Source organism: Luteimonas sp. Soil_N_1 (assembly GCF_057656255.1).
Genome location: NZ_JBDGKS010000002.1, coordinates 74700 through 132370, shown reverse-complemented (window position 1 = coordinate 132370; position 57671 = coordinate 74700). Strand labels below are relative to the sequence as shown.

At 67.7% G+C, this 57671-nt stretch carries 46 protein-coding genes and 1 tRNA gene (1 of these 47 only partly in view); 34 read left to right on the top strand and 13 right to left on the bottom strand.

The genetic code is table 11. The features are described 5' to 3' along the window. Positions 1-2233: the 5' portion of a TonB-dependent receptor plug domain-containing protein gene (locus AC3A4E_RS14380; RefSeq protein WP_487632179.1), read on the bottom strand. Its footprint begins 209 nt before the window's first position; the window shows 2233 of its 2442 coding nt (coding positions 1-2233); it begins with the start codon at positions 2231-2233; the stop codon falls past the left edge of the window. 232 nt (positions 2234-2465) lie between these two features. Here AC3A4E_RS14380 and AC3A4E_RS14375 point away from each other — a divergent pair, with 232 nt between their 5' ends. The 5 genes from AC3A4E_RS14375 (at position 2466) to gloA (ending at position 8316) form a co-directional block, all read left to right on the top strand. After that, entirely contained in the window at positions 2466-2948 is a 483-nt protein-coding gene (locus AC3A4E_RS14375) for a DUF3574 domain-containing protein (RefSeq protein ID WP_465076035.1), read from the top strand. Positions 2949-2974: 26 nt separating this feature from the next. Further along, positions 2975-5245, top strand: coding sequence for a TonB-dependent receptor (locus AC3A4E_RS14370; RefSeq protein ID WP_487632178.1), 2271 nt, complete (start codon positions 2975-2977; stop codon positions 5243-5245). A gap of 263 nt (positions 5246-5508) precedes the next feature. After that, positions 5509-7116 carry a SulP family inorganic anion transporter gene (locus AC3A4E_RS14365; protein ID WP_487632177.1) on the top strand — a complete coding sequence of 536 codons (1608 nt, stop codon included), beginning with the start codon at positions 5509-5511 and terminating at the stop codon, positions 7114-7116. A 54-nt stretch (positions 7117-7170) separates the two neighbouring features. Further along, complete coding sequence (locus AC3A4E_RS14360; RefSeq protein ID WP_487632176.1) at positions 7171-7728, top strand: DUF4166 domain-containing protein; 558 nt, start codon at positions 7171-7173, stop codon at positions 7726-7728. A gap of 57 nt (positions 7729-7785) precedes the next feature. After that, positions 7786-8316, top strand: coding sequence for a lactoylglutathione lyase (gloA, locus tag AC3A4E_RS14355; protein WP_487632175.1), 531 nt, complete (start codon positions 7786-7788; stop codon positions 8314-8316). Positions 8317-8721: 405 nt separating this feature from the next. On the opposite strand, the gene AC3A4E_RS14350 is transcribed toward gloA, so the two are convergent. The 3 genes from AC3A4E_RS14350 to otsB are packed head-to-tail and all read right to left on the bottom strand — an operon-like array spanning position 8722 to position 12694. After that, on the bottom strand, positions 8722-10095 hold the full coding sequence (locus tag AC3A4E_RS14350) for an alpha,alpha-trehalose-phosphate synthase (UDP-forming) (protein WP_487632174.1): 1374 nt from the start codon (positions 10093-10095) through the stop codon (positions 8722-8724). Next, on the bottom strand, positions 10092-11882 hold the full coding sequence (locus AC3A4E_RS14345; RefSeq protein ID WP_487632173.1) for a glycoside hydrolase family 15 protein: 1791 nt from the start codon (positions 11880-11882) through the stop codon (positions 10092-10094). The genes AC3A4E_RS14350 and AC3A4E_RS14345 overlap by 4 nt, the downstream gene beginning before the upstream one ends. Beyond that, positions 11879-12694, bottom strand: coding sequence for a trehalose-phosphatase (gene otsB, locus AC3A4E_RS14340; protein WP_487632172.1), 816 nt, complete (start codon positions 12692-12694; stop codon positions 11879-11881). The genes AC3A4E_RS14345 and otsB overlap by 4 nt, the downstream gene beginning before the upstream one ends. A gap of 34 nt (positions 12695-12728) precedes the next feature. Here otsB and AC3A4E_RS14335 point away from each other — a divergent pair, with 34 nt between their 5' ends. Further along, positions 12729-13163 (top strand): thiol-disulfide oxidoreductase DCC family protein, encoded by a 435-nt coding sequence (locus AC3A4E_RS14335; RefSeq protein WP_487632171.1) that lies wholly within the window; start codon positions 12729-12731, stop codon positions 13161-13163. A 65-nt stretch (positions 13164-13228) separates the two neighbouring features. On the opposite strand, the gene AC3A4E_RS14330 is transcribed toward AC3A4E_RS14335, so the two are convergent. Further along, on the bottom strand, positions 13229-13948 hold the full coding sequence (locus tag AC3A4E_RS14330) for a glutathione S-transferase (RefSeq protein ID WP_487632170.1): 720 nt from the start codon (positions 13946-13948) through the stop codon (positions 13229-13231). Between the two features lie 188 nt (positions 13949-14136). On the opposite strand from AC3A4E_RS14330, the gene clpB reads away from it, so the two are divergent. The 3 genes from clpB (at position 14137) to AC3A4E_RS14315 (ending at position 18740) form a co-directional block, all read left to right on the top strand. Continuing rightward, on the top strand, positions 14137-16734 hold the full coding sequence (clpB, locus tag AC3A4E_RS14325) for an ATP-dependent chaperone ClpB (RefSeq protein WP_487632169.1): 2598 nt from the start codon (positions 14137-14139) through the stop codon (positions 16732-16734). Between the two features lie 142 nt (positions 16735-16876). Continuing rightward, the gene (locus AC3A4E_RS14320; protein ID WP_487632168.1) at positions 16877-17776 is read left to right on the top strand and encodes a TIGR01777 family oxidoreductase; all 900 of its coding nucleotides are present in this window, start codon (positions 16877-16879) and stop codon (positions 17774-17776) included. A gap of 94 nt (positions 17777-17870) precedes the next feature. Then, the gene (locus AC3A4E_RS14315) at positions 17871-18740 is read left to right on the top strand and encodes an AraC family transcriptional regulator (protein WP_487632167.1); all 870 of its coding nucleotides are present in this window, start codon (positions 17871-17873) and stop codon (positions 18738-18740) included. Positions 18741-18750: 10 nt separating this feature from the next. Here AC3A4E_RS14315 and AC3A4E_RS14310 read toward each other — a convergent pair whose 3' ends face one another. The 4 genes from AC3A4E_RS14310 to AC3A4E_RS14295 form a co-directional block, all read right to left on the bottom strand. Next, entirely contained in the window at positions 18751-19506 is a 756-nt protein-coding gene (locus AC3A4E_RS14310) for an SIR2 family NAD-dependent protein deacylase (protein WP_487632166.1), read from the bottom strand. A 2-nt stretch (positions 19507-19508) separates the two neighbouring features. Further along, positions 19509-21239, bottom strand: coding sequence for a YbaL family putative K(+) efflux transporter (gene ybaL / locus AC3A4E_RS14305; RefSeq protein WP_487632165.1), 1731 nt, complete (start codon positions 21237-21239; stop codon positions 19509-19511). A 496-nt stretch (positions 21240-21735) separates the two neighbouring features. Then, positions 21736-24135: a TonB-dependent receptor plug domain-containing protein gene (locus AC3A4E_RS14300; RefSeq protein WP_487632164.1), complete on the bottom strand. Its 2400-nt coding sequence runs from the start codon at positions 24133-24135 to the stop codon at positions 21736-21738. Positions 24136-24311: 176 nt separating this feature from the next. Further along, a complete protein-coding gene (locus tag AC3A4E_RS14295; RefSeq protein WP_487632163.1) occupies positions 24312-26711 on the bottom strand; it encodes a TonB-dependent receptor plug domain-containing protein in 2400 nt (799 codons plus the stop codon). A 198-nt stretch (positions 26712-26909) separates the two neighbouring features. On the opposite strand from AC3A4E_RS14295, the gene AC3A4E_RS14290 reads away from it, so the two are divergent. Together AC3A4E_RS14290 and AC3A4E_RS14285 are read left to right on the top strand one after the other, a co-directional pair. Beyond that, positions 26910-28778: an ABC-F family ATP-binding cassette domain-containing protein gene (locus tag AC3A4E_RS14290; RefSeq protein ID WP_487632162.1), complete on the top strand. Its 1869-nt coding sequence runs from the start codon at positions 26910-26912 to the stop codon at positions 28776-28778. 59 nt (positions 28779-28837) lie between these two features. Beyond that, complete coding sequence (locus AC3A4E_RS14285) at positions 28838-29533, top strand: hypothetical protein (RefSeq protein WP_487632161.1); 696 nt, start codon at positions 28838-28840, stop codon at positions 29531-29533. Between the two features lie 22 nt (positions 29534-29555). Here the strand turns inward: AC3A4E_RS14285 and AC3A4E_RS14280 are convergent, their stop codons facing one another. Beyond that, complete coding sequence (locus AC3A4E_RS14280; RefSeq protein ID WP_487632160.1) at positions 29556-30443, bottom strand: LysR substrate-binding domain-containing protein; 888 nt, start codon at positions 30441-30443, stop codon at positions 29556-29558. 166 nt (positions 30444-30609) lie between these two features. Here AC3A4E_RS14280 and bla point away from each other — a divergent pair, with 166 nt between their 5' ends. The 4 genes from bla to AC3A4E_RS14260 all read left to right on the top strand — a co-directional run bounded on the left by bla (position 30610) and on the right by AC3A4E_RS14260 (position 34594). After that, the gene (gene bla, locus AC3A4E_RS14275) at positions 30610-31518 is read left to right on the top strand and encodes a class A beta-lactamase (protein WP_487632159.1); all 909 of its coding nucleotides are present in this window, start codon (positions 30610-30612) and stop codon (positions 31516-31518) included. A gap of 313 nt (positions 31519-31831) precedes the next feature. Continuing rightward, entirely contained in the window at positions 31832-32158 is a 327-nt protein-coding gene (locus AC3A4E_RS14270; RefSeq protein ID WP_487632158.1) for an FmdB family zinc ribbon protein, read from the top strand. A 134-nt stretch (positions 32159-32292) separates the two neighbouring features. Beyond that, positions 32293-34068, top strand: coding sequence for an aspartate--tRNA ligase (aspS, locus tag AC3A4E_RS14265; RefSeq protein WP_487632157.1), 1776 nt, complete (start codon positions 32293-32295; stop codon positions 34066-34068). 7 nt (positions 34069-34075) lie between these two features. Beyond that, positions 34076-34594, top strand: coding sequence for a GNAT family N-acetyltransferase (locus AC3A4E_RS14260; protein ID WP_487632156.1), 519 nt, complete (start codon positions 34076-34078; stop codon positions 34592-34594). A gap of 36 nt (positions 34595-34630) precedes the next feature. Here AC3A4E_RS14260 and AC3A4E_RS14255 read toward each other — a convergent pair whose 3' ends face one another. Next, entirely contained in the window at positions 34631-35059 is a 429-nt protein-coding gene (locus AC3A4E_RS14255) for an organic hydroperoxide resistance protein (RefSeq protein ID WP_487632155.1), read from the bottom strand. A 114-nt stretch (positions 35060-35173) separates the two neighbouring features. Here AC3A4E_RS14255 and AC3A4E_RS14250 point away from each other — a divergent pair, with 114 nt between their 5' ends. The 6 genes from AC3A4E_RS14250 (at position 35174) to AC3A4E_RS14225 (ending at position 40567) form a co-directional block, all read left to right on the top strand. Continuing rightward, positions 35174-35974: a helix-turn-helix domain-containing protein gene (locus AC3A4E_RS14250; protein WP_487632154.1), complete on the top strand. Its 801-nt coding sequence runs from the start codon at positions 35174-35176 to the stop codon at positions 35972-35974. Continuing rightward, positions 35971-36612 carry an esterase/lipase family protein gene (locus AC3A4E_RS14245; RefSeq protein WP_487632153.1) on the top strand — a complete coding sequence of 214 codons (642 nt, stop codon included), beginning with the start codon at positions 35971-35973 and terminating at the stop codon, positions 36610-36612. The genes AC3A4E_RS14250 and AC3A4E_RS14245 overlap by 4 nt, the downstream gene beginning before the upstream one ends. Positions 36613-36648: 36 nt before the next feature. Continuing rightward, a complete protein-coding gene (locus AC3A4E_RS14240; protein WP_487632152.1) occupies positions 36649-37365 on the top strand; it encodes a YebC/PmpR family DNA-binding transcriptional regulator in 717 nt (238 codons plus the stop codon). 8 nt (positions 37366-37373) lie between these two features. Next, on the top strand, positions 37374-37898 hold the full coding sequence (ruvC, locus tag AC3A4E_RS14235) for a crossover junction endodeoxyribonuclease RuvC (protein ID WP_487628758.1): 525 nt from the start codon (positions 37374-37376) through the stop codon (positions 37896-37898). Positions 37899-38013: 115 nt separating this feature from the next. Continuing rightward, positions 38014-38604: a Holliday junction branch migration protein RuvA gene (ruvA, locus tag AC3A4E_RS14230; RefSeq protein WP_487632151.1), complete on the top strand. Its 591-nt coding sequence runs from the start codon at positions 38014-38016 to the stop codon at positions 38602-38604. A gap of 37 nt (positions 38605-38641) precedes the next feature. Further along, positions 38642-40567: a potassium transporter Kup gene (locus AC3A4E_RS14225; RefSeq protein ID WP_487632150.1), complete on the top strand. Its 1926-nt coding sequence runs from the start codon at positions 38642-38644 to the stop codon at positions 40565-40567. A gap of 77 nt (positions 40568-40644) precedes the next feature. On the opposite strand, the gene AC3A4E_RS14220 is transcribed toward AC3A4E_RS14225, so the two are convergent. After that, on the bottom strand, positions 40645-41193 hold the full coding sequence (locus AC3A4E_RS14220; RefSeq protein WP_487632149.1) for a DUF2799 domain-containing protein: 549 nt from the start codon (positions 41191-41193) through the stop codon (positions 40645-40647). Positions 41194-41328: 135 nt separating this feature from the next. Here AC3A4E_RS14220 and AC3A4E_RS14215 point away from each other — a divergent pair, with 135 nt between their 5' ends. The 12 genes from AC3A4E_RS14215 (at position 41329) to AC3A4E_RS14160 (ending at position 50797) form a co-directional block, all read left to right on the top strand. After that, on the top strand, positions 41329-42333 hold the full coding sequence (locus AC3A4E_RS14215) for an LLM class flavin-dependent oxidoreductase (protein ID WP_487632148.1): 1005 nt from the start codon (positions 41329-41331) through the stop codon (positions 42331-42333). A gap of 87 nt (positions 42334-42420) precedes the next feature. After that, a complete protein-coding gene (ruvB, locus tag AC3A4E_RS14210) occupies positions 42421-43455 on the top strand; it encodes a Holliday junction branch migration DNA helicase RuvB (RefSeq protein ID WP_487632147.1) in 1035 nt (344 codons plus the stop codon). Positions 43456-43489: 34 nt separating this feature from the next. After that, entirely contained in the window at positions 43490-43939 is a 450-nt protein-coding gene (gene ybgC / locus AC3A4E_RS14205) for a tol-pal system-associated acyl-CoA thioesterase (RefSeq protein WP_487632146.1), read from the top strand. A gap of 6 nt (positions 43940-43945) precedes the next feature. Continuing rightward, positions 43946-44743, top strand: coding sequence for a protein TolQ (gene tolQ / locus AC3A4E_RS14200; protein ID WP_487632145.1), 798 nt, complete (start codon positions 43946-43948; stop codon positions 44741-44743). Positions 44744-44809: 66 nt separating this feature from the next. Beyond that, positions 44810-45247: an ExbD/TolR family protein gene (locus AC3A4E_RS14195; RefSeq protein ID WP_487632144.1), complete on the top strand. Its 438-nt coding sequence runs from the start codon at positions 44810-44812 to the stop codon at positions 45245-45247. 1 nt (position 45248) lies between these two features. Further along, a complete protein-coding gene (locus AC3A4E_RS14190; protein WP_487632143.1) occupies positions 45249-46232 on the top strand; it encodes a cell envelope integrity TolA family protein in 984 nt (327 codons plus the stop codon). Positions 46233-46487: 255 nt separating this feature from the next. Beyond that, a complete protein-coding gene (gene tolB / locus AC3A4E_RS14185) occupies positions 46488-47810 on the top strand; it encodes a Tol-Pal system beta propeller repeat protein TolB (protein WP_487632142.1) in 1323 nt (440 codons plus the stop codon). Positions 47811-47875: 65 nt separating this feature from the next. Continuing rightward, positions 47876-48391, top strand: coding sequence for a peptidoglycan-associated lipoprotein Pal (pal, locus tag AC3A4E_RS14180; RefSeq protein WP_487632141.1), 516 nt, complete (start codon positions 47876-47878; stop codon positions 48389-48391). Positions 48392-48399: 8 nt separating this feature from the next. After that, entirely contained in the window at positions 48400-49212 is an 813-nt protein-coding gene (ybgF, locus tag AC3A4E_RS14175; RefSeq protein ID WP_487632424.1) for a tol-pal system protein YbgF, read from the top strand. 3 nt (positions 49213-49215) lie between these two features. Further along, on the top strand, positions 49216-49896 hold the full coding sequence (gene queE, locus AC3A4E_RS14170; RefSeq protein ID WP_487632140.1) for a 7-carboxy-7-deazaguanine synthase QueE: 681 nt from the start codon (positions 49216-49218) through the stop codon (positions 49894-49896). Between the two features lie 75 nt (positions 49897-49971). Continuing rightward, the gene (queC, locus tag AC3A4E_RS14165) at positions 49972-50649 is read left to right on the top strand and encodes a 7-cyano-7-deazaguanine synthase QueC (protein WP_487632139.1); all 678 of its coding nucleotides are present in this window, start codon (positions 49972-49974) and stop codon (positions 50647-50649) included. A gap of 72 nt (positions 50650-50721) precedes the next feature. Beyond that, positions 50722-50797: transfer RNA gene (locus AC3A4E_RS14160), tRNA-Lys, on the top strand. A 128-nt stretch (positions 50798-50925) separates the two neighbouring features. Here the strand turns inward: AC3A4E_RS14160 and AC3A4E_RS14155 are convergent. Then, positions 50926-51177 carry a hypothetical protein gene (locus AC3A4E_RS14155; RefSeq protein ID WP_487632138.1) on the bottom strand — a complete coding sequence of 84 codons (252 nt, stop codon included), beginning with the start codon at positions 51175-51177 and terminating at the stop codon, positions 50926-50928. Between the two features lie 776 nt (positions 51178-51953). On the opposite strand from AC3A4E_RS14155, the gene AC3A4E_RS14150 reads away from it, so the two are divergent. After that, a partial coding sequence (locus AC3A4E_RS14150) for an ESPR-type extended signal peptide-containing protein (RefSeq protein WP_487632137.1) occupies positions 51954-57671 on the top strand: 5718 nt, incomplete at its 3' end.

Below are 57671 nucleotides of genomic sequence, written 5' to 3'. Positions count from 1 at the left end.
AGACCTGCTCGGGCTCGAAGCCGCCGCCGAAGTTGAAGACGCGCTTGGTGCTGCCGTGGCGGGTCACGCGCGTGAGCAGGTTCCAGCGGTCGTTTGACCAGCTACCGGTGAACGCCGAGCGCGTGCGCGGGGCGGCGTCGGTCAGCGTATTGCTTTCCTCGACGCCGAACAGCACTGCGTCGGGCACCACCGCCGACGGCGCGGCCGGGGTCGCGACGATGCGCTTGATCTCGGTGTCGGCGTAGCTCCAGGTACCGGTCAGCAGCAGTGAACCGCCGGCCAGCGGGTGACGCCAGTTGGCGACGGCCTCGGCGCCGCGCGTGCGCGTGTCGGCGGCGTTGGTGAAGAAGCTGACGCTCTGCACACCCGGCACGCCGAATTCGGCGTCGATGAAGTCGGTCAGCGCATCGCTGGTGATCGCTTCCGACAGCGCGACGCGGTCGTCGATGTCGATCTGGAACAGGTCCAGCGAGAAGTCGAAATTCTCACCGACGCGGCTGGTGAAGCCGAGGCTGGCGTTGATCGACTGCTCGGGCGTGAGGTCGGTCGCGCCGAGCGCGCGGGCGATCGGGTTGTTGACCGACAGCAGGCGGCTCTGGATCAGCTGGCCGGCGGCGTTGTAGCCGGTACCCGTGGACTCGTAGCCGATCTGGCCGAGCGACGGCGCGCGGAAGTTCTTCGACAGCGCGCCGCGCAGCGCGAACGCCGGCACGAACTCGTAGCGCGCAGCGAGCTTGCCGGTCACTTCGCCGCCGAAGTCGCTGTAGTGCTCGTAGCGCACGGCGGCATCCGTGCTGAGCTTCTCACCGAAGCTGCTCGACACGCTGGCGTAGACGCTGGCGACATCGCGGTCGAGGTCGGCCTCGTCCTGCGGGGTCAGGCCGCCGCCGGCCTGCGAACCCGTCGGGCGATCGGTGAACGGACCGGCCGCATAGCTCGCCGGATCGCCGGCGCCGGTCTCGTAGTTCTCGACGCGGAATTCCACGCCGGTGGCGAAGGTGTGCAGGTTGTCGCCCTGCGCGAACAGACGGCTGACGTCGACGTTGGCCAGCGTCTGGTCGAACGCGTAGTCGCCGGTCTTGAAGCGCGTCGGGCTCGAGGCGCCGAGCGAGGCATTGATCGAATCGCGCAGGCGATAGGTGAACGCGTTGCGGCCGTGGTTGAGGCTGGCGTCGACATCCCAGTCGCCCCACTGCGTGCGCACACCGGCGACGCCGGCGACATCGAGGTTCTCGCCGATCGACACCGGGCGGAAACCGTTGGGATACACCTCGAGCCAGTTCGCTTCGCCGTCGGGATAGCGGAAATAATTCGCGCCTTCGGTGTCGCGCTGGTTGTAGGTGCCGAACGCGTAGAAGGTCGCGGACTCGCCGAGCGCGATCTCGGTGTTGAGCCAGCCGTTGATGTCCTTGGCCGCACCGTTGCCGTGGTGGTAGTTGCGCTGGCCCTGCAGGGCGAGGTTGCGCGGCGTCTGGTCCCACGGCGGAATCTGGTCGAAACCGGCGCGGTTGGTCGGCGAGAGTTCCTTGTATTCCAGGCCCACGCGCAGGAAGCCGTCGTCGCCGAGCGCGGTGCCGACCTTCGCCGCGAGCGAGGCGCTCTGACCGTCGGTGATGCGCTGGTCGGTGGGCTCGAACCTGGTGTGGTGCGCGCCGTAGCTGGCTTCGATCGCACCGCCATCGCCGCCGTCGTCGAGGATGATGTTGATCACGCCGGCGACCGCATCGGCGCCGTACTGCGCGCCCGCGCCGTCGCGCAGCACTTCGATGCGCTTGATCGCGCTGAGCGGAATCGCGTTGAAGTCGACCGGCGTGGTGCCGCGGCCGACCTTCGAACCCGTGGTCACCAGCGACGACACATGCCGGCGCTTGCCGTTGACCAGCACCAGCACCTGATCCGGCGACAGGCCACGCAACTGTGCGGCGCGGATGTGATCGGCGCCGCCGGAGTTCGACTGGCGCGGGATGTTGAACGACGGCAGCAGCGCCTGCAGCGCAGCGCCGAGTTCACCGTTGACTGCGCCGGCGCGGCGCAGGTCGTCTTCGTCGAGCACGTCGATCGGCGATGTCGATTCGAGCACCGTGCGATCGGTCGCGCGGGTGCCGGTGACGATCACCGCATCCAGACGGGTCGCGCCGTCGGCGGCAGGCGTCTGCGCGGCGGCGGGCAGGGCCAGGCCGCATGCGATGGCCAGCGCCAGAGGGGTGGAGACGAGGCGGCGGGCGGACGACATGGGCATGGAATTTCCTGGCGTAGGCGGGGATAGGGGCGGTGCCGGGCGCCGACCTGGGGAGGGCGACGTGACGCCCGGCACCGCGACCGCGCAGGGCGCGGCCGGTCCGCCATTGGGCACGCTTCGAATTCATACGTCCATCCGGATTGAGCGATACAGTGTTGCGGCACTGCAACAATTCCCGGCCGTCCACGCCTCTAGCATGGCGGCCCCGCACTTCCCGGCCGTCGCCATGTCCCTGTTCCGTCCGTTGCTGTCGATCCTCGCCGCGTCGGCCCTCGCCGCCTGCGCCACCAGTGCGCCCACGTCCGCGCCCGGCGTGCCGGAGAAGGTCGTCACCTCGGCCTATCACGGCGATGCAGCGCGGCCGGCGGAAGGTATCGGCTGGGTGCGCACCGAGCTGTACTTCGCGACCGGCCAGTGGGTGGCTTCGCCCGAAGAGACCGCGGCTTCCGAACAGCGCTGGCTCGACTTCCTCGATCGCGAAGTCACGCCACGCTTTCCCAAAGGCCTGAGCGTGATCGACGTCTACGGCCAGTGGCTGCCGCCGGGCGCCAGCACGCCGTCGCGCCTGCGCTCCAAGGAGCTGGTGGTGCATCATCCCGATACGCCGGAGCAGGCCGCCGCGATCGAGGCCATCCGCACCGCATGGAAGCAGGAAACCGGTCATCTGTCGGTGCTGCGCTCGCAACTGCACGCCGACGTTTCGTTCTGATCATCCCGCGTCACCTGCCCGCCGAGGTGTTCCCCATGTCGTCCAGCCGCGCCCGCCAGACCGTGCTCCGTCCCGCCCGCCTTGCCTTCGCACTCGCGTGCGCCCTGCCGGCGACGGTCTTCGCCCAGGACGCGGCCACGCCCGCCGCCGCGCCGCAGGAACGCGCCGCCACGCTTGATGCGGTGCAGGTCACCGCGCAGCGCCGCGTGGAGAACATCCAGGACGTGCCGGTGTCGATCACCACGCTCGATGCCGAGAAGCTCGGCGTGCTCGGCAGCGGCGGCACCGACATCCGGTTCCTGAGCGGTCGCGTGCCCAGCCTCAACATCGAATCGAGCTACGGCCGCGCGTTTCCGCGCTTCTACATCCGCGGCCTCGGCAATACCGACTTCGATCTCAATGCCTCGCAGCCCGTCTCGTTGATCTATGACGACGTGGTGCTGGAGAACCCGTTGCTGAAAGGCTTCCCGGTGTTCGACATCGCCGGCGTCGAAGTGCTGCGCGGCCCGCAGGGCACGCTGTTCGGCCGCAACACGCCGGCCGGCGTCGTGAAGTTCGATTCGGTGCGTCCGAGCCAGGAGTTCGAGGGCTACGGCAAGCTGGCCTACGGCAGCGACAACATGTGGAACTTCGAAGGCGCGGTCGGCGGCGCGTTGACCGAGCGCTGGTCGGCGCGCGTGTCGGCGCTGTACCAGCGCCGCGACGATTCGGTGCGCAACGCGCTGGCCGGTGCGCCCAATGAGGGCTTCGAGGGTTACGACGAATCCGCCGCGCGCGTGCAGTTCCTGTACGAGGGCGACGGTTTCGAAGGTCTGTTCAACCTGCACCGCCGCGATCTCAACGGCACCGCGCGCCTGTTCCGCGCGAACCTCGTCGAGCCGGGCAGCAACCGGTTCGTGCCGGGCTTCGATCGCGATACGGTTTCGGTCGACGGCGTCAATTTCTCCGACCTCGAAACCTGGGGCGGCAGCGCCCGCCTGCGCTGGGATTTCGGCCAGTACAGCCTGTACTCGATCACCGGCTACGAAACGCTGGAATCCTTGAACCGCGGTGACATCGACGGTGGTTACGGTGCCGCGTTCCTGCCCGATTCCGGCCCTGGCTTCATTCCGTTCGCGGCCGAGTCGGCCGACGGCATTCCCGACCACAAGCAGATCACCCAGGAAGTGCGCATCGAGTCGAATCTCGACGGCCCCTTCGACTGGCAGGCCGGCGCGTTCTGGTTCCGCGAAGAGCTGACCGTCGACAGCCTCAACTACGACTCGCTCGCGCCCGGCAATCCGCAGACCGGCCACGCCGTGCAGGAACAGCGCAACACCGCATGGGCGCTGTTCGCATCCGGCGAATACGACGTCAACGAGAAGCTCAAGCTGCGCGGCGGCCTGCGCTACACGCAGGACAAGAAGGACTTCAGCGCCAGCGTGCTGCAGGCGGTGCCGTTCGGGACGCCGGTCGGCGGCCCGTTCTTCGAGAACACCGATGTCGACGACATCAGCTGGGACGCGAGCGCGGTCTATGAACTCAATGACGACGTCAACGTCTACGGCCGTGTCGCCAAGGGCTTCCGCGCACCGTCGATCCAGGGACGTCTCGCGTTCGGCGGCATCTCGGTCGCCGATTCCGAGGAAGTGATCTCCTACGAAGTCGGCATCAAGGCCGACCTGTGGGACCGCCGCGGCCGCATCGGCTTCAACCTGTTCCGCTACAACGTCGACGGCCAGCAGCTGATCGCTGTCGGCGGCGCGACCAACCAGGCGATCCTGCTCAACGCCGACAAGTCGATCGGGCAGGGCGCCGAACTCGATCTGCAGGCCTGGCTGACCGACACGCTGCTGGTGACCTGGGGCACGAGCTACAACGACACCGAGATCCGCGATCCGAACCTCGCGGTCGCGGTTTGCGGCGGCGGCTGCACCGTGACCGATCCCACCGTGAACGGCTTCGCCCTCGTCGACGGCAACCCGTTGCCGCAGGCACCGAAGTGGATCCACAACCTCACCGCGCGCTGGGCGAAGCCGGTCGGCGACGACGCCGAGTTCTACGTCTACACCGACTGGGCGTACCGCGGTCAGGTCAATTTCTTCCTGTACGAATCGCCGGAATTCCGCGGCCGCTCGACGCTGGAAGGCGGCCTGCGTGTCGGCACGAACTGGAACCAGGGCAACTACGACCTCGCCGTGTTCGGCCGCAACATCACCGACAGCACGCGCATCGTCGGCGGTATCGACTTCAACAACCTGACCGGCTTCATCAACGAACCGCGGACCTGGGGTGTGGAGTTCACGGCGAAGTTCTGAGGGTCGTCGATACACCCGTCACGAGTTTCCGTGGCGGGCTTTTCGCTCCCGCCGGAGCAGGCGGTCATGCGTCCGTACCCGCCAAAGCCCGACCCCGTCGTTCCAGCGAAAGCTGGAACCCATTTTGATCTTCGCTTTTGCATGCTGCTCTGCGAGAGGCGCGTTGAAGCAAGATCAAAATGGATTACCGGACATTCGTCCGTTAAAGGCCCGGCGTCCGCCGGAATGACGGTGTAACGAATCCATCCAATTTCGGGAAGCCGATGTCCACCCCCGCAACCTTTACCCACCGCCCCCGCTGGTTCGTCCCCGGCGACATCAACGGTTTCTTCGGCCTCGTCGTCGACAACCTGTCCATCCTCGGTTTCATCGCCGCGGCGCTGGTCGGGATCTTCGGGGTGCCGGCCGACATCGTGTTCGGGCGCATGTTCCCGGGCACCGCATTCGGCGTGCTGGTCGGCAACCTGATGTACACGTGGATGGCGCGGCGTCTCGCGCAGCGCACCGGCCGCGACGATGTCACCGCGATGCCGCTCGGCCTCGATGCGCCGACCAGCATCGGCATGGCCTTGCTAGTGCTCGGTCCCGCGTTCGTCGCGTTCCGCCAGCAGGGCATGGACGCGAACGCCGCGGGCATCGCGACCTGGCAGCTCGGCATGGCGTCGCTGGTGGTGATGGGCGTGTTGAAACTCGTGCTGTCGTTCGCCGGTGACTGGATTACCCGCGTTGTGCCGCGTGCGGCGTTGCTGGGTTCGATCGGCGGCGCGGCGCTGATGCTGCTCGGCTTCCTGCCGCTGATCGAAACGCTGCGCTCGCCGGTCGCCGGTTTCGCGACGCTCGGCCTGCTGCTCTACGTGCTGGTCGCACGTGGGCCGGTGCCGCTGCGCCTGCCCGGCGTACCGTTCGCCCTGCTGGTCGGTCTCGCGCTGTACTACGGCCTCGGTCTCGCCGGTCTGTCACCGGGCTTCGCGTTGCCCGATGCCAGCTGGCCGGCGCCCGCACTGCCGTGGCCGAATCTCGGCTTCGTGGATGGACTGCCGGCGACGCTGCCCTATCTTTCGCTGCTGCTGCCGTTCGGCCTGCTGATGGTCGTCGGCGGCATCAACGTCAGCGAGAGCGCGCGCGCGGCCGGTGACGACTACCGCACGCGCGACGTGCTGCTGGTCGAAGCGGTGTCGACGCTGGTCGCCGGCGTCTGCGGCGGCGTCGCACAGACCACGCCCTATATCGGCCAGCCCGCCTACAAGCACATGGGTGCGCGCACCGGCTACACGCTGCTGACGGGCCTTTTCATCGGCATCGGCGGCATGCTCGGTCTGGTCTCCGGCCTGGTGCAGTGGCTGCCGGTCGCGGTGCTCGCGCCGATCATCGTCTTCGTCGGCATCGACATCACCGTGCAGGCCTTCCACAGCACGAAGCGCGAACACGCGATCGCGGTGTCGTTGGCATTTCTGCCGGCGATCGCCTACCTGCTCAACATCAAGTTCGGCAATCCGGCCTGGATTGATCCCGAGCGCATGGCCGCGCTGTATGCGCAGGTCGATGCCGGTCACGGCCTGCCGGAGATGGCGACGATCGTCGTGCTCGGCAACGGTTTCATCATCACTGCGATGCTGTGGGCGACCGCGCTGGTCGCACTGGTGGACCGGCGCACCGGCGTTGCGGTCGCGACCCTGCTGGCGGCCGCCGTGGCCACGCTGTTCGGGGTGATCCATTCGGTCCATCCGACCGGCGCGTTGGTGCTGCCGTGGCAACTCGACGGCCTGCGCCAGGCGATCGCGTTCCAGTTCGCGGCCGCCTATGCGGTGCTCGCGGTGCTGGTGGGCCTGCTGTCGATGCAACGCCAGCCGAAGTCGCCGACCCCGGACTGATCGAAGCGGGCGCGCAGGCGCTATCCTGCGCCGCCCGGATATGACCTGCGTGCGATGACGCCGACCCTCTACCAGACCCTGCTCGGCGCCGCGTTCTTCCGTCTGCCCGACGCCCTGCGCGCGCTGCACGGTACGCACGGCACGGCGCGCTACAGAGGACAGGTCACGGTGGTACGGGGTACGGGGCTGTTGTCGCGGTTGTGCGCACGCCTTGCAGGCCTGCCGCGTGCGATGACCGATGCACCGGTGACGGTGGATTTCGCCAGCGGGCCGAAGGGCGAGATCTGGTCGCGCGTGTTCGGCACGCCGCCCAAGGCCTCGCGCATGCGCTCGCGCCTGTCGCATCACGACGGCAAGCTGCGCGAGCGGCTCGGCCCGGCGCAGTTCCGGTTCGTGTTGCACACCTGGGACGGCACGATCTTCTGGAACGTCGCCGGCGCGCGCCTGCTCGGTGTGCTGCCGCTGCCGGCCGCACTGTTCCGCGACGTGCGCTGCAACGAGCGCGAAATCGACGGGCGCTATGCGTTCGAGGTCGAAGCCGCGCTGCCGCTCGTCGGGCAAGTGGTGCGTTACCACGGCTGGCTGCTGCCGGACGACACCGGCGCCGCGTGACCGCGTCCTTGCGGCGGCTTCGCCGATAATGGACGGCCCGTCTCAGGAAGCCGTGCCATGACCGCACAGACCCTCGCCGATCTCGCCAACGTCCCGGGCGTAGCGCCGCGCGATGCCGCGACCCGCGATTTCGTGTTCAACCACACCATGCTGCGGGTCAAGGACCCGGTAGCTTCGCTCGACTTCTATACCCGCGTGCTCGGTTTCACGCTGGTGCGCAAGGCCGATTTCGAACAGGCGAAGTTCTCGCTGTTCTTCCTCTCGCTGGTCGACGACACCGCCAACATCCCGGACGACGAAGATGCCCGTCGCGAATGGCTGGCGCGCCAGCCGGGCGTGCTGGAACTCACCCACAACCACGGCACCGAATCGCAGGACGGCCCGGTCTATCACGACGGCAACAGCGACCCGCGCGGCTTCGGCCACATCTGCGTCAGCGTCCCCGACGTCCGCGCCGCGTGTGCGCGTTTCGAGGAACTGGGCGTCACGTTCCAGAAGCGCCTGACCGACGGCACGATGAAGTCGATCGCCTTCATCAAGGATCCGGATGGGTACTGGGTGGAGATCATCCAGCCCACGAAAATGTGATGTCTTGCGCCGTAGGCGGATGACGCGTTGGCCCCTCTTTCTCCGGGAGAGGGGAAGACCATCGGCGTATGCCGATGGTGGGGTGAGGGCAGGGCTTTGCCGATCTGTTGAGTTTTTTCTGCAGAGCGCGCGAGGAGCACCCTCACCCCAACCCCTCTCCCGAAGGGAGAGGGGCTCAAGAGCAGGAGCGACTCACCTGGTAGCCCACCCCGACCCCGCCTTCTACGCAGCGAAACTGGCACCTCTCCCTCCGGGAGAGGTCGACGCACGCAGTGCGTCGGGTGAGGGCGGAACGTCAGCTGCGACGCCTAAGGATTCGCGGCATCGCGAACCGGGCGATCAGCCTGCGCGCGAGTAGCGAGGGGTTTCGCTTCGCGCTAACCCCATCCCGCGCAACGCGAGAGATCAGCCCCGCGTCGCCGCCAACCGCGACAGAAAATCCTTGCGCCACGCGTGGATGTCGTACTCGCGGATCCGCGTGATCATCGATTGCCAGCGCTCGCGTCGTGCTTCCCGCGGCATCGCCATCGCCGCGGCGATCGCGTCGGCGACACCGTCGCTGTCGAACGGGTTCACCAGCAGCGCGCCATCGAGTTCGCGCGCGGCACCGGCGAAGATCGACAGCACCAGCGCGCCGGGATCGTCGCCATCCTGCGAGGCCACGTATTCCTTGGCGACCAGATTCATGCCGTCGCGCAATGGGGTGACCAGCGCCATGCGCGACAGGCGGTAGAAGCCGGTCAGCGCGGGATGCGGATACGTCCGGTTGACGTAGCGCACCGGTGTCCAGTCGGGCTCGGAATGCGCGCCGTTGATGTGGCCGGCGTACTGCTCCAGTTCACGGCGCAACGTGCGGTAGCTGGCGACGCCGCCGCGCGAGACGGGCGCGATCTGCAGATAGGTCATCTTGCCGCGCTGGTCGGCATGGCGCTCGAAGAACCGCTGGATCGCGCGGAAGCGTTCCGGGAGACCCTTCGAGTAATCCAGCCGGTCGACGCCGATCGCCAGTGCGCGGCCGTTGAGGCTGGCGTGCATGCGCTTGGTCGTCGCGCTGCGTGAAGCGGTCTCGGCCAGGGATTCGATCACGCCGGCGTCGATGCCGATCGGGAATGCTGCTGCGCTGAAGCGACGGCCGTCGTGGTCGCGCAGGTCGCCCTGGCCCGCGACCTGGCCGCCGCGGAACAGGCGGATGTAATCCTGGAAGCGTTCGAGATCGCGCTCGGTCTGGAAACCGACGAGGTCGTAGGACGACAGCGCGCCGAAGGTCTTCTCGTGATGGGGCAGGCCGGCGACGATGTCGGCCGAGGGAAACGGCACGTGCAGGAAGAAGCCGATGCGTGCACGCACACCGCGCTTGCGCAGCTCCTGCGCGAGCGGAAACAGGTGGTAGTCCTGCACCCAGACGATGTCGTCGTCGCGCAGTTCTTTCGACAGCTTCTCGGCGAACAGCGCATTGACGCCGCGATAGGCGGCCTGGGTCAGCGCGTTGTAGTCGACGAGATCCAGGCGGAAGTGCAGCAGCGGCCACAACGTGCGGTTGGAGAAGCCGTTGTAGTAGCCCTCGTAATCCTCGCGCGACAGATCGACGGTGAGGTACTCGATGCCGTCCGCCTGCTGATGGTGCAGCTCGCCCGAGTGTGCACGCGCGACCTTGCCGCTCCAGCCGAACCACAGGCCGCCGGTCTCCTTGAGCGCCGCGTCGAGCGCGGTCGCGAGGCCGCCGTTCTGGCTGGCGCCCGGCAACGCGACACGGTTGGAGACGACGACCAGGCGGCTCATGCCGCTTCCTGCCAGGACCGCGACAACCGCATTGCCGCCATGATCAGACCGACGTGCGAGTACGTCTGCGGGAAGTTGCCCCAGGCCTCGCCGGTCTCGAACGACAGGTCTTCCGACAGCAGGCCGAGGTGGTTGCGACGCGACAGCAGGGTCTCGAACAGCTGCCGCGCTTCATGCGTGCGACCGATCGATGCCAGCGCGTCGATGTACCAGAACGTGCAGATCGTGAAGCTGGTTTCCGGCGTGCCGAAGTCATCGGGCGTCACGTAGCGGAACAGGCCGTCGCCGTGGCGCAGCGACTGGCCGATCGCCTCGACCGTGCCGATGAAGCGCGGGTCTTCCGGCGTCACGAAGCCGAGATCGGCGAGCAGCAGTAGCGAGGCATCGAGCCGGTCGCCACCGAAGGCATCGGCGAAATGGCCGAGCTCGGCATTCCACGCTTCGCCGAGAATCCGCTCGCGCATGCCGTCGGCGCGTTCGCGCCAGACGCCGATGCGTTCGTCGATGCCGAGCTGTCCGGCGATCCGCGCGAGCCGGTCGCAGGCTGCCCAGCACATCACCGCCGAATACGTGTGCACATGCGCCTTGCCACGGAATTCCCATAGGCCGGCGTCGGGCTGATCAAAAAGCTTGAACGCGAGTTCGCCCAGCGGTTCGAGCTTGCGGAACGTCGCCTCGTCGCCGCGATGCTCCAGACGACGGTCGAAGAACAGCTGCGTGGATGCGAGCACGACGCTGCCGTAGGTGTCGTGCTGGCGCTGCACATAGGCGAGATTGCCGCGGCGCACCGGCCCCATGCCGCGATAGCCGTCCAGCGCCGGCATCGTTTCTTCGGTGAGCGTGTGCTCGAAGCCGATGCCGTACAGCGGCTGCATGTCGCCGTCGTCGCTGACGGTGAGGTTGAAGATGTAGCGGATGTACTCCTCCATCGTGCGCGTCGCGCCGAGACGGTTGAGCGCGCGCACGACGAACGCTGAATCGCGCATCCAGCAGTAGCGGTAATCCCAGTTGCGCTCGGTGTCAGCGGCCTCGGGGATCGAGGTCGTCATCGCCGCGATGATGCCGCCGCTGTCCTCGTACTGGCACAGCTTCAGCGTGATCGCGCTGCGGATCACCGCTTCCTGGAAGTCGAGTGGGATCGACAGATAGCGCACCCATTCGCGCCAGTAGTTCGTCGTGCGATGCAGGCCGTCGCGTACGAATTCCGGCAATGGCTGGGTCACGGTCTCGTCGGGGCCGAGCAGGAAGTGCAGGTCGCGATCGAGCACGAACGGCAGGCCGTCGCGCAACAGGCGGATCGGCAGATCGGTGGTCGCACGCAGCGTGAAACCGGGCAGCACATAACGGATGTGGTTGCTGCCCCAGGTGCTGTCGGGCGCGCGCGCGCCCCAGTCGGCCAGCGGGCGCAGCAGCACGCGGATGCGCGGACTGCCCGACAGCAAGCGCACGCGCCGCATCAGCATCACCGGACGGTAGAAGCGGTCGTGCTGGCGCCAGCGCGGCGCGAAATCGGTGATCTCCAGCGACGCGCCATGCCGGTCGTAGAGCACGGTGCGCAGGATCGCGGTGTTCTCGACGTAGCTCTGTTCGCTGCGTTCGAAATCGTCGAGTTCGATCGACCAGTCGCCGTGGCCCTCCTTCGGCGACAGCAGCGCGCAGAACGCGGGGTCGCCGTCGAACGCGGGCAGGCAGGACCACACCAGACGCGCGTTGCGGTCGAACAGCGCGCCGAAGCTGCCGTTGCCGACGAGGCCGAGATCGAGGCTGGGAGCGAGCGGTTGGGTCATCGGGAAGTCTCCGGATTCGGGTCTGCGGGTACGCCGAGCCACGCATGGATCGCAGCGGGATTGGCCAGACGGAAGCGGGCGGCACTGCCGGCGCGATCACCGACCAGCACGCTGATGCCGCCATGGGCGTTGACGGCCGAGAAGCCGGGTTCGTCGGTGAGATCGTCGCCGGCGAACACCGGCACGCGGCCTTTGAACGGCGCTTCTTCGAGAAACGCGAGGATCGCGCTGCCCTTGTCGGCGTGGCGCGGGCGCAGTTCGATCACGTGATCGCCGGGTTGCAGCTGGTAGTCGGGCAGTCCGCTGAGTGCACCGGCAGCGAACGCGCGCAGCGCGAGTTCGGCGGCGGCCTTGTGCGCGGGCGCGACCATCCGCCAGTGCAGACCGAGCGCCGCGCCCTTGTCTTCGACCAGTGCGCCGGGATGCGCGTCGATCAAGGCGATCGCCGCATCCCGTGCGCGCAGCAGTGCAGGCGGCACGTCGCCGGCGGTGCCGGTGTGGCCGAGACGGCGTCGCTCCACGCCATGCAGGCCGGCAGCCGCGAACACCTGCGGCGCGAACAACTGGTCGAGCGTGGCGAGATTGCGACCGCTGACCAGCGCCAGCGCACCGCCCAAGGCCTGCTGCAGGACGGTCAGACGCGCGAGCAGTGCTGGCGGGACTTCGACCGCGTCGGGGCGCGGCGCGAACGGCAACAGGCAGCCGTCGACATCGAGAAACAACGCCGCATTCGCCGGCAGCGTGGGCGGCGGGGGCAACGCGGTCGCGGCCGGCGTCAGGAAGGGTGGGGTGGCTTCCGGTGATTGGCGCATTGCAGCATCATGGCCACGCGTCCGGAAAACCGATGTGAACCCTGCCCGCCCGACCGCGTCATCCACTGCGTCGCACGACGGTCCGATCGTCGTGTTCGACGGCGTCTGCGCGCTGTGCAGCGGCTGGGTGCACTTCCTGCTGCGCCACGATCGACGCGCCGGTTTCCGCTTCGCCGCGATGCAGGACCGCGTGGGCCACGACTTGCTGGTCGCGCACGGGATCGATCCCGCCGATCCGGTGTCGTTCCTGCTGGTCGATGGCGACGCCGGCTGGCATGACAGCGACGGCGTCATCGAAGTGCTGCAGCGTCTCGGTGGCGTGTGGCGCGTTGCGGCTGTGCTGCGCGTCGTGCCGCGTGCGTGGCGGGACCCGGCCTATCGCCTGCTTGCGCGCAACCGGTATCGCGTGTTCGGGCGCCGGGAGACGTGCATGGTGCCGCCGACCGAGGTGCGCGCGCGGTTTCTGTAGGCCGGAGCAGGCGGTCTGCCGGAACCGATGAAGCGATCGGCGAGGAAGTCACAGCCCGCTTGCTGTCAGTCGTCCGCCGCAATCCCACCATCCAGCTCCGGGTAATGCCGGAAGATCCCGTTGGTGTTGAACGCCAGCCGGCGCTCTGATGCCAGATACGCGGCGATGTGCGGCCGCGCCGCGATCCGCGCTTCCAGCTTGCGCAGCTGCGGAATCTTCGGCCCCAGCGCCTGCATCGCCTTCGGATACGCGTAGTCGAGCCCACGCACGATCTGGAACAGCGACAGGTCGACATAGGAATGCGCGCCCAGGGCATACCCGTTTCCGCGGGTCACCACCTGCTCGAAGTAGCCGAGGAACTTCGGCAGCCGGTTCTCACGTAGATCGGCGGCGCGTCGCTTCGCGGCGTCCTTCTGGTCTTCGTAGTACGCGGCGCTGGCGATCGGATGGTGGCTGTCGTGGATCTCGGTGACGAGGTCGGCAATGGTGAGCTGCAGTTGCAGCGCCTGCAGTCGCGCGGCTTCGTCCTCGGGCACCAGATCGAGTCGCGGCCCGAGAAAGTGGAGGATGTTGGCGACCTGGGCGACGACGAGGTCGCCTGACACCAGAAACGGCGGCGCGAACGGGTGGGCGCCCGTGCGGTCGCCGTCGAGGAAGGGTTGCATCGCGTCGTCGCCGTCCACGCGGGCCACGTCGACGTAATCGGCGCCGGCGTCCTCCAACGCGAGGCGCACGAACTCGCCACGGCCCTGGATGCCGGTCCAGTAATAGAGCTGGTAGGTCATGTGCGGTTCCACGAGCGGGCAGGCGGCCACCGTAGGACCGCCCGCGCAAGCGGCGGGTGAGGGCCTCGGCAGGATTCCGTTGCGCTCCGGACGCCGTGCCGGCCCCGACCCGCTTGCAACACGCCGCTTCGACCGCATCTGTTGGACATTGCCGGCGCGGCCGGCCCCGATCTCCCGAGGATTTCCCGATGCGGATGGACAAGCTCACTTCGCGTTTCCAGCAGGCGTTGAGCGACGCGCAGTCGCTGGCCGTGGGCCGCGACCACAATTTCATCGAACCGGTGCATCTGCTGCTGGCGCTGCTCGACCAGCAGGGCGGCGGTACCCGCCCGCTGCTCGGCCAGGCCGGCGTCAACGTGCCGGTGCTGCGCGAGCGCCTGACCGAAGCCATGGACCGGCTGCCCAAGGTCACCGGCCAGGCCGGACAGCTGTCGGTCGGCAACGATCTCTCACGCCTGCTCAACGTGACCGACAAGCTGGCCCAGCAGCGCGGCGATGCGTTCATCGCCTCCGAGCTGTTCGTGCTTGCGGCGCTGGACGACAGCGGCGATGCCGGCAAGGCATTGAAGGCGGCCGGTGCCGACAAGGCACGCCTCGAAGCCGCAATCACGAAGGTGCGCGGCGGCGAGAGCGTGAAGGACGAGAACGCCGAGGACGCGCGCCAGGCGCTGGAGAAATACACCATCGATCTGACCGCGCGTGCCGAGAGCGGCAAGCTCGATCCGGTGGTCGGCCGCGACGAGGAAATCCGCCGCACGATCCAGGTGCTGCAGCGGCGCACGAAGAACAATCCGGTGCTGATCGGCGAGCCGGGCGTGGGTAAGACCGCGATCGTCGAAGGCCTGGCCCAGCGCATCATCAACAACGAAGTGCCCGAAGGCCTGCGCGGCAAGCGGGTGCTCTCGCTCGACATGGGCGCGCTGATCGCCGGCGCCAAGTTCCGCGGCGAGTTCGAGGAGCGCCTCAAGGGCGTGCTCAACGATCTGTCGAAGAACGAGGGCCAGATCATCCTCTTCATCGACGAACTGCACACGATGGTCGGCGCCGGCAAGGCCGAAGGCTCGATGGATGCCGGCAACATGCTCAAGCCGGCGCTCGCGCGCGGCGAATTGCACTGCATCGGCGCGACCACGCTCGACGAATACCGCAAGTACGTCGAGAAGGACGCCGCGCTGGAGCGTCGCTTCCAGAAGGTGTTCGTCGGCGAGCCGAGCGTCGAGGACACGATCGCGATCCTGCGTGGCCTCAAGGAGCGTTACGCGGTGCACCACGGCGTGGAGATCACCGATCCGGCGATCGTCGCCGCGGCCACATTGTCGAACCGTTACATCGCCGACCGCCAGTTGCCGGACAAGGCCATCGACCTGATGGACGAGGCGGCGTCGCGCATCCGCATGGAGATCGACTCCAAGCCGGAGGAGCTCGACCGCAAGGAACGTCGCCTGATCCAGCTCAAGATCCAGCGCGAAGCGTTGAAGAAAGAGAAGGACGCCGAATCGAAGCAGCGCCTGGCCGATCTCGAAGCCGAGATCGCCACGCTCGAGCGCGCCTACAACGACATGGAGGAAATCTGGAAGGCCGAGAAGGCGAGCGTGCAGGGCGCGACGAAGATCAAGGAGCAGATCGAAGCGGCCAAGCATGATCTGGAATCCGCGCAGCGCACGCAGGATTACGCACGCATGAGCGAGATCCAGTACGGACGCATTCCGGAACTGGAGAAGCAGCTGCAGGCCGCGCAGGAAGCCGAGACCCAGGGTTTCACCCTGCTGCAGGACAAGGTGACGGCGGAAGAAATCGCCCAGGTCGTCGCGCGCTGGACCGGCATTCCGGTCAGCAAGATGCTCGAGGGCGAGCGCGAGAAGCTGCTGGCGATGGAATCGCAGCTGCATACGCGCGTGATCGGCCAAGAGGAAGCGATCAAGGTCGTGTCCGATTCGGTGCGCCGCTCGCGCGCCGGGCTCAGCGATCCCGATCGCCCGACCGGCTCGTTCCTGTTTCTCGGCCCGACCGGTGTCGGCAAGACCGAGCTGTGCAAGGCGCTGGCCGAATTCCTGTTCGACAGCCAGGACGCGATGGTGCGCATCGACATGAGCGAGTTCATGGAGAAGCACTCGGTCGCGCGCCTGATCGGCGCACCCCCGGGTTACGTCGGCTACGAGGAAGGCGGGTATCTGACCGAAGCCGTGCGCCGTCGCCCGTACAGCGTGATCCTGCTCGACGAAGTGGAGAAGGCGCATCCGGACGTCTTCAACATCCTGCTGCAAGTGCTCGACGACGGCCGTCTGACCGACGGGCAGGGCCGCACCGTCGATTTCCGCAACGTCGTCATCGTGATGACCTCGAATCTCGGCTCGCACCAGATCCAGGAAATGAGCGAGCGCGGCACCGATGCCGACAGCGCCGAGGGCTACACGCAGATGAAGGCGGCGGTGATGGGCGTAGTGCAGGCGCATTTCCGCCCGGAGTTCATCAACCGGCTCGACGACATCGTCGTGTTCCATCCGCTGCAGAAAGCGCAGATCCGCGAGATCGCGAAGATCCAGCTGCGCGGTCTCGACAAGCGTCTGGCCGAACGCGGGCTGCGCATCGAAGTGTCGGATGCCGCGTTCGATCTGCTCGGCAATGTTGGCTTCGATCCGGTCTACGGCGCGCGTCCGCTCAAGCGCGCGATCCAGCAGCAGCTGGAAAACCCACTGGCGCAACGCATCCTGTCGGGCGCGTTCGTCAGCGGCGACACCATCCAGGTCGACGCCGCCGGTGGCCAGCTGGCGTTCGAGCAGGGCTGACACCCGCCGCAATGACGCCGGTCCACCGCAGCCGCGGTGGCCGGCGTCGCGATGCGATCGCGTCATCGGAAGCACAGCGCCTTGACGCATGCTCACGCGGCGGCTGCCACGATGGCGTTCGTCCGCGGCCCGAGGCACGTCCATGCGCATCCTGATCACCGGCGGCAGCGGCTTCATCGGCAGCGCGCTGACTGCCCGTCTGCAACGCGACGGGGCACACGTCACCTGGCTGTCGCGGCGCGCGTCCACGCCCTCGCCCGAGGGCGTCGAGGTGCGCGACTACGCCTCGCTGTGGGCCGATGACCGTTTCGACGCGGTGGTGAATCTCGCCGGCGCGGGCATTGCCGACACGCGATGGAGCGCATCGCGCAAGCAGACGTTGCGCGACAGCCGTCTGATTCCGACCGGCGTGCTGACCGACTGGATCCGCTCGGTGCACACGCCGCCGAAAGTTCTGCTCAGCGGTTCGGCGATCGGCTGGTACGGCGCACAGGGCGATGCGCCACTGGACGAAGACAGCGCGCCGCACGACGAATTCCAGCATCGCCTGTGCGCCGACTGGGAAGACGCCGCGCGTGCGGCCGAGGACCGCGTGCCGGTGGTGCTGCTGCGCACCGGCGTCGTGCTGCATCCGGCGGGCGGCATGCTGCAGCGCCTGCGGCTGCCGTTCCAGTTCGGACTCGGTGCGCGTCTGGGCGATGGTCGCCAGGTGCTGAGCTGGATCGCGCGGGAGGACTGGATCGACGCGGCGGTGTCGTTGCTGCGCGCGCATCTCGATGGCGCTGCCGACGCGCCGACCGGTGCCTTCAATCTCACCGCGCCCGAGCCGGTCGCCAACACCCGTTTCACCCGCGCGCTGGCCGATGCGCTGCGGCGTCCGGCACTGCTGGCGGTGCCGGCGAAGGCGCTGGAACTCGGTCTGGGCGAGATGGCGACGCTGCTCGTCGATGGCCAGTGCGTGTTGCCTGCGCGCCTGCAACAGCGTGGCCACGCGTTCGCCTGGCCGACGCTGGAACCGTATCTGGAATCCGTGCTGCGCTGATCCACATTGCGCCGAGGCCGCGCTGCGCAAGATCGGGTACGCGCACCGGCCGTCGGAACCGGATACTCGCGGCAAGCCCATCGCGAGTGCCGCCATGAAAGCAGACACCCGGACCCGTCTCGCACCGCGCATCGCCGCCGTCGCCGGGCACCTGCAGGACATCGTCGCCAAGGGCGCGGCGCTGCCGCCGCTGGAGACGCTTGCGCGCCAGGCCAGCCTGTCGCCGTTCCACTTCCATCGCGTGTGGCGCGCGGCGACCGGCGAAACGCTGGGCCGCACCCTGACGCGACTGCGCCTGTCGCGCGCGCTGCAGTTGCTGGCCGCGGGCGAGACGGTCACACAGGCTGCGCTCGCGGTCGGCTATGCCAGTCCGCAGGCATTGGCCCGCACGTTCCGGCAAACGCTCGACGTCACGCCTGCCGGGTTGCGCGGCCGGACGGCACAGGCGACTGCGTTGCTGGATCGGCTGCAACCGCCCTCGCCGCAGACGTTCGAGCCGCTGGCCGTCGAGCTGGTCGAGATCGCACCGTTCGACGTCGTGGCCCTGCGTGCGCGCGGCGCGTTCGATGATCTCGACGATGCGTTCGGGCGTCTGTTCGGCTGGGCCGAAACGGCCGGTCTGGTGGACGGCATCGATGCACTGATCGGCGTGCCGCTGGGCGATCACCGCGACCTGCCGCCGCACGCGCTGCAGTTCGATGCCGCGGTGCGGCTGTCGATTCCGGCGAGTGTGCCGCGGCCGCTGCGCAGGCTGACGATCGGCGGTGGTCGCCACGCCCGCGTGCGCCACGTCGGTCCGTATTCGGGCCTGGAAAACATGACAGATCGTCTGCTGGCGCAGTGGTGGCCGGGCAGCGGCGAAGGCCTGCGCGATGCGCCGCTGCACTACCACTTCCTCGACGATCCCGAGCAGGTGGCAGAGGCCGATCTGCGCGCCGACATCCTGTTGCCGCTGGACGACTGAGGCGCGGCGCTTAGCCCGCGAGGACGCGCACTGGATCGTCCGGCGTCTGCTGCAGTCGCGTCCGCAGCTGCGCCATGCCGGCGGTCGCGGTCAATGGCCAGTGCGCAGTCGCACGCGACGACAGCGGCGTCGCCTGCGGATTGATGTCGAGCACCGGCGTGCCGGTGCGCAACGCGCGTTCGGGCAGGCCGGCAGCGGGCCACACCAGTGACGAGGTGCCGACGACGACCAGCAGATCGCAGGCGTCGACAGCCGCTTCGGCTGCGTCCCAGGCGTCTGCCGGCAATGATTCGCCGAACCATACGACATCGGGCCGGAACGCTGCGCCGCAGATCACGCACGCAGGCGGCGTTTCGCGCGTGCCGCCTTCGGGTGGCGACGGCGCCGCGAGGATCGGATCAGGCGTGATGCGCGCACCGCAGCCGATGCAGCGCGAGGCCAGCAGCCGGCCATGCAGATGCAACACGTCGCGTGCGCCGCCGCGTTCGTGCAGGTCGTCGACGTTCTGGGTGACCACGGTCAGCGCGTGACCGTCGCCGACGAGCGCGGCGACATCGACGTGCGCGGCATTCGGCGCGGCCGCGGCCACCATCGCCGCGCGCCAGCGGTACCAGCCCCAGACGAGCGCGGGATCGGCGCGGAACGCGTCTTCGGTCGCGAGGCGCTCGGCGTCGAAGCGCGCCCACAGGCCGGTCAGCGCATCGCGAAACGTCGGGATGCCGCTCTCGGCCGAGATGCCGGCGCCGCTGAGCACGACCAGGCGCATCGTCAAACGGGCTGGATCGCCTCGACCGGCGTCGATCCCGGACGCACCGGACGGAACGGCGGCGTCGACATCACCATCTCCGCCAGCGAATACGCCAGCTCGCGTTCGGCCAGCACCGCGCCGTCGGCGCCGTGCTGCAGCAGATGTTTGACCTCGCCATCGCTGTGCGCGCGCGCCAGCACGGTGAGCGCGGGATTGACCGCCTTCATGCGCTCGATCGCCTCGCCGGCTTCGAGCGCCTGCGGAATCGCGAAGATCGCCAGCGCCGCGCGATCAGGCGCCGCGTCGAGCATCACCGGTTCCGACGCGATATTGCCGCGGACGACGGTGAAACCACGTTCGCGGCCGCGACGCACGAGTTCGTTGTCGTCCTCGACGACGACCAGCGGCACGCCGCGCTGCTTGAGCAGATCGGCCAGCTGGCGACCGACGCGGCCGTAGCCGACGAGGATCGCGTGCCCGTGCAGATCGTCCGGCACGCCGTGCTCGGGCGGCAGCGGCGCTTCGTGCGCGGCCGATGCGGCGCGCGCGGCGAGTTCCTGCTTCGCCTGCCAGCGGTCGAGCCAGCCGAACAGCAGCGGATTGACCACGATCGACAGCAACGCGCCGGCCAGCACCAGATCGCGCCCGGTTTCGGGCAGCAGCTTCAGCGCGACGCCGAGCCCGACGAGGATGAAGGAGAACTCGCCGATCTGCGCGAGGCTGGTCGAGATCGTCAGCGCGGTCGAACGCGGGTGCTTGAACAACCGCACGATGTAGTACGCGGCGATCGACTTGCCGACCACGATGATCAGGAACGTCGCCAGCACCTGCCAGGGATGTTCGATCAGGATGTTGGGATTGAACAGCATGCCCACCGAGACGAAGAACAGCACCGCGAACGCATCGCGCAAGGGAAGCGAATCGTTCGCCGCCTCGTGGCTGAATTCCGATTCGTTGAGCACCATGCCGGCGAAGAACGCGCCGAGCGCGAACGACACACCGAACAGTGCGGATGCACCGAAGGCCACGCCCAGCGCGATCGCCAGCACCGACAGGGTGAACAGCTCGCGCTGGCCGGTGCCGGCGATGCGCTCGAGTACCCACGGAATCACCCGGCGGCCGACCAGCAGCATCACCGCGACGAAGGCGCTGACCTTGATCAGCGTCCACAGGATCATCAGCGTGATCGCGCCGGCGCCGGGCGGCGTCGCGCCACCGCGATCGGTGTAGATATCGGCGAGCACCGGCAGCAGCACCAGCGCCAGCACCATCACCAGATCCTCGACGATCAGCCAGCCGACCGCGATCTTGCCGCGCCGGGTATCCAGCAATCGCCGCTCTTCCATCGCGCGCAGCAGCACCACCGTACTGGCGACCGACAGCGCGAGACCGAACACGAAGCCGCTGACCATCGGCCAGCCCATCAGCCACGCCAGCACCCAGCCGAGCACGGTCGCGACGGTGATCTGCGCGATGGCGCCGGGAATCGCGATGGACTTCACGTCCATCAGATCCTTGAGCGAGAAGTGCAGGCCGACGCCGAACATCAGCAGCATCACGCCGATCTCGGCGAGCTGGTTGGCGAGGTCCTGGTCGGCGACGAAGCCGGGCGTGAATGGTCCGACGATGATGCCCGCGACGAGATAGCCCACCAGCGGCGAGAGCCGCAACTTGTTGGCGAGCGCGCCGAACACGAAGGCCATGCCGAGGCCGACGGCGACGATGTTGATCAGGTCGGTGTTGTGCGGCATCGAGGCTTCGCGCTGGACTGGTCTTGCAGTGTCGCCGACGCATTGCGACAGGGGCAAGCAGCAATGTGTGCGTTCTTCGTCGATTTCCGGTGTTGGCGATGGCAAAGGCCGCGAACGGGCGGGAATGTGACGGTCAAACGGCGGGTATCGAGGTGCATCGAACGCAGGTGTTCGCTTCGACGTGCGAATTCTGCAGAGTCCGCTTCGGCATCCGTAGGCGATCGGTGGAAGCAAGCATCCGAAGCAGCAGAACCTGACGATCCGACAGCGGACGGGCGGGCGCGGGCCGCGTCGAGCGCGCCATGGAGGGTGCGCGCCCGAGTCAGGGCACGATGCCCTGACCGAGGGACGAGCGGTCCGCACCCGCCCGGCCGCTGGGTCTCCGAAGTCAATGTCGGTTCGATCCAAGCTCGCCGAGCGTCCGGAAGAAATCCAGAACCCCGAAACGACGATGCCCCGGCAAGCCGGGGCATCGAAGCGCAATCGACGAAGCCGATTACCAGTTGTAGGCGACCTTCGCGTAGGCGAACGCGCCGCCGAAGCCGAACGGCGAGAGGTTGCTGTAAGGGAATTGTCCGTTGGTCGAGTTGCCGAAGATGTTCTCGTCCGGGTACTCGTTGAGCACGTTGTCCGCGCCCAGCGTCAGGGCCCAGTTGTCGCCCGGCTTGAACGTCGCCGACAGATCGAGCAGCCACTTGGCGCCGTACTTCTGGTCGAGCGCCGCGTTGTTCGGCGTCGTGCGCACGCTGCCGTAGCGCGTGGTCGACACCGCGAGCGCCCAGTCGTCCACGTTCCAGGTGCCCGAGAGCAGCAGCTTGTTGCGCGGGAAGCCGTCCTCGATGCGGCCGATCTCGACGCGGTCGATGCGCTCGAGGTTCAGGCCGTTCTGCGCCAGTTCTTCCGGGTTGGCCGCGATGCGGGTGATCTCGGTCTTGGTGTGGTTGTAGCCGGCGGTCAGATCGAGGCTGCTGGCGGCGAGATCCCAGCGGTAGCTGCCGACGACGTCGATGCCGCGCGTACGCGTGTCGATGGCATTGGTGAAGTAACGGCCGCCGGTGATGCCGAAGATGCCCTGCGATTCGAGCAGGCGACGCACCGCGTCACCGGTGAGGTTGGACGACAGCGCGATGCGGTCGTCGACATCGATCTGGTAGGCGTCGACGGTGACGTAGAGATTGTCGACCGGCTGCAGCACCAGACCCAGGCTGTAGGACAGCGATTCCTCGGGCTTCAGCGCCTCGGCGCCGAAGGCCTGCGCGACCGGGCTGCTGGCCGGGAACGTGCGGATCTCGAACGGCGTGGTGATGCCGGCGATGAAGGTCGTGCTGACGGTCTGGAAATACTGCTGCGCCAGCGACGGCGCGCGGAAGCCGCTCGACACCGTGCCGCGCAGCGCGATCGCATCGTTGAACGCGTATCGCGCCGAAAGCTTGCCCGAGACCTGGCTGCCGAAATCGTCGTAGTCCTCGTAACGCGCCGCGGCGCCGGCCGAGAACTTCTCGGTCAGGTCCGCTTCCAGGCCCGCGTATACCGCGTGGCTGTCGCGGTCGAACGCACCGGCGACTTCGGGCGCGAAACCGCCGAAGCCCTGTGCACCTGCGCCCGCACCGGGCGCGCCGAGGCCGGCGTTCGCGTAGGAACCGAACTCGCCCGGCGACTGGTTCCACTTCTCGTTGCGACCTTCCACGCCGAACGACAGCGTCGCCGGATAGGCAAGGCCGAGTTCCAGCGGACGGCTGATGTCGAGGTTGACGATGTTCTGCGTCGTCTCCAGCGCGCCGTCGTAGAACGACGTCGGCGAGGTCGCGCCCAGGCTCGCGTTGAGCGTGTTGCGCGTATAGAACTCGAGGTGGTTGTAGCCGTAGTTGTAGCTCAGGTCCCAGTTCCACTCGCCCGCGTGGCCCTTGACGCCGGCGACCAGCGACCGGTCCTTGGAGATGTTGTTGATCTCCGGCAGGAAGCCGTCGGGATAGACGCTGCGGATGTTCTGCGCGGTATTGCCCGGTGCGCGGAAGAACGCGAACGAGGTGATGTCGCGATTGCTCGCGGTACCGAAGCCGTAGACGCTGATGCTGTCGGTCAGGGCGATGTCGGTGTTGAAACCGACCGCACCGAAATCGACTTCCGGCTCGCCGATCACAAAGGCCTTCTGGCCGAGCGCAGGCTGGGTGACGCCGGGCGTGCCGGCGAACGGACGCGCACGGTTGGTCTCTTCCTGCTGGCCGACCTGCGCCGACAGATGCAGGAAGCCGCGCTCACCGAGCGCCAGGCCGGTGTCGCCGGCGATCTGGGTCTGCTTGCCGTCGCCGGCCGAGTACTGGCCCGCGCTCACCGACAGGCTGCCGCCTTCGGACGATCCCTTCAGCACCACGTTGACGACGCCGGCGATCGCATCGGAGCCGTACTGCGCCGACGCGCCATCGCGCAGCACTTCGACGCGGTCGATCGCCGAGATCGGAATGGTGTTGAGGTCGACCGGCGACGAACCGCGGCCGATCGTGCCGTTGAGATTGAGCAGCGACGAGGTGTGGCGGCGCTTGCCGTTGACCAGCACCAGCACCTGGTCGGGTGCGAGGCCGCGCAGCTGCGCCGGACGGATCGCCGAGGTGCCGTCGGTCAGCGCGGGGCGCGGAAAGTTCAGCGAGGGCAGGGCGCGGGCGAGCGCGGTCGCCAGTTCCGTCGTGCCGGAGGCGGTCAGCGTCTCGGACGTGATGATGTCGATCGGCGACTGCGATTCGGCGACGGTGCGGTCGCTGACGCGGGTGCCGGTGACGATCAGCGTGTCGAGTGTGGAGGTGCGCGCTTGCGTGTCGGCGGGCGCCTGCTGGGCGAATGCGGCGGTCGGGAACACCAGCGCCGCGGCGACGGCGAGGGTCAAACGGTGGGGGCGAAGCATCGGGGGAGGCCTGTTGTTGGAAATTCGTAAAGACGATTGGAGCGCGTTGTCCTGAAACCGTCAATGATCATAAAAATGCGATCCAATCGTTCCTTTGGTGGAACGAAGGTATCGACCGTAAACGACGACGCCCCGGCAGGCCGGGGCGTCGAGGACTCGCGGTGTGACGCGGGGATTTACCAGCGGTAGGCGGCGTTCGCGTAGACGAAGGCGCCGTTGAAGCCGAACGGCGAACTGCCACTCCACGGCAGCTGGCCGCCGGTGGAGTTCGCGAACAGCACTTCGTCGGGATACTCGTTGAGCACATTGTCGCCGCCGACGGTGAACTTCCATTTGTCGAGTGCGTAGGAGAACGCGAGATCCAGCGTCCAGGCCGCATCGAAGGTCTGGTCGAGCGCGGCGGTGCTGCCGAGCACGCTGAAGTCGCCGTAGCGCGTGGCATTGGCCGTCGCTTCGAACCCGCCGACGGTCCAGGTGCCGCCGAGCAGGATCTTGTCGCGCGGCGCGCCGACCTCGAAGCGGCCGCGTTCGACCCGGTCGAAGCGCACCGCGGTCGGATCGATCGCGGTCAGCGTGGCCGGGTTCTCGGCCACCCGGTCGATGGTGGTCTTGTTGTAGTTGTAGCCGAGCGTCAGATCGAGCTGGCTGTTGGCCAGCGCCCAGCCGTAGGTGCCGACCAGGTCCACGCCCTTGGTCGTGGTGTCGATGGCATTGGTGAAGTAGCGACCGCCGCCGACACCGGCGAAGCCGTTGGCCTGCAGGTAGTTGCGGACCGGCGCCGAGGTCAGGTTGGCCGACAGCGAGATGCGGTCATCGACCTTGATCTGGTAGGCGTCGATGGTGACGTAGAGGTTGTCGACCGGCTGCAGCACCAGGCCCAGGCTGTAGTTGGTCGACTCTTCGGCGCGCAGCGGTTCGGCGCCCAGCGCGATTGCCGCCGGGTTGGTCACCCGGAAGGTCACGATGTCGAACGGCAGCGTGCCCTGCGGCGTCGCGATGAAGTTCGTCGCCGTCGACTGGAAGTACTGCTGCTGCAGCGACGGCGCGCGGAAGCCGGTCGAAGCCGTCGCGCGCAGGGCGATGGCATCGGTGAACTCGTAGCGGCTGGAGATCTTGAAGTTGCTGGTGTCGCCGAAATCGCTGAAGTCCTCATAGCGACCGGCCACGCCGAGCGACAGCTTGTCGGTGAGGTCGGCTTCGAGACCCGTGTAGAACGACAGCGCATTGCGATCGAAATCGCCGCCGTCGCCGGGACGGAAGCCCGCGAACACCTGTGCGCCCGGCAGCGGCGTGGTCTGGCCCGGCGCGACGACACCACCGTTCGCGTAGGACGACGGCGCGCCCGGCGACTGGATGAAGCCGTCGCCGCGCCACTCGGCGCCGTAGGACCAGGTCACCGGATAGTCGAGGCCCCATTCGAGCTGCTTGCTCAGATCGAGGTTCAGCACGTGCTGGCGGACTTCCAGCGCGCCGGCGTAGAACTCGGTCGGCGACGTCGGCCCCAGGCTCCGGTTGAGCGTGTTGAGGATGTCGAACGTCATCTCGCTGTCGCCGTAGGTGTAGCTGAAGTCGATCGCGGTGCCGCCCGCGGTCTCGGCCTTGAAGCCGGCCGTGAAGTGGTGGTCGGTGGTGACGTTGTTGATCTGCGGCAAGAAGCCGTCGGGATAGATCGACGGGATGTTGCGCGGGTCGCCGGCCGGGCGGAAGAAGCCGTTGGAGAGCGAATCGCGCTTGGTATAGATGCCGGTGCCGTAGAACTGCAGATACTCGGTGACCGGCAGTTCGGCGTTGAACGTCACCGAGCCGTGGTCGACCTCGGGATCGCCCTGGCGCTGCACCACCTGGCCGAGTGGCGCGGTGGTCGGGCCCGGCGCGCCGATGTAGGGCCGCGCGCGGTTGGTCTGGTCCTGGTGCGCGCCCTGCGCGGACAGGTGCACGAAGCCGTCGGTGCCGATGCCGAAACCCGCATCCGCCAGCACCTGGTACTGCTCGCCGTCGCCGGCGCTGTACTGGCCGTAGCGCGCGGACACGCCACCGCTGCCGGCGCGTCCCTTGAGCACGATGTTGATCACGCCGGCGATCGCGTCCGAGCCGTACTGCGCCGACGCGCCATCGCGCAGCACTTCGACGCGTTCGATCGCCGAGATCGGAATGGTGTTGAGGTCGACCGGCGACGAACTGCGGCCCTGCGAGCCGTTGACGTTGACCAGGGCGCCGGAGTGATAGCGCTTGCCGTTGACCAGCACCAGCACGTGATCCGGCGACAGGCCGCGGATCTGTGCCGGTCGCACGGCGTCGGTGCCGTCATTGATCGCCGGCCGCGGGAAGTTCAGCGACGGCAACGCGCGCGACAGCGCGGTGGCCAGTTCCGGCGTGCCGGTGGCGGTCAGCGTTTCCGGCGTAAGGATGTCGATCGGCGACTGCGATTCGGCCACCGTGCGGTCGGAGACCCGCGTGCCGGTGACGATCAGCGTGTCGAGCGTGCGCGGACTCTGTCCGGTGGGTGTGTCCTGGGCGAGGACGGGGCCTGCGGCGAGCGATGCGAGCAGGGCGAGATGCAGCGGGTGTCGGGTCATGCGGCGGTCCTTGTGGGGTAGGAGAGCGATGCGATGCGAAACGACTGCCCTTCGGCTTTAACACGCACGTAACAAACCGGTCAAAGGTTTCATCGGTATCGATGGCCGCCCCCCAACCGCTTCCGCGTTCTGGCGATCCGCGTTCGGTTCCGGTCCCGGAAAGCCGCCCGACAGGCGGCGTCCGGTAGAATCTGCGGCATGATCTCTTTCAAGAATTTCGCCCTGCGGCGCGGCGAACGGCTGCTGCTGTCCGAAATGGACCTGACCATGCACGCCGGCTGGCGCGTGGGCGTCGTCGGCCGCAACGGCACCGGCAAGTCCTCCCTGTTCGCGGCCGTGCGCGGCGAAGTCGAGGCCGACAAGGGCGATCTCGACCTGCCCAACCGCCTGCGTCTGGCCAGCATCGCCCAGGAAATGCCGTCGCTGCCGGACCCGGCCATCGACTTCGTGCTCGGCGGTGACGCCGCGGTGGCCGCCGTGCTCAAGGCCGAGGCCGATGCGTTGGCTGCGGAGGACTGGGAAGCCGTCGCCGATGTGCACATGCGCATGGCCGAAGTCGGCGCCTACGACGCCGGCGCGCGCGCGGGCAAGCTGCTGCACGGTCTGGGCTTTCCGGCCGAGACCCACCAGCGCGCCGTCGCGACGTTCTCCGGCGGCTGGCGCGTGCGTCTGAATCTCGCGCGCGCGCTGATGACGCCCAGCGACATGCTGCTGCTCGACGAGCCGACCAACCATCTCGATCTCGACGCGGTGCTGTGGCTGGAGCAGTGGCTGCTGAAGTATCCGGGCACGCTGCTGCTGATCTCGCATGACCGCGAGTTCCTCGACAACGTCTGCACCCACACGCTGCATCTGCACGGTGGCAAGGCCAAGCTGTACTCCGGCGATTACACCTCGTTTGAGCGCCAGCGCTCCGAGCAGCTGCGCCTGCAGCAGATCACGCACGAGAAGTCGCAGGCCGAGAAGGCGCATCTGCAGAAGTTCATCGACCGCTTCAAGGCCAGCGCGGCCAAGGCCAAGCAGGCGCAGTCGCGGGTCAAGCGTCTGGCCAAGATGGCCGACACCGAAGCGGTGCGCGCCGAGCGCGAGGTGCAGATCGATTTCCCGGCGCCTGTGAAGCTGCCGCACGCGTTGCTGCGCATCAATCACGGCACCTGCGGCTATCCGACCGCGGACGGGCGGGTGGTCATTCTCGACAACGTCGGCTTCGGTCTCGAAGCCGGCGACCGCATCGGCCTGCTCGGCCCGAACGGCGCCGGCAAGTCGACGCTGGTCAAGACGCTGGTCGGCGAACTGCAGTTGCTGGCCGGCGAGCGCTACGCGCACCCGGACCTGCGCATCGGCTACTTCGCCCAGCACACGGTGGAATCGCTGGTCGCCGGCACCTCGCCGATTGACCATCTGCGCGAGATCTCGCCGACCGCGTCGATCCAGTCGTTCCGCGACTTCCTCGGCAAGTGGAGCTTCCCCGGCGATCGCGCGTTCGAAAGCATCGACGGCTTCTCCGGCGGCGAACGCGCGCGTCTGGCGCTGGCGCTGATCGCGTGGCTGCAGCCGAACGTGCTGCTGCTCGACGAACCGACCAACCATCTCGATCTCGAAATGCGCGAGGCCCTGGCCGAAGCGCTCAGCGACTTCGCCGGCGCGATCGTGCTGGTCTCGCATGACCGCCATCTCATCGGCCTGGTCAGCGACACCTTCTGGCGCGTGTCCGACGGCGTGGTGATTCCGTTCGACGGTGATCTCGACGAGTACGCGGCATGGCTGCGCGCGCGTGGCAATGCCGGCGAACTGCGCACGCCACCGCCGACCAAAGCCGACGCGCCCGCAGTTGCCGCCGCGCCGGCCGCGTCGCGTCCGAAGGCCAATCCGCACAAGCTGCAGAAGGCGGAAGGGCGCGTCGCCGAACTCGAGCAGGCGCTGTCGGACATCGACGGCGCGCTTGCCGATCCGGGCACGTATGCCGATCCCGACAAGGCCACGACGCTCGGCCAGCGCCAGGCCGTATTGCGTGCCGAACTCGAACAGGCCGAGGGCGATCTGCTGGCGCTGTACGAGGCTGCATGACCGCGATCCCCGGGCGTGCCCGGGTTGCCGCCCTTGCGGGTGGCGGTTAGGGTGATGCGATGAACACGAATCCGCTCCGACTCGCCCTGATCGCCACCGTGGTATCGCTCGCCGCCTGTGGTGGCAACGAATCCGCCGAACCCGCGCGTCCTGCCGCGGCCAATCCCACCGCCGATGCCGCCGCTGCTGCTGCGGCGGTCGACGCTGCCACCGAACGCGTGCCTGCCGACGAGTTCCTCGCGGCGATCTCGCGTCACTGCGGCGAAGCCTTCGCCGGTCGCATCGTCGCCAACGAGCCGGCACCCGCGCCCGGTGCCGAGCCCGATCCGTTCGAGGGCAAGGAACTCGTCATGCACGTGCGCGACTGCAGCAACCGGAAGGAAGAGCTGCGCATCCCGTTCCACGTCGGTGACGACCATTCGCGCACCTGGATCCTGACCCGCACCGAACACGGCCTGCGTCTCAAGCACGACCACCGCATGCCCGACGGCAGCGACGATCCGGTGACCATGTACGGCGGCGAATCGCAGAACGCCGGCACCGCGCAGCGCCAGGAATTCCCGGTCGACGCCGAGTCCATCGCGCTGTTCGAGAAGGAAGGGCTCAACGCCTCGGTCACCAACACCTGGGCGATGGAAATCGAGCCCGGCCAGCGCTTCGTCTACGAGCTGGCCCGTCCGGGCGGCCGCAAGTTCCAGGTCGAGTTCGACCTGACCAGGACCGTCGCCGCACCGCCGACACCCTGGGGCTACTGACGGCCACCACGGTCGCGCGCCCTCAGGGCGCGCCGGCCGGGGTCAGCCCGTTCTGCGCCTGCAACCACAGGCGCAGTTGTTTCACCGGCTCGCGTTCCGGTCGCGAGCGCAACCGGGTCAGCCAGTAGCGGCCCAGATCGATCCCGGTCCCGAACGGCTGCACCAGCCGGCCTTCGCGCAACTCGCGCTCGAACATCGCCAGGGGCACGAGGGCGACGCCGACCCCGGTCGCGGCCGCCCCGGCGAGCGCCAGCGACGAATCGAACATCGCACCACGCGCCTCGATGCCTTCGACGCCCGCGGCGCGGAACCAGCGTGGCCATTCGTCCTCGCGGTAGGACCGCAGCAGCGGCAGTGCGACCAGATCCTGCGGCGTACGCAGGCGATGGGCGACCGACGGTGCGCAGACCGGTGCGAACCGGGTGTCTGCGATCGGCGTGCACTGCAGGCCCTGCCAGTCGCCGTGGCCGAACCGGATCGCCACATCCAGCCCCTCGCTGGCCAGGTCGATGCGGTTGTTGTGCGTGGACAGGCGCAGATCGACGCCGGGATGGTCCGCTTCGAACCCGGGCAGGCGCGGCAGCAGCCAGCCGTTGACGAAGGTGCCCACTGCGCCGAGCGTGACCACCTCGCGCTCGGCGGTCGAGCTGGCGCGGTTGAGCGCCGCGGCGATGCGGTCGAAGGCCTCGTTGAGCACCGGATACAGCGCCACCGCCTCGTCGCTCAGCGCCACACCGCGCGGCAGCCGGTGGAAGAGGCGGATGCCCAGACCGTCTTCGAGCTTGCGGATCTGATGGCTCAGCGCGGCCTGGCTGACATGCAGTTCCAGCGCTGCCCGGGTGAGGTTCTGGTGGCGGGCGGCGGCCTCGAAGGCGCGCAGCGCGTTGAGCGGCAGAGGCGGTCGGGACATGCGCCGATATTAGTGTTTCGCATGCACTGCAGCGATCAGGGCGCGCAACTTGCCTCCAATCTCTTCACGGCATGAATTTTACTGGGGGCTGGTGCCGAAACAACGCGCTGGTGGCCTGCGCGGCTGGCGCCTAGCCTGGGTATACCGAATCTGCGAGGACGCTTTCATGCCATCACGACGGAATTTCCTGCATTGGGCGGGAGCTGCCTCCATCTCCTTGGCGGCGTTGCCGGTGGTGGCGCGCGCGACGGCCAGCGCGGGTACCCCGGCCGCGGTGGCCGCCGCACAGGACTGGCAAGCGCTGGAAGCAGCGAGCAGTGGACGTCTGGGCGTGACCTTGCTCGACACGGCCACCGGGCGTCGGGTTGGGCATCGACAGGACGAGCGCTTTCCGATGTGCAGCACGTTCAAGGCGGTGCTCGCTGCCGCCGTGCTCGCAAAGGTGGACAGCGCTGCCATGTCTCTGGACACGCGCCTGCCGGTCGACGCGCGCGAGCGCGTGCCGCATTCGCCGGGTACCACCCGCCACTTCGGCAAGGACATGACAGTGCGCGATCTGTGCCGCACCACCATGGTGACCAGTGACAACACAGCGGCCAATCTTCTGCTCGGCGTGGTCGGTGGGCCGGCCGGGCTGACCGCGTGGCTGCGTGGGAGCGGCGATGCGGTGACGCGCAGTGACCGCCTGGAGCCGGAAATGAACCGCTTCACGCCCGGCGACCCGCGCGACACCACCAGCCCTGCGGCGATGGCCCTGACCCTGCAGCGGGTGGTGCTCGCGGATGCCCTGTCACCCGCGTCACGTCAGCAACTGGCCGATTGGCTCATCGACAACGAGACCGGAGATGCCTGCATCCGCGCAGGCGTGGATGCGCGTTGGCGGGTGGGCGACAAGACGGGTAGCAATGGCGTGGACACGCGCAATGACATCGGTGTGCTGTGGCCACTGGCAGGCGGGACGCCCTGGGTACTGACCTGTTATCTGCAGGGTGCAGCGGGCATTGACAGCGCGGCACGCGATGCGGTGTTGGCACGCGCGTCCATGCTGGCCCAGCAGGTGATCGACGCGGGCTGAGCCAGGTTGCGGGAGACCGGGCTGAAAGCCGGCGGCGCACGCTCCGGTCTCAGGACAGTTTGGCGCAGGCACGTCCGGCGGCCGGCGCTGGCGGGTCTGAAGCATCCAGCGATCAGTCGCTTCACGAGTGCGCCGGCGCATGAGGGAGGGGACTCGCCCCCCTCTGCTCGCCGGTAATGGGGAATGTGCGGCCGAAAACGGCCGCCACCCTGCAAAAATCCAGCACAATCGCGCCCGGCCGGCTTGAAGCGGCCCGTGGCGCCCGCAAGTCGGTCGTCCGCACTTTCCCGCAACTTCCAGCCAGCCTCCCGACATGCCGATCTATGCCTTCCAGTGCGCCGAATGCGGCCACAGTTTCGACCGTCTGCAGAAGATGTCCGATCCCGACCCCGCCGCGTGCCCCGAGTGCGGCGCGTCAGACGTCAAGCGGCAGCTGACCGCGCCGTCGTTCCGGCTCGCCGGGAGCGGCTGGTACGAGACCGACTTCAAGAAGGACGGCGACAAGAAGCGCAATCTGGTCGAGAGCAGCGGTGGTGGCGCCACGTCCGGCGGTGACGCGCCGGCTTCTGCCCCGAAGGCGGATGCGAAGCCTGCAGCGACCGAATCCAAGCCGGCCGCCAAGCCCGCTTCGACGGATTGACCTGCACCGGGCCGCCGCGCCCGGCGCGTCGCCACGCGACGCCTTAAACTAGCGGGCTGTCAAAACCCGCGCGATGCACCGCGCCACCGGTCTGCCTGTCACGCACGCCGGTGCCCCCCGTGTCCGGAGTTTCCATGCGTACCCATTTCTGCGGCCTGATCGACGAATCGCTGATCGGCCAGACCGTCACCCTGTGCGGCTGGGCCGATGTCGCCCGCGACCTCGGCGGCGTCTGCTTCATCGACCTGCGTGACCACGAAGGCATCGTGCAGGTGGTCGCCGAATCGTCGGAGGCGGACGGCAATGCCGCCGTCGTCGCGACCGCGGAGAAGGTGGGCTACGAGGATTGCCTGCGCATCACCGGCACGGTGCGCGCGCGGCATTCGGTCAACGCGAAGATCCGCACCGGCCAGGTCGAGATCGTCGCCACGCAGATCGAAGTGTTGAACAAGGCCGAGCCGCTGCCGTTCCACCATCATGAGAACCCGGGCGAAGAAACGCGCCTGAAGTACCGCTATCTCGATCTGCGCAGCCCCGACATGCAGCGCAAGATGCGCACGCGCACCAAGCTGGTCAGCGCGCTGCGTCACTGGCTGGATGACAAGGGCTTCCAGGACATCGAAACGCCGATCCTGACGAAGGCGACGCCGGAAGGCGCGCGCGACTTCCTGGTGCCGGCGCGCATGCATCCCGGCGAGTTCTACGCGCTGCCGCAGTCGCCGCAGCTGTTCAAGCAGATCCTGATGATGGCGGGCTTCGACCGCTACTACCAGATCGCGCGCTGCTTCCGCGATGAAGCGCTGCGCGCCGATCGCCAGCTGGAATTCACCCAGCTCGACATGGAGTTCGCGTGGGTGTCGGAGCGTGACGTGCAGGATCTCGTGGAGGCGATGATCCGCGACGTGTTCCGCGATGTCGCCAACGTCGAACTCGCCGCCGAATTCCCGCGCATGACCTACGCCGAGGTGATGCGTCGCTACGGTTCCGACAAGCCGGATCTGCGTATCTCGCTTGAACTGGTCGACGTTGCCGATCTGGTCAAGGACAGCCAGTTCGCGGTGTTCACCGGCCCAGCCAACGAAGCCGGCGGCCGCGTCTGCGCGCTGCGCATTCCGGGTGGCGCGAGTCTGAGCCGCAAGCAGATCGACGAGTACGCCGCGCACGCTGGGAAGTACGGCGCGAAGGGTCTGGCCTACATCAAGATTTCGGAGGCGGGCGAAGTCTCGTCGCCGATCCAGAAGTTCTTCGACGAGGCAGCGTTCGCCGCGCTGGTGTCGCACGTCGGCGCCGGCAACGGCGACCTCGTGTTCTTCGGCGCCGGCAAGTATTCGACCGTCAGCGACTTCATGGGCGCGGTGCGCCTGAAGGCCGGCAAGGATTTCAGTCTGGTCGCCGACGGCTGGGCGCCGCTGTGGGTCACCGACTTCCCGATGTTCGAATGGGACGACGAGGCGCAGCGCTACGTCGCCCTGCATCACCCCTTCACCGCGCCGTCGGTCGACGACGAGGCCGACCTGCGCGCGAACGCCGCGACGGCCGTGTCGCGCGGTTACGACATGGTGCTCAACGGCAACGAGATCGGCGGCGGTTCGATCCGTATCCACCGCTCCTCGATGCAGTCGGCAGTGTTCGAACTGCTCGGCATCGGCGCCGAAGAAGCGCAGGCGAAGTTCGGCTTCCTGCTCGACGCGCTGAAGTACGGCGCGCCGCCGCACGGCGGCATCGCGTTCGGCATCGACCGCATCGCCGCGCTGATGGCTGGCACGGAATCCATCCGCGACGTCATCGCGTTCCCGAAGACCACTGGCGCGCAGTGCCTGATGACCGATGCGCCGTCGCCGATCGCTGATGCGCAGCTGGCCGAAGTGCACATCCAGGTCAGGCCTGTCGCGCCGAAGCCGGCGGTCTGATCCCGCGATGACGACGCTCCGCCGCGCCACCGTCGATGACGCGCAGACGCTGTCGGTGCTGGCCGCGCGTACGTTCACCGAGACCTTCGGCCATCTGTATCCGGCTGAGGATCTCGCGGCGTTTCTCGCCGATGCCTACGCGGTGGAGAAGCAGCGCACGATCCTCGCGCATCCCGACTACGCGGTCTGGCTGCTGGAACACGAGGGCGAGGCGATCGGCCACGCCGCTGCCGGTCCCTGTGGCCTGCCGCACGCCGCTGTCGCCAAGGGTGATGGCGAGCTCAAGCGACTCTATCTCGTGCAGGGCCACCAGGGCGGCGGCAACGGCACGCGGATGATGGACGCCGCGATGGACTGGCTGCTGCGCGATGGCCCGCGCACGCTGTGGGTCGGCGTGTGGTCGGAAAACCTCGGCGCGCAACGCTTCTACGCGCGCCACGGCTTCGAGCAGGTCGGTGACTACATCTTCCCGGTCGGCTCGATCAACGATCTGGAATTCATCCTGCGCCGTCCGGCGCAGGGCTGAGCGGGACGCGTCAGGCGCGTCCCACCCATCTGCGAATTACTCGGCGATCGACAGCGTCACGTCGATGTTGCAGCGGGTCGCATTCGAGTACGGGCACACGATGTGCGCGGCATCGACCAGGGTCTGCAGCTGCTCGCGATCCACGCCCGGCGCCGAAATGGTGAGGTCTGCCTGGATGCCGAAGCCGGTGGGAATCTTGCCGATACCGACCTTGCCGGTGACGGTGGTATCGGCCGGCAGCGCGACCTTGTGCTGGCCGGCGACGAACTTCAACGCGCCGAGGAAGCAGGCCGAATAGCCGGCTGCGAACAGCTGCTCGGGATTCGTGCCGGGGCCGCCGGCGCCGCCGAGCTCGCGCGGGGTCGACAGGGTGACGTCGAGGACGTTGTCGGACGAGGTGGCGCGGCCTTCGCGGCCGCCGGTTGCACTGGCGGTGGCGGTGTAGAGCACGGTTTCGATGGACATCGGAAATCTCCTGTCGGACCGGTCACGGAATGCGCCGGCGAGGTGGCCATCGTGCACGGTCTCGGACGACGATTGGTGATACAAAGTCCATGAAACTTGTCCCGGAGTCCTGTCGTGGTCGATCGTCTCGCGGCACTGCTCGACCGTTTTCCGATCGCCGCGCGCGTCGATCCGCTCGGCGATGGCGCGCCGGGCGCTGCACTGTGGCTGTTGCGCGATGGCGGCATCGCGCTGCCGGGCAGCGGCGCGTGGACGGGCCCGGGTCTGCTGTTGCTGCCACGCATGGAAGCCCGCGACGCGGTTATTCCCGAAGCCGGTGCGGCGTGGATGCGCGTGCGCCTCCTGTTCGAAGGCGGCGCCGATAGTCCGCTGGCCACGGCGTTGCCGGGCGCGCTGTGGGTCTCGCCGGATGCGCTGCCGGGTTCGCAGGGCCTGCTGGCGTTGCTGTTCGAAGAGGCCTTCGACGGACGGTGCGGCCGCACCGCGCTGATCGAGCGGCTGGTCGAAGCGCTGCTGGTGCAGGTGCTGCGCCAGCAGATGCAGGCTGGCGCGTTGCAGAGCGGATTGCTGGCTGGCATGGCGCATCCGCGGCTGCGGCGCGCGCTGGTCGCGATGCATGAAGCGCCCGCGCAGCCATGGTCGCTGGAAACACTCGCGGACGTGGCCGGCATGTCGCGCAGCGCGTTCGCCGATGCGTTCCGAGAGGCGATCGGGCAGACGCCGGGCCAATATCTGCAGGCCTGGCGCATCGGCCTCGCGCAACGCGCGCTGCGTCGCGGGCGGCCGCTGAAACTGATCGCCGACGAGGTCGGCTACGGCAGCGAGGCGGCGCTCTCGCGCGCGTTCAAGGCCCACAGCGGCATATCGCCGCGGGCGTGGCGACAGGCGCGCGTGGCGAGCGAGGCCGTCGCATGAGTGGCGGGCCGAGGCGCGTGCTGCTGCTGCACGGCATCTGGATGGTCGGTCTGACGATGCGCCGCTTTGCGCGCGGCCTCGCCGAGGCCGGATTCGAGACCGAAATCATCGGCTACCCCAGCATTGCCGGCGGTCCGGATGCGGCGGCCGAACGTCTGGTCGACGCACTTGCGCAAGGCCCGGCGCACGTCGTCGGCCACAGTCTGGGCGGCCTGTCGGCGCTGCAGGCAGCGGGCGCGACGCCGGGGCTGCCGGTGGGCCGCATCGTCTGTCTGGGCTCGCCGGTCTGTGGCAGCGGCGCGGCGCATGCGTTGTCTCGGGTGCCGATGTCGCATCTGTACTTCGGCCGCAGCGCCGACATCCTGCACGCCGGCTGCGTCGAATGGCCGGCCGGCCTCGAGGTGGGCATGGTCGCCGGCTGCGTGCCGCGCGGACTGGGTGCATTGCTGGCGCGGTTCAAAGGGCCGCACGACGGCACGGTGTCGGTCGAGGAAACGCGCGCGCCGGCGCTGGCCGACCACATCGTGGTGCAGGCCAGCCACAGTGGCCTGCTGCTGTCGGCCGACGCGGTGCGCCAGACCGTCGGATTCCTCCGCCACGGCCGCTTCGAACACGCGCGGCCCGGGCATGCGGAGTAAAATCGCCGGCTTCCAACGCCAACAGACCTGACACCCATGGGACGAGGACCTTCGATCGAGGCCCGCAAGAACGCGACCGACGCCAAGCGCGGCAAGATCTTCACCAAGATCATTCGCGAAATCGGTGTCGCGGCGCGTGCCGGCGGCGGTGATCCGTCGAACAACCCGCGCCTGCGCACGGCGATCGACAAGGGCATGGCCCAGAACATGACCAAGGACGTGGTCGAGCGCGCGATCAAGAAGGCGACCGGCGAGCTCGAAGGCGTCGAATACGAAGAGATCCGCTACGAGGGCTACGCCCCGGGCGGCGTCGCGGTGATCGTCGACACACTGACCGACAACCGCGTGCGCACCGTGGCCGAAGTCCGTCACGCGTTCGGCAAATGCGGCGGGAACATGGGCACCGAAGGCTCGGTCGCCTTCATGTTCAAGCGTCTGGGTGTGCTGAGTTTCGAGGGGTTGGACGAAGACACGGTGACCGAGGCAGCGATCGAAGCCGGCGCCGACGATGTCGTGGTGTATCCCGAGGACGGCGCGATCGACGTGGTCACCAGCGCGGACGCATTCGAATCCGTGCGCGACGCGATGGCCGCTGCCGGCATCGTCGCCGGCCATGCCGAAGTGACGTTCCGCGCGGACAACGACATCGCCGTCGACGGCGATACGGCCGAGCAGGTGCGCAAGATGCTCGATCTGCTCGAGGATCTGGACGACGTGCAGGCGGTCTACTCGAACGCGCAGTTCGAGGGCTGAAGACCCCCGTGACCCGCATCCTCGGCATCGATCCCGGTTCGCAGCGCACGGGGGTCGGCATCATCGACGTCGATGCGGCCGGGAAGGTCACGCATGTGTTCCATGCGCCGCTGGTGCTGGTGACCGCGGGCGAGTTTCCCGCGCGCCTGCGTCGCCTGCTCGACGGGCTGACCGCGCTGATCGTCGAACACCGGCCCGACGAGGTCGCGATCGAAAAAGTGTTCATGGCGCGCAATCCGGATTCGGCGCTGAAGCTCGGCCAGGCGCGCGGCGCCGCGATCGGCGCGGTGGTATTGCGCGATCTGCCGGTCAGCGAATACGCGGCCACCGAGGTCAAGCTGGCGGTGGTCGGTCGCGGCAGCGCCGAGAAGGCGCAGATCCAGCACATGGTCGGGTTGATGCTCGGCCTGTCGGGCAAGCTGCAGGCCGACGCCGCCGATGCGTTGGCGGTCGCGATCACCCATGCGCACGTCAGCGCCACCGCCAAGCGGCTGGGCGTCGGCGTGAAGCAGGCCTGGGGGCGCAAGGGATGAACGCAATCACGGTCACGAACCTGCGCAATGCCGGGTCCGCCGGGTTCTGGCCCGTTGCTTGCGTGTCTTCCGCACTTCACTACACACGTTCCATCCGCCCGGAGAGGCACAGCCGATGATCGGAAGACTGCGCGGCACGCTGGCGCACAAGGCACCGCCCTGGCTGGTGATCGACGTCAACGGTGTCGGCTACGAACTCGAAGCGCCGATGAGCACGTTCTACGACCTGCCCGAGGTCGGCCGCGAGGTCGCGTTGTTCACGCACTACGCGCAGAAGGAGGACAGCGTGTCGCTGTACGGCTTCCTGCACGAGTCCGAGCGGCGGCTGTTCCGTGATGTGCAGAAGGTCACCGGCATCGGCGCGAAGATCGCGCTGGCGGTGCTGTCGGGCGTCAGTGTCGATGCGTTCGCGCGGCTGGTGCAGACCGCGGACGTCATCGCCCTGACCAAGATTCCCGGCATCGGCAAGAAGACCGCCGAGCGCATGGTCGTCGAACTGCGCGATCGTGCGGCCGATCTGGCCGGCGCCGGTGGCGCGATCCACGGCGGCGCGGTGCCCAATGATCCGCTGTCGGAAGCCACCGTCGCCCTGCAGCAGCTGGGCTACAAACCGGCCGATGCGCAGAAGATGGCGAAGGCCGCGGCGAGTGAAGGCGACCCGCCCGAAATCATCATCCGGAAAGCGCTACAGTCCGCGCTTCGCTGACCCCCACCCCCACATCCGTCGGCAAGGTCGACACCACATGTCACACGCCAGCAGCCAGCCCGGCACGGGCCCGCGTACCCACGGTCCGGGGCATGGCAAGGTGGGGCTCGCCGGGCTGATCGCCGGCGCGATCGGTGTCGTCTTCGGCGACATCGGCACCAGCCCGCTGTACACGCTGCGCGAGGCGTTCTCGCCGCACTACGGGCTGGTCGCCAATCACGACACCGTGCTCGGCGTGCTGTCGATGATCTTCTGGTCGCTGATGATCGTGGTGACGCTCAAGTACGTCACGATCATCCTGCGCGCCGACAATGACGGCGAGGGCGGCATCATGGCGCTGATGGCGCTGGCCCAGCGCTGTCTCGCCAAGGGCGGAAAATCCGCGTATCTGGTCGGCATCCTCGGCGTCTTCGGCGCGTCGCTGTTCTTCAGCGACGGCGTGATCACGCCGGCAATCTCGGTGCTGTCGGCGGTCGAGGGTCTGGAGGTCGTGGCGCCCGGGCTGCACGCCTGGATCATCCCGATCACCGTCGTCGTACTGACGGCGCTGTTCGCCACCCAGCGTTACGGCACCGCCAAGGTCGGTCGCGTGTTCGGCCCGATCACGATGCTGTGGTTCCTGTCGCTCGCGGCGCTCGGCGTGCTCAACATCCTGCACGAGCCGGAAGTGCTCAACGCGATCAATCCGCTGTGGGCGGGACGCTTCTTCCTCGAGCACAGCTGGGGCGGCGTTTTCATCCTTGGCGCGGTGGTGCTGGCGGTGACCGGTGGTGAGGCGATCTACACCGACATGGGCCATTTTGGTGCCAAGCCGATCCGCTACGCCTGGTACTTCTTCGTGCTGCCGTCGCTGATGCTCAATTATCTGGGGCAGGGCGCACTGGTGCTCGAAGATCCGGCCGCGATCCAGAACCCGTTCTACATCGGCGTGCCGCAGTGGGCACGCTGGCCGATGATCGTGCTGGCCACCTGCGCGACCGTCATCGCCTCGCAGGCGGTCATCACCGGTGGTTTCTCGGTCGCGCGTCAGGCGATGCAGCTGGGCTACATCCCGCGCATGCACGTGCGCCACACCTCCAGCGACACCATTGGCCAGATCTACATTCCCGGCATCAACTGGGCGATGGCGATCGTCGTGATCGCGCTGGTGCTGACCTTCCAGACGTCATCCGCGCTGGCCGCGGCCTACGGCATTTCTGTGTCACTGACGATGCTGATCGACACCCTGCTGCTGATCGTCGTCGCCCGCGCGCTGTGGCCCCGCTGGCGACGCTGGGTGCTGCCGTGCTGCGCGGTCTTCATCTTCATCGACGTGGCGTTCGTCGTCGCCAACGGCGCCAAGGTGCTGCAGGGCGCGTGGTTCCCGCTGGTGCTCGGCATAACGCTGTTCACCCTGCTGCGCACCTGGCGCCGCGGCCGCCAGTTGCTGCACGCCGAAATCCAGAAAGACGGTATCCGTCTCGACACCTTCCTGCCGGGCCTGATGCTCGCCCCGCCGGTGCGCGTGCCCGGCACGGCGGTGTTTCTGACCAGCGACCGCGGCATCGTCCCGCACGCGCTGATGCACAACCTCAAGCACAACAAGGTGCTGCACGAGCGCAACGTGTTCCTGACCGTCGAAACGCTGACGCTGCCGTATGCCGCGCCGGACCGGCGTCTGAAGATGGATTCGATCGGCGACGACTTCCACCGCATCACGATCCGTTTCGGCTTCATGGAAACACCCGACGTGCCGATGGCGCTGATGCGCTGCGGCGACATCGAGCGCGGCATCGTCATCGATCCGATGGACACGACCTACTTCACCAGTCGCGAGACGGTGGTGGCGAGTCCGCGGCGCGGCATGCCGGTGTGGCGCGACAAGCTGTTCGCCTTCATGCACCGCAATGCGGCGCCGGCGACGGTGTTCTTCCGGATTCCAGGGAACCGGCTGGTGGAGCTGGGGTCGCAGGTACAGATCTGAGGCCACAGGCCTGCTGACGCGCAGGCCTGTGCCGGAACCGGACTCGTCACCGCCGCTGCGGAGCCGGCCAACGCGAGTCAGCGCGCCAGTGCCTGGTACTGCACCAGCAGCTGTTCGGCCATCCAGCGGGCCTGCGTCGCGCGCTCCAGCTCGTAGTGCAACTCGTACAGGCGCTGGCGCAGGTCACCATGACGCTCGTCGGTCCACTGGCCGCGTTCGAGTTCGCCGGTCAGGCGGCGATGCTCGGCCGTCAGCTGGTCGAGCGTCGTGCCTGCGTCGTAGACACCGCGCCCGGCCCGGTAGTACGGCAACAGGGCGGCGCGGATCTCGATCGGACAGATGTCGGGCGTGCCCGTGCCGCGCAGGGCCTGTCCCATGACCGCCTCCGGTCGGCAATAGAGCGCAAGGCCGGTGTGGTAGCCCTGGCCGTAGCGGAGGGGATCGCTGGGCAGGCCGGCGCGGGCACAGGCGCGGGTATGCCGGTCGAGTTGCGGATAGGCGCCGCGTGCTGCATCAGCGGTGCCCAGGGTGTGCCAGTCCACCGTGGCGCATTGCTGCGGTGTCAGGCTCGCGCAGCCGGACAGGCCGACTGCCGCCACGAGAGTCAACAGAATGCGTCCGGTCATGTGCCGCTCCTTGCGCCTGTGCCTGACCGTTCAACGTCTGGCCGGCGCGCGCGATGTCACGCGGGTCGACTGCGTGCGGCATCCGTTCAGCCTTTTCGCGCTGGGTTTCGTCGTGTACGCCCCCATCTGATGGGCATGACACAGACACCCGCTTCCCAGATTCCGTTCTCCGTCCTCGACCTTGCCCCGGTGACCGAAGGCAGTACGCCGGCCGAGTCCTTCGCGCGTTCGCTCGATCTCGCCCGGCATGCGGAAGCGCACGGCTACACGCGTTACTGGCTGGCCGAGCACCACAACATGCCCGGCATCGCCAGCGCCGCGACGGCGGTGCTGATCGGGCACATCGCCGGTGGCACGTCGACCATCCGCGTCGGTTCCGGCGGCGTGATGCTGCCCAACCACGCACCGCTGCAGGTCGCCGAGCAGTTCGGCACGCTGGCATCGCTGTATCCGGGGCGGATCGATCTGGGCCTGGGCCGCGCGCCGGGCACGGATCAGCCGACGACGAAGGCGCTGCGTCGCTACTACGCCGGCGCGGATGCGTTCCCGTCCGACGTGATGGAACTGCTGCGCTACTTCGAACCGGCCCAGCCGGGGCAGCCGGTACAGGCGGTGCCGGGTGCGGGGCTCGACGTGCCGGTGTGGATCCTCGGCTCCAGCCTGTTCGGCGCCGGTCTCGCGGCGACGCTGGGCCTGCCGTACGCGTTCGCATCACATTTCGCACCGGGCGCGATGTCCGAAGCCCTCGCGCTGTACCACCGCGACTTCAGGCCGTCGAAGCACCTGCGCCAGCCGCACGCGATGCTGGCACTCAATGTGGTGGCCGCCGACACCCGGGCGGAAGCCGAGCGTCTGTTCACCACCCAGCAGCAGAGCTTCGTGCGTTTGCGTCGTGGCGCGCCGGGCCTGATCCCGCCGCCGATCGATGACATCGAGGCGTTCTGGACGCCTGCGGAGAAGGCGATGGTCGCGCAGTCGCTGGCGTGTACGGTGGTGGGGGATGCCGCCGACGTGCGCGAGGGCATCGCCGACTTCGTCGCGCGCCACCGCCCTGACGAGCTGATGCTCACGGCCAACATCTTCGACCACGACGCGCGCCGGCACAGTTTCGCGCTGGCCGCCGGGGCCATGCGCGCCTGACGAGCTGCGCGGTGGCAATCGCATGGATGTGCAGTCGCGCATCCATGCGGATCCGGTTTTCCGCAGGGGACGTGCGATCATCTTCGGATGACACAGGACCGCATCATCGCTGCCGACGCCACCCGTGACGACGACGCCGTGGAGGCGAGCATCCGGCCGCAGCGGCTGGGTGAGTATCTCGGCCAGCAGCCGGTCCGCGACCAGATGGAAATCTTCATCGAGGCCGCCAAGCAGCGCCGCGAGGCGCTCGACCATGTGCTGATCTTCGGGCCGCCGGGCCTGGGCAAGACCACGCTCAGCCATGTGATCGCCAACGAACTCGGCGTCGCGCTGCGTGTGACCTCCGGGCCGGTGATCGAGAAGGCCGGGGATCTCGCCGCGCTGCTGACGAACCTGCAGCCGCACGACGTGCTCTTCATCGACGAGATCCACCGCCTGTCGCCGATCGTGGAAGAAGTGCTGTACCCGGCGATGGAGGATTTCCAGCTCGACATCATGATCGGTGAGGGTCCCGCCGCGCGGTCGATCAAGATCGACCTGCCGCCCTTTACCCTGATTGGCGCGACCACACGCGCCGGGCTGCTGACCGCACCGTTGCGAGACCGGTTCGGCATCGTCCAGCGGCTGGAGTTCTACAGCGCCGAGGAACTGACCCGCATCGTGCGCCGCTCGGCGCAGATCCTCGGCATGGCCTGCGAAGCCGATGGTGCAGGCGAAATCGCCCGGCGCTCGCGGGGTACGCCACGCATCGCCAACCGCCTGCTGCGGCGCGTCCGCGACTACGCGCAGGTCAGGGCGGGCGGGCACATCGACCGCGACGTCGCCAATGCCGCCATGCAGATGCTCAAGGTCGATCCCGAAGGGTTCGACGAACTCGATCGCCGCCTGCTGCACCTGATCATCGAGAACTTCGATGGTGGTCCGGTGGGTGTCGAGTCGATGGCGGCGGCGCTCAGTGAAGAGCGGGGCACGCTGGAGGACGTCATCGAGCCCTACCTGATCCAGCAGGGGTTCCTGGTCCGCACGGCCCGTGGCCGCATGGCGACGCGCAAGGCCTACCTGCATCTCGGTCTGACGCCCGTCACGCGTGAACCCGGCGTGGGATCGGGAGCGCTGTTCTGATGGGCCCCGCAACCCGCACCATGAGGCAGCGCGCATGAGCACCGGATCCGCAGACATCACCCGCGTGTCAGGTGTGTTCAGTTGGCCGACACGCGTGTATTGGGAAGATACCGACGCTGGTGGCGTCGTCTACCACGCGCAGTACGTGGCTTTCATGGAACGCGCGCGCAGCGAGTGGTTGCGCGCCCACGGTCATGGACAGGCATCGCTGCGCGATGCGCACGGTACGGTGTTCGCGGTGCGCGCGATGCGGATCGACTTCCGCAGTCCGGCGCGGCTCGACGATGCGCTGGAGGTCAGCGTGGCGCTGCGGCAGTGCCGGCGTGCGAGCGCGGTGTTCGTGCAGGAGGTGCGCCGTGATGGCGAACTGCTGCTCGATGCCGAAGTGCGCGTTGCGGCATTGTCGGCATCCGATTTCAGGCCGCGTGCCATTCCGGACGCGCTCTACACACAACTCAAGTCACTCGAAACGTCAGCGGAGTAATCCTGGATGAGTCTCATGCCCGTGCTGTTGCAGTCCGCCGCCCAGGTGCAGGCGTTGCCCGAAGACGCCGCTGCCGGCGCCACCGAGCTCGCGAACGCGGGCGCCGCTGCGGCCGCCACCGCGCCGATGGCCAACGAACTCAGCATTCTCGAGCTGATCCTGCACGCGTCGATTCCGGTGCAGCTGGTGATGCTGCTGCTGCTGTTCGCGTCGGTGTCGTCGTGGGTGATCATCTTCCGCAAGAAGCGCCTGCTCGACCGCGCCGAGAAGGAAGCCGACCGCTTCGAAGAGCGGTTCTGGTCCGGTGCCGAGATCAGCAAGCTCTACGCCTCGGCGACCGAGCGCAACCGCGAGATCGAAGGTCTCGAAGCGATCTTCGAGGCGGGTTACCGTGAGTACTCGCGCCAGCGGCAGCGCCGCGGCATCGACAGCCGTATGCAGCTCGAAGGCGCCCAGCGCGGCATGCGCGTCGCCGGTGCGCGTGAACTCGACGGCCTGGAGCGCAATCTGGAATACCTCGCCAACGTCGGTTCGATCGCGCCCTACGTCGGTCTGCTCGGTACCGTGTGGGGCATCATGATCTCGTTCCACGGCCTGGCCAGCGTCAAGGAGGCGACCATCGCCACCGTCGCGCCGGGTATCTCCGAAGCGCTGATCGCGACCGCGATGGGCCTGTTCGCCGCGATCCCGGCGGTGTGGGCCTACAACCGCTTCGCAACCAAGGTCGAGCGCGTCGCCACGCGCTTCGAGGCCTTCTCCGACGAGTTCTCTTCGATCCTCGAACGCCAGACCGGCACCGAGTGATCCCCGCGGCGCGCCCAGGCGCGCCGGCCCAGTCTCGTTCGACCGTTCCCGCATCCGGATTCCGCCATGTCGTCGATCTCCCTTCGCCGTTCCAAGCGGCGCAAGCTCAAGAACGAAATCAACGTCGTGCCCTACATCGACGTGATGCTGGTGCTGCTGATCATCTTCATGGTCACCACGCCGCTGATGAATCTGGGCACCGACATCAATCTGCCGGACTCGCGTGCGATGTCGCTGGGTTCGCCGCAGGATCCGGTCATCGTCAGCGTCTATCCCGACGGTGCGCTGGCCCTGATGGTCGAGCAGCAGAACACTTCGGTCTCCCGCGAGGATCTGGTCGCGCGCCTGCGTGGCATCCACACCCAGAACCCGGACGCGACGATCCTCGTCAGCGGTGACGGCACGGCCAGCTACCAGCGGATCATGAACGCGATCGACCTCATCAACGAGGCCGGCATCACCAAGGTGAGCCTGATCAGCCGTCCGGCGGAAAGCGCGAACTGAGATGCGCGAGTCGCGTTCCGACAATCTGGTGTCGATCGGACTGGCGCTCCTGGTCCACATCCTGCTGTTCGGCCTGATCTTCCTGGGCGCGCTGTGGAGCGCATCGTCGCGGCCGCAGTCCGCGATGGGGTCGCCGGTATCGGCCGACATCATCGATCCCAATGCACTGAGCGCGGCCGACCGCCGTGCGCTGGCGACGCGTCCCGAGCCGCTGCCCGATCCGGTCCCCGAGCCCGTGCCTGATCCGGCGCCCGAACCCGTGCCGGATCCGGTGCCCGAGCCGGTCGAAGAACCCGTGGTCGCGCCGCCGCAGCCGCTGCCCGAGCCGCGTCCCGAAGACGCCGCCGAGCAGCGCCAGGTCGCACCGCAGGAAGTGGTTCCCGAACCCGATACCGTGTCCCAGGCGGCCGTGCGCCGTGATGCGCTGGCCGCCGAGCAGCGCGAGAGGGAACAGGAAGAAAAGCGCCGCCAGGCGCAGATCGAACTCGCCGAACAGCAGAAGCAGCAGGAAGCCGAGGAGAAGCGACGCCTCGCACGGCAGGAACTCGAGAAGCTGCGCGCCGAGCGCGAACGTTCAGAGCGTGACGCGCGGCAGGCCGAGCAGCGCCTGAAGCAGATCGCCGAGCGCAATGCCCAGCAGGCGTCCGATCAACGCGCTGCCGCATCCGCCGCCAGCCCGCCGCCGGGCCGTCCGGATGGCGACAGCGGCCTGGCCGCGAAGTACGCGGCGGCGATCCAGGAAGCGATCCGTCGCAACTGGCGCCGTCCCGACAATGTGGCGCTGGGCCAGCGCTGCCGGCTCTACATCACCCAGTTGCCGGGCGGTGAGGTCATGAACGTCGAGTTCGACGCGTCGTGTCCCTACGACGCGCAGGGCCGCCGTTCGGTCGAGGCCGCGGTGCGCGCTGCCGAGCCGCTGCCGTACGAGGGGTTCCAGTCCGTCTTCAACCGCAGGCTCAACCTCAACTTCACGGCGCAGGACTGATGCCCGGACGCGTGCCGTTGGCCGTGTCATCCAGCAGGTTGTGGGCCGGCGCAGTGCTGCTCCCGGGGCAGGGGCGTGGCGCTGATGCGCTCTGTTCGCGTCATGGCGCTCCCGTATGTCGGCTTGGACCGGTGCTCCCGGCCAGCCTCACGCTCACGTTCACCCCGCCGGCGCGATGATTGCGCTGGTATTCATCCTGTTCCCCGCTCCAGCGGCCAAGCTGCCCGGGTTCACTCTCTTCAAACCGGTAGACCGATGAAACCCATCCTGATCCGTTGCCTGTTGGCCCTGTTCGCACTCGGCCTGCCCATGCTTGCCAGCGCGCAGCAGCAGGGCCTGGAGATCGACATCACCGGCGGCAGCGCCCAGGCGATGCCCATTGCGGTTGTGCCGATGCCCTACCAGGGCAGCGGTGCCGCGCCCGATACCGATGTCGCCGCCGTGGTGCGCGCCGACCTCGACCGGTCCGGCCAGTTCCGCTCGCTGCCCGAGCGCGACATCGTCGAGCGCCCGACCCGCGGCAGCGAGGTCCAGTACCCGACCTGGCGCGCGCTGCGTCAGGACTTCCTCGTGGTCGGCCGCGTGGTCGATGCCGGCGGCGGCAGCTACCGCGTCGAGTACGAAGTGTTCGATGTCGCCAAGCAGGAGCGCGTGCTTGGCCTTGCGATGACCGCACGTCCCAACGCGATGCGCGACGTCGCCCACCAGATGGCGGATGCGATCTACGAAAAGATCACCGGTGTGCGTGGCGCGTTCTGGACCCGGATCGCCTACATCACCCAGACCGGCGTCGGCGAAAGTGCGCGTTATGCACTGATCGTCGCGGATTCGGACGGCCACAACCCGCAGACGGTGGTGCGCTCCAACGAGCCGCTGATGTCGCCGAGCTGGAGCCCGGACGGCCGCCGCGTCGCCTACGTGAGCTTCGAGAGCGGCAACTCGGCGATCTACATCCAGGACATCACCAGTGGCGGTCGCGAACTGGTCTCGAGCTTCCGCGGCATCAACGGCGCCCCGGCGTTCTCGCCCGACGGCCGTCGTCTGGCGCTGTCGCTGTCGCGCAGTGGCAACCCCGAGATCTACGTCATGGACCTCGGCAGCAAGGCGCTGACCCAGGTCACCAACCACTTCGCCATCGACACCTCGCCTTCGTGGGCGGCTGACGGCGGCAGCATCTACTTCATCTCCGACCGCGGCGGACGCCCGCAGGTCTACCAGGCGCCAGCCTCGGGCGGCAACGCCACCCGCGTGACCTTCGAGGGCAGCTACAACGCCGACCCGTCGGTGTCCTTCGATGGCAAGAAAATCGTCGTGGCGCAAGGTTCAGGCAACGTGTACCGTATTGCACTGCTGGATCGCAGCCTGGGGTCGCCCCGCTGGTCCACGCTGTCGCCAGGGTCGCTCGACGAATCGCCGAGCTTCGCCCCGAACGCCGGCATGGTCCTGTACGCGGCGCGTGAGGGGCGCAGGGGTGTGTTGTATGCGGTGTCCTCGGATGGCCGTGTGCGTCAGCGCCTCGTCCTCGCCGATGGCGATGTGCGCGAGCCGGCATGGGGTCCGTTCCGGGAACAGCGCTGACGCTGCCTGCACGTCCCGTCCAATAACAATTGCCCTGTTGCCATAGAAACCCAAGGATCGACGAGATGAAGATGACCACCCGTTTGATGCTGGCCGCGATGCTCTGCACCGCCGCTGTCGCGTGTTCCAAGAAGGTCAAGGAAGAGGCACCGGTCGCTCCGGGTCCGTCGACCGGCACTGTCGCGCCGACCGGCCCGGCTGTTGCAGGCGCCTACACCCCCGCCGACCTCGACAGCGATGCCTGTCTGCGTCAGCGCGTTGTCTACTTCGATCTCGACCAGGATTCGCTGCGTCCGGAGTTCCAGGCTGTGATGGCCTGCCACGCCAAGTATCTGCGTGACCGCACTGCTTCGCGCATCTCGCTCGAAGGCCACGCCGACGAGCGCGGCAGCCGCGAGTACAACCAGGGCCTGGGCGAGCGTCGCGGCAATGGCGTGTCCTCGGCGCTGCAGGCCAACGGTGGTTCGGCTGCGCAGGTTGCGGTCGTCAGCTACGGCGAAGAGCGTCCGGTCTGCAATGACTCGAACGAAGATTGCTGGGCCCGCAATCGTCGCGTCGAGATCATCTACACCGCCCGCTGATGCGTTCGATGCGTCATTGGCTGGTGCTTCCAGTAGCGTTCGCGGCGACCCTGGTGGTCGCCGCGCCCGCTTGGGCGCAACGGGCGAGCCTCGCGGATCGCGTGGCCTCGCTCGAAGCGCGTGCGGGTGATACCAGCGCAAACGTCGATCTGTTGAACCAGGTCAACCAGCTGCGACAGGAAATCGTGTCCCTGCGTTCGCAGGTCGAGGAACTGCAGCAGCAGAACGAGCAGCTCAAGTCGAGCAGCCGCAGCCAGTATCTGGACATCGACGGCCGGCTCAACCGGCTCGAGAGCGGACAGGGCGGTGGCGGACTCGAACTGCCCGATCTCACCGGCGATGCAGCGCCGGCACCCGCGGCCGGCACCATTGCTCAGGCCGCGCGTGGTACTGCAGGCGGTAATGCGCCAGCGGCGCCGACGGCTGCGCCCGCAGACGAGCGCGGCGCCTACGACGAGGCGTTCGCCGCCTTGAGGAATGGCGAGTACGCCGATTCGGCAAGGCTGTTCCAGGCGTTCCTGCAGCAGCACCCGCAGGGCAGCTACGCGCCGAACGCGCTGTACTGGCTCGGCGAAAGCTATTACGTCACCCAGAATTACGCATTGGCGCAGGAGCAGTTCCTGTCGCTGATGCAGCGGTATCCGCAGAGCGACAAGGCGCCGGGCGCAATGCTCAAGGTCGGCCTGTCGCAGTACGGACTGAAAGACCTCGACGGCGCCGAGACGACGCTCGCCGATGTCGGCAAGCAGTATCCCGGCACCGATGCGGCACGCACCGCCGCTGACCGGCTCCGCGCGATCCAGCTCTCGCGCCTGCGCTGATCCATGACCGCCGTCGCGCCCGATGCGGTCGCCGCATCCGCGGCCGACCGGCTCAAGCTCACCGAAGTCTTCCTGTCGCTGCAGGGCGAAGCCCGCGATGCCGGCTGGCCGACGGTGTTCGTGCGTCTGACCGGCTGCCCTCTGCGCTGCACCTATTGCGACACCGCGTACGCCTTCCACGGCGGTAACTGGTGGACGGTCGACGACATTCTGGCCGAGGTCGCGAAACATGGCGTCCGCCATGTGTGCGTGACCGGCGGCGAGCCGCTGGCGCAGAAGCGCTGCATCGGGCTGCTGCGGCGTCTGTGCGATGCCGGCTACCAGGTGTCGTTGGAGACCTCGGGCGCGATCGACATCTCCGCGGTCGACCCGCGCGTGAGTCGCGTGCTCGACATCAAGACGCCTGCCTCCGACGAAGCGCACCGCAACCGCTGGGACAACCTGGCGCTGCTGACCGCGCATGACCAGATCAAGTTCGTCGTGTGCTCGCGCGCTGATTACGAATGGGCGCGCGATCTCGTGCTGACCAAGGGCCTGCCGCATCGTTGTGATGTGCTGTTCTCGCCGAGCAAGGGCGAGATCACCGGTCGCGAACTGGCCGACTGGATCGTCGCCGACCGCTTGCCGGTGAAGTTCCAGATGCAGCTGCACAAGTTGCTGTGGGACGACGAACCGGGGCGTTGAGCCCGGCATCCGCCCGAAGGCTGCGCTAGCCTGTCACGCGACATCCGAATTCCCGTACCGCATCCAGATCGCCCCATGAGAAAAGCTGTCGTCCTGTTGTCCGGAGGCATGGACTCCGCCGCCGTCATCGCCATCGCCCGGGAACAGGGCTTCGATGTGCATGCGCTGAGCGTGCGCTACGGCCAGCGTCACACGTCGGAACTCGATGCCGCCGCGCGCGTTGCGGACGCGATGGGCGTCACCGTGCACAAGACCGTCGACGTCGACCTGCGCAGCATCGGCGGCTCGGCACTCACCGACGACATCGACGTCCCGGAAGCGGGCGGCGCAGGCATTCCGGTGACTTACGTGCCGGCGCGCAACACGATCATGCTGTCTCTGGCGCTGGGCTGGGCCGAAGTGCTCGGTGCGGCGGACATCTTCTGCGGCGTCAACGCGGTCGACTATTCCGGCTATCCCGATTGCCGTCCGGAGTTCGTCGACGCGTTCGAACGCCTGGCCAACCTGGCGACCAAGGCGGGCGTCGAAGGCGCCGGTATCCGTGTGCATGCCCCGCTGCAGCGCATGGGCAAGGGCGACATCGTGCGCGAAGGCGTGCGGCTCGGCGTCGACTTCGGCCTGACCGTCTCCTGTTACAACGCCGATACGCAGGGCCTGGCGTGCGGTCACTGCGATGCATGCCGCCTGCGCGCGGATGGATTTGCCGCCGCGGGCGTTCCCGATCCCACGCGCTATCTCGAAACAACGGGCTGAGGCCGACGTTTCGTCCGCATTGCGTTAGAATGCGCCCCCTGCGCCGGCCGTTGCCGGTGACTGTCGAAAGACGGGTCGTTAGCTCAGTCGGTAGAGCATCGGACTTTTAATCCGCTGGTCGATGGTTCGAATCCATCACGACCCACCATCTGCAAGCAAGGCGCGGCCGAAGTCTCCTGACGCGACGCCTCTGCGATCCGCAAATCCGCTGCATGCGTCCTGCGTCGTCCGCGCCAGACAGCGGATCCGGTCCTGCCCGATGGGCGACGCGATCGATCAGAGCGCCTGTTTCGCGAATTCCGCATTGAGCGCATAGACGAAGCGCCCGACTTCCGGCGTGATGCACTCGTTGAACGTCTGCAGATCGGAACAGCGTGCATCCGCATCCGCCGCGTGTCGGCGTGCGTCGGCGGCTCCGAGAATGGCGCGCGCCCGCGAATAGCATTGCGCCGCGGGGGAGCCCTGACGGAGCGGACCGTACTTCGTCATGCAGTAGGTCATCGCACTGCCAAGGCCGGCTGCGCTCATCGCGTAGATGGACTGGGGTGCACCGGGTGCGCGAGGGGTCTGGGCGCCGGTCGAAGCCGAGGCTGCGATCGCAAGCACCAGCACTGCAGGAAGTAGGCGTTTCATGGCGCCTTTATACCAGCCGCCGAGCGGACGCGTGCGTCGGCGCTGGGCACCTGTGCCGGGGTGCGCGTCAGGTCCCCAACACGGGGTTGCATCAGGCGCGGGTGCTCCGTCCTTGCAAGCTCTGATGACCGCGCATGTGAGGGCGCGGCGCCATCTGTGAGCGGGCTATCACCGCCGGAGCGCGGACGCGCCTTGACCGCACATCGCCGTCGACTTCGGGCCTGCGAACTGCGACACATGGGGTGCGCGCAGGAGTGCCGCCGTGGATCTCCCGAGCGGTCGATGCATCGACGCAAGCGGGTCCGCATCGCCGAATCGCGCGCTGCATCCGTGAATCCCGGCGCACTTTGTCCGAGTCCTCTGCGGAAGTCCGTGGTCGTCCACCGAACTGGACGTGCCGGGTCGAGATGTGCCGATTCTCGGCGTTCTCCGCAGTGCGTCTATTCAGAAACCCGATCCAATTTCGCCTGTGGCACGCCCTCAAGCGTCAGTTTGTGACCCTAAATGTCATTTCGGATAGATGCCCATATAAAACGTGACAGTGGCACGGTCTGTGCGTGATCATCGACGCGCGTCCCGCATCGGGATGCTGCGTTCTGTCAAGGCAGAGCGCCTACCTGTGAGCCGGCCGACGCTGCCCGCCCACGTACTATTTCTCTGGGGACAATTGAATGAACAGGATTTTCAGCAAGGTCTGGAGCAAGTCGCTTGGGCAGGTGGTTGTGGCATCGGAGCTCGCCAGCAGCGACGTTTCGACGGGTGGACGGCAGGCCGGTACGGTCGGGGCGGCCCCTTGCGCACTGGCGCTGGCGCTTCTGACGATCCTGTTCGCGTCATCTGCGGCCGCGCATGTCTATGCGCCCCCCAACTGCGATTCCGCAAGTAATTCGACCGTTGGCCGGATCAATCCAGGCAGCACGACGACTCTGCCCGTTGATGGTTCAGGCCAGTACTCGAACATCATCGGGTGCAACGCGAGTGGCAACGCGCAACTCGCTGCAACGGTGATGGGCGGTTTCAGCCAGGTCACTGGCGCGGGCGGTACTGCGATCGGTTTCAACGTGCGGGCCGCCCGGTTTGCCGTTGGTGTGGGTGTAGAAAGCCGGGCTACGGGCACGGGCAGCACCGCCATCGGCTATGGCGCTGAGGCAACTGCGCTCAATGCCGTCGCGATCGGTGGCTCCGCGACTGCAGCCGCTTCTCTTGCCGCTGGCGACGTCACGCGCGCCAGCGGTCTCGGCGCGATCGCAATCGGTGCCAACGGTACACGTGGCGCGCAGGCAGCCGGAGCCGATTCGATTGCGCTGGGTGGCCAATCGACGACCCCGGGCGCCAACACGATCGCGATCGGTCGTGCTGCGTCAGCCGGTACCGGGACCGAAACGGATGCGATCTCGATCGGCAATGCGGCCGCTTCATGGGCCGGGAGCACTGCAATCGGTGCGGGCGCCGCTGCGGACCAGATCGGCGAGGTCCTGGCAAACGGCGGCGTTGCGATCGGTCCGACGGCGCGCACCGCCAACGAGACCACACGCGCGATCGCGATCGGTTCGGCGGCGAGCGTCGTCGGTTCTGGCGGTGGCGTCACGGCCAACGGCACGGCAATCGGCGCGGGTGCGCAGGTGCAGGCCAGCAATGGCTCGGCGTTCGGCGCCAGCACACTCGTCACTCATGAGGGCGCGGTTGCGCTCGGTGCAGGCTCGGTGACCGCGCCTGTGGCGGCGACATCCTCTGTCACGCTCAATGGCGTTAACTACGCCTTCGCCGGCACAACGCCGACCAGCACGGTCAGTGTTGGCAGCGCAAGCAACGCGCGCACGATCACCAACGTCGCCGCAGGCCGCATCAGCGCGACCAGCACCGATGCAATCAACGGCTCGCAGTTGAATGCGACCAACATGGCCGTGAACGCGGCCGGCACCCGGCAGGCCGCGTTGGGCACCAGCGTGGCGCAGGTGATCGGCGGCACGTCGGCCTACAACGCAACCACCGGTGCAGTGACCCCCGGCCTGACCGTCGGAAACACGCCGCATACGAGTGTGCAGAGCGCGTTGACCCAGCTCAATGCGAACCAGGTGGCGGGCCAGACCCACTATTTCAGCGTCAACGGAAACGGCGCCACCCAGGGCAACTTCACCAACAACGGCGCGACCGGCATCAACGCTTTGGCCGCAGGCACGAATGCGACGGCCACCACCAGTTCGGCGGTTGCGGTCGGTGACCGTGCAGCTGCGACGGGCCTGACGTCCACGGCCATCGGTTTCGCGACCGAAGCACAGGGCGAGTACAGCGTTGCGATCGGTTCGGGCGCCAAGGTGTTTGGCAACCGCGGATACGCGCTCGGCAATGACGCGATTGCACGTCAGGACGATGTGGTCATCGGTGCCGGTGCGCTCGCAGGCTCGGACGACTCCCAGGAAACGACGGCGATCGGCGCTTTGGCGGGTGCCAATGCACAGAACGCAGTGGAATCCACGTTCATCGGCGCGCGAGCGGGCAGCGGCAGCAACGGCAGCCGTAACACTTACACGGGTTATCTGGCGGGCACGTCGGCGGCGGGCAGCCTCAACGTTGCCAGCGGTCATCTGGCAGGTGCGGGCGCTGCGGGCAACCGGAATGTGTCGCAGGGCAGTGGCGCAGGCGCACTGGTCACCGGTGACGACAACGTTGCCATCGGCTCGCAGGCCGGGTCGCTGTTGGCGCTCGATGACAATGGCAACCCCGTTTCCGCTGGCCTCGCTTCCTACAACGAGGCGATCAACATCGGACGCAACACCCGCGCACTCGCCAACCAGGCAGTCGCGCTGGGCAGCGGTGCGCAGGCAGGCCAGGCCGCAGCGGTGGCCCTGGGCAGCGGCAGTGTCACTGCCGCCTCTGTCGGCACGGCAGGTGCCACGATCGCCGGCGCAGACTACGCTTTCGCCGGCACCACCCCGAGCAGCACGGTCAGCGTGGGTAACGCGGGTAACGAGCGCACGATCACCAACGTGGCGGCGGGTCGCCTCAGTGCGACCAGCACCGACGCGATCAATGGCTCGCAGCTGCACGCCACCAACCAGGCGGTCGGTGTCGTCAACCAGAATCTCGTGGCCGTCGACAGCCGGGTGACCGCGCTGGGCAACGGCACTGCAGACGCACTGGGTGGCACCTCTGCCTATGACGCCGCGACCGGCGTCCTGACGCCCGGCCTCACGGTCGGCGGCGTCGCCAGCCCGGACGTGCAGACCGCGCTCAACACCATCAACACCACTGCCAACGCCGGCTGGAACGTCACCGACGAAGAAGGCAACACGGCCAACATCGGTCCGGACGGCGAAGTCACGTTCGTGGGCGACGGCAACATCGCCGTCACCCAGGCAGGCGTGAACGATGCCGGTGAAGTCCAGATCACGTTGAACCGCCAGCTCGACCTGGATGGCGTGACGATCGGCGGCACGACGATCGGCGGCAATGGCCTGACGATCAGCAATGGCCCGAGCATCACCACCGGCGGCGTCAATGCCGGCAACCTGGCCATCACCGGTGTGGCGGCGGGCGTCAACCCGACCGATGCCGTCAATCTGGGTCAGATGAACCAGACGGTCGAAGCCAACCGCACCAAGTACTACAGCGTCAATTCAACCGCCGGCACCAATTTCAACAACGAAGGCGCCACCGGTGCCGATGCGATCGCATCGGGCAAGAATGCGAGTGCGCAGGGTGCACGCAGCATCGCGATGGGATTGAACGCACAGGTGCGTCCGCAGCCCAACGGCGTTGCGAACGCTCCCAACAACACCGCTGCCAATTCCATCGCGATCGGCTTCAGCGCAATTTCGGGCAATAACAATGCCTTGGCGATGGGCATCGGTGCGCAGGCCAACCGTCAGGATTCGGTCGCGATCGGCCCGAACGCACAGGTGCAATGGGATGGCACGGCGCAGGCCAACTCGTTTACCGGTCAGATCGCGATCGGCAGCGGCGCGGTCACCGGTCCCGGTGCAGGCACGGGCGCTATGGCGATCGGTCGAGGCGCCTCTGCCGACAGCGGCAATCTGTTGACTGCGATCGGTGCCAACGCCGTAGTCCGAGGCAACATTACGACCGCAATCGGCGCCCAATCGATTGCGTCTGGCGATACTGCGGCGGCGGTTGGCGTGCGCTCGCAGGCCTCCGGCTACGACAGTGTTGCACTGGGCACTGACGCAACTGCCGGCCGCAATGCGGCAGGCACCTCGATCAACTCGGCATCCGCGATCGGCGTCTACAGCGCCGCGCAGGGGACCGGCGCATCGGCAATCGGTACCGGCGCGTTCGTGTTCGGCAACGGCTCCGGTTCGGTGGCGGCGATCAATCCGAACACCGCGCGTATCCAAGGGGCCGCCAAGGCCGATACGATCTTCAGCATCGTGGGTGGTACCGAGAACTTCGCGGTCGGTAACCGCAACCTGATCGGTGGCACGTCGACCAACAACGTCGCCTTCGGCAACGACATCAAGCTGGGCGCAAGCGCGGCGACGTTCGAAGAGCGGACCGTCGTGCAGAACGGCGTCACGATGCGGTACTACGTGCCGACCTTCACCAACCAGGTCGCGATCACCAACTCGGTAGCCATCGGCCAGTCGGCGCGGGTGGGTGCGAGCAACAGCGTCGCGATCGGCCCGAACGCCAGTGCAACCGGTGCGAACACCTATGCGGGCGGCGCGAATGCGGCCGCGAGCGGGGCGAACGCAGTGGCCCTGGGCAATCAGGCGCAGGCCTTCAACACGGGTGCGACCGCTGTCGGTAACGGTGCAGCCGCGGGTGACTTCGGCGTTGCGCTGGGTCAGCGTGCGACCGCGTCGACGACGGGTGCCGTTGCGGCAGGCGTCAATGCGACCGCTACTGGCGTTCACTCGATGGCCCTGGGTTCCAACGCGTCGACCGCGCACAACAACAGCGTTGCGCTGGGCTCCAGCTCGCGCACGGACGCAGCGGTCGCCACGACCGGTGTCACGCTCAACGGCACGACCTATGACTTCGCCGGCACTGCGCCGACGAGCACGGTCAGCGTCGGTACCCTGGGCAGCGAACGCACGATCACCAACGTCGCTGCGGGTCGCATCGAGGCGTCCAGCACTGACGCGATCAACGGTTCGCAGCTGCACGCGACCAACACCGCGCTGGACGGCGTGGCCGAAGTCGTCAACGCGGGTTGGAATGTCAGCGCCAACGGCGAGAACCTCACCCAGGTCGGTGGTGACAGCGCGCTGGGCAACAGCGTTGACCTCAACAACACCGACAACAACATCCTGGTCACGAAGTCGGACGACAGCAACGATGTCACCTTCAATCTGGCGGACGACCTGGCGATTGCCGGCAGCATCAGCGTGGGTGACACACTGATCGACGGCAACGGTGTGGCGGTCGGTGATGACGTCAAGCTGGGCAACGCCGGTCTGACGATCGCGGGTGGCCCGAGCGTGACGATCGACGGCATCGATGCAGGTAACCAGGTCATCAGCGGCGTCGCAGCGGGTCAGCTGGGCACCGATGCGGTGAACGTCGATCAGCTCGAAGACGCACGTACGAAGTACTACAGCGTCAACGATGGCGGTGTGCAGGGCGGCAACTTCGACAACGATGGCGCCACTGGACTCAACGCGGTGGCCAGCGGTGTCGGCAGCACTGCCGCTGGCGTCCGCAGCTACGCGGCGGGTGCTGACTCGCAGGCCGCTGCAGACCGGAGCATCGCGATCGGCAACCGCACGCGGGCACTCGCCACGGGCGCGATCGCAGTCGGCGAGCTCGCAATCGCCAACGGCCAGTTCAGTGTTGCGCAGGGCGTGCGCGCCGTCGCGTCGAACACCGGTTCGATCGCAATGGGCGTCAATACGGTGGCCAACGGGGTGAATGCCGTCGCGCTGGGCGCCAATGCCGTTGCCCAGCAGAACGGCAGCGTGGCCCTGGGCGCGGGTTCGATCACCGATGCCGCAGTGGCCACGAGCGGTGTCACGCTCAACGGCGTCGACTACGACTTCGCCGGTACCGCGCCGCTGAGCACGGTCAGCGTCGGCAGCGTGGGTGCCGAGCGGACGATCACCAACGTCGCCGCGGGCCGCATCAGCGCGACCAGCACCGATGCGATCAACGGCTCGCAGCTGCACGCGACCAACACCGCGCTGGACGTGGTGGCCGAAGTCGCGAACGCGGGCTGGAACATCAGTGCCGATGGTGCCAACAGCACCAACGTCGGCCTGAACAGCGAGACGGGTATCGACGTCGATCTGAACAACGCAGACGGCAACATCGTGGTGTCGAAGTCGGACGACAGCAACGACGTCACCTTCGATCTGGCCGATGATCTGAACGTTGCCGGCAGCGTCACCGTCGGCGGCACGCGGATCGACAACACCGGTCTGACGATCGTG

What these genes read in the sequence shown, in the direction of transcription:
- AC3A4E_RS14375 (WP_465076035.1), top strand. Translation starts at nt 2,466, where the DNA reads ATGTCCCTGTTCCGTCCGTTGCTGTCGATCCTCGCCGCGTCGGCCCTC.
- AC3A4E_RS14365 (WP_487632177.1), top strand. Translation starts at nt 5,509, where the DNA reads ATGTCCACCCCCGCAACCTTTACCCACCGCCCCCGCTGGTTCGTCCCC.
- AC3A4E_RS14360 (WP_487632176.1), top strand. Translation starts at nt 7,171, where the DNA reads ATGACGCCGACCCTCTACCAGACCCTGCTCGGCGCCGCGTTCTTCCGT.
- gloA (WP_487632175.1), top strand. Translation starts at nt 7,786, where the DNA reads ATGACCGCACAGACCCTCGCCGATCTCGCCAACGTCCCGGGCGTAGCG.
- AC3A4E_RS14350 (WP_487632174.1), bottom strand. Translation starts at nt 10,095, where the DNA reads ATGAGCCGCCTGGTCGTCGTCTCCAACCGTGTCGCGTTGCCGGGCGCC.
- AC3A4E_RS14345 (WP_487632173.1), bottom strand. Translation starts at nt 11,882, where the DNA reads ATGACCCAACCGCTCGCTCCCAGCCTCGATCTCGGCCTCGTCGGCAAC.
- otsB (WP_487632172.1), bottom strand. Translation starts at nt 12,694, where the DNA reads ATGCGCCAATCACCGGAAGCCACCCCACCCTTCCTGACGCCGGCCGCG.
- AC3A4E_RS14330 (WP_487632170.1), bottom strand. Translation starts at nt 13,948, where the DNA reads ATGACCTACCAGCTCTATTACTGGACCGGCATCCAGGGCCGTGGCGAG.
- clpB (WP_487632169.1), top strand. Translation starts at nt 14,137, where the DNA reads ATGCGGATGGACAAGCTCACTTCGCGTTTCCAGCAGGCGTTGAGCGAC.
- AC3A4E_RS14320 (WP_487632168.1), top strand. Translation starts at nt 16,877, where the DNA reads ATGCGCATCCTGATCACCGGCGGCAGCGGCTTCATCGGCAGCGCGCTG.
- AC3A4E_RS14315 (WP_487632167.1), top strand. Translation starts at nt 17,871, where the DNA reads ATGAAAGCAGACACCCGGACCCGTCTCGCACCGCGCATCGCCGCCGTC.
- AC3A4E_RS14310 (WP_487632166.1), bottom strand. Translation starts at nt 19,506, where the DNA reads ATGCGCCTGGTCGTGCTCAGCGGCGCCGGCATCTCGGCCGAGAGCGGC.
- ybaL (WP_487632165.1), bottom strand. Translation starts at nt 21,239, where the DNA reads ATGCCGCACAACACCGACCTGATCAACATCGTCGCCGTCGGCCTCGGC.
- AC3A4E_RS14300 (WP_487632164.1), bottom strand. Translation starts at nt 24,135, where the DNA reads ATGCTTCGCCCCCACCGTTTGACCCTCGCCGTCGCCGCGGCGCTGGTG.
- AC3A4E_RS14295 (WP_487632163.1), bottom strand. Translation starts at nt 26,711, where the DNA reads ATGACCCGACACCCGCTGCATCTCGCCCTGCTCGCATCGCTCGCCGCA.
- AC3A4E_RS14290 (WP_487632162.1), top strand. Translation starts at nt 26,910, where the DNA reads ATGATCTCTTTCAAGAATTTCGCCCTGCGGCGCGGCGAACGGCTGCTG.
- AC3A4E_RS14285 (WP_487632161.1), top strand. Translation starts at nt 28,838, where the DNA reads ATGAACACGAATCCGCTCCGACTCGCCCTGATCGCCACCGTGGTATCG.
- AC3A4E_RS14280 (WP_487632160.1), bottom strand. Translation starts at nt 30,443, where the DNA reads ATGTCCCGACCGCCTCTGCCGCTCAACGCGCTGCGCGCCTTCGAGGCC.
- bla (WP_487632159.1), top strand. Translation starts at nt 30,610, where the DNA reads ATGCCATCACGACGGAATTTCCTGCATTGGGCGGGAGCTGCCTCCATC.
- AC3A4E_RS14270 (WP_487632158.1), top strand. Translation starts at nt 31,832, where the DNA reads ATGCCGATCTATGCCTTCCAGTGCGCCGAATGCGGCCACAGTTTCGAC.
- aspS (WP_487632157.1), top strand. Translation starts at nt 32,293, where the DNA reads ATGCGTACCCATTTCTGCGGCCTGATCGACGAATCGCTGATCGGCCAG.
- AC3A4E_RS14260 (WP_487632156.1), top strand. Translation starts at nt 34,076, where the DNA reads ATGACGACGCTCCGCCGCGCCACCGTCGATGACGCGCAGACGCTGTCG.
- AC3A4E_RS14255 (WP_487632155.1), bottom strand. Translation starts at nt 35,059, where the DNA reads ATGTCCATCGAAACCGTGCTCTACACCGCCACCGCCAGTGCAACCGGC.
- AC3A4E_RS14245 (WP_487632153.1), top strand. Translation starts at nt 35,971, where the DNA reads ATGAGTGGCGGGCCGAGGCGCGTGCTGCTGCTGCACGGCATCTGGATG.
- AC3A4E_RS14240 (WP_487632152.1), top strand. Translation starts at nt 36,649, where the DNA reads ATGGGACGAGGACCTTCGATCGAGGCCCGCAAGAACGCGACCGACGCC.
- ruvA (WP_487632151.1), top strand. Translation starts at nt 38,014, where the DNA reads ATGATCGGAAGACTGCGCGGCACGCTGGCGCACAAGGCACCGCCCTGG.
- AC3A4E_RS14225 (WP_487632150.1), top strand. Translation starts at nt 38,642, where the DNA reads ATGTCACACGCCAGCAGCCAGCCCGGCACGGGCCCGCGTACCCACGGT.
- AC3A4E_RS14220 (WP_487632149.1), bottom strand. Translation starts at nt 41,193, where the DNA reads ATGACCGGACGCATTCTGTTGACTCTCGTGGCGGCAGTCGGCCTGTCC.
- AC3A4E_RS14215 (WP_487632148.1), top strand. Translation starts at nt 41,329, where the DNA reads ATGACACAGACACCCGCTTCCCAGATTCCGTTCTCCGTCCTCGACCTT.
- ruvB (WP_487632147.1), top strand. Translation starts at nt 42,421, where the DNA reads ATGACACAGGACCGCATCATCGCTGCCGACGCCACCCGTGACGACGAC.
- ybgC (WP_487632146.1), top strand. Translation starts at nt 43,490, where the DNA reads ATGAGCACCGGATCCGCAGACATCACCCGCGTGTCAGGTGTGTTCAGT.
- tolQ (WP_487632145.1), top strand. Translation starts at nt 43,946, where the DNA reads ATGAGTCTCATGCCCGTGCTGTTGCAGTCCGCCGCCCAGGTGCAGGCG.
- AC3A4E_RS14195 (WP_487632144.1), top strand. Translation starts at nt 44,810, where the DNA reads ATGTCGTCGATCTCCCTTCGCCGTTCCAAGCGGCGCAAGCTCAAGAAC.
- AC3A4E_RS14190 (WP_487632143.1), top strand. Translation starts at nt 45,249, where the DNA reads ATGCGCGAGTCGCGTTCCGACAATCTGGTGTCGATCGGACTGGCGCTC.
- tolB (WP_487632142.1), top strand. Translation starts at nt 46,488, where the DNA reads ATGAAACCCATCCTGATCCGTTGCCTGTTGGCCCTGTTCGCACTCGGC.
- pal (WP_487632141.1), top strand. Translation starts at nt 47,876, where the DNA reads ATGAAGATGACCACCCGTTTGATGCTGGCCGCGATGCTCTGCACCGCC.
- ybgF (WP_487632424.1), top strand. Translation starts at nt 48,400, where the DNA reads ATGCGTCATTGGCTGGTGCTTCCAGTAGCGTTCGCGGCGACCCTGGTG.
- queE (WP_487632140.1), top strand. Translation starts at nt 49,216, where the DNA reads ATGACCGCCGTCGCGCCCGATGCGGTCGCCGCATCCGCGGCCGACCGG.
- queC (WP_487632139.1), top strand. Translation starts at nt 49,972, where the DNA reads ATGAGAAAAGCTGTCGTCCTGTTGTCCGGAGGCATGGACTCCGCCGCC.
- AC3A4E_RS14155 (WP_487632138.1), bottom strand. Translation starts at nt 51,177, where the DNA reads ATGAGCGCAGCCGGCCTTGGCAGTGCGATGACCTACTGCATGACGAAG.